Annotated in this window: 53 protein-coding genes (2 of these 53 cut by a window edge); 20 read left to right on the top strand and 33 right to left on the bottom strand. The window is 33.4% G+C overall.

The annotated features are described in order from the left end of the window. Positions 1–723 carry the 5' end (the start) of a T9SS type A sorting domain-containing protein gene (locus ACGK9U_RS10765; RefSeq protein ID WP_394466380.1) on the bottom strand. The gene continues 1,251 nt to the left of window position 1, outside the view, so only the first 723 of its 1,974 coding nucleotides appear in the window; it begins with the start codon at positions 721–723; its stop codon lies beyond the left edge, outside the window. Positions 724–966: 243 nt separating this feature from the next. Between ACGK9U_RS10765 and ACGK9U_RS10760 the strand changes: the two genes are divergently transcribed. Further along, positions 967–1,560 carry a hypothetical protein gene (locus ACGK9U_RS10760; protein ID WP_394466379.1) on the top strand — a complete coding sequence of 198 codons (594 nt, stop codon included), beginning with the start codon at positions 967–969 and terminating at the stop codon, positions 1,558–1,560. A gap of 30 nt (positions 1,561–1,590) precedes the next feature. Continuing rightward, positions 1,591–2,139, top strand: a complete 549-nt coding sequence (locus ACGK9U_RS10755) for a 2'-5' RNA ligase family protein (protein ID WP_394466378.1) — start codon at positions 1,591–1,593, stop codon at positions 2,137–2,139. A 52-nt stretch (positions 2,140–2,191) separates the two neighbouring features. Here the strand turns inward: ACGK9U_RS10755 and ACGK9U_RS10750 are convergent, their stop codons facing one another. After that, a complete protein-coding gene (locus tag ACGK9U_RS10750; RefSeq protein WP_394466377.1) occupies positions 2,192–4,564 on the bottom strand; it encodes a TonB-dependent receptor domain-containing protein in 2,373 nt (790 codons plus the stop codon). Between the two features lie 88 nt (positions 4,565–4,652). Here ACGK9U_RS10750 and ACGK9U_RS10745 point away from each other — a divergent pair, with 88 nt between their 5' ends. The 9 genes from ACGK9U_RS10745 to ACGK9U_RS10705 all read left to right on the top strand — a co-directional run bounded on the left by ACGK9U_RS10745 (position 4,653) and on the right by ACGK9U_RS10705 (position 17,217). Then, entirely contained in the window at positions 4,653–5,249 is a 597-nt protein-coding gene (locus ACGK9U_RS10745; protein ID WP_394466376.1) for a Crp/Fnr family transcriptional regulator, read from the top strand. Positions 5,250–5,329: 80 nt separating this feature from the next. Continuing rightward, positions 5,330–6,202: a pirin family protein gene (locus ACGK9U_RS10740; protein ID WP_394466375.1), complete on the top strand. Its 873-nt coding sequence runs from the start codon at positions 5,330–5,332 to the stop codon at positions 6,200–6,202. Between the two features lie 105 nt (positions 6,203–6,307). Beyond that, positions 6,308–7,366 (top strand): bestrophin family protein, encoded by a 1,059-nt coding sequence (locus tag ACGK9U_RS10735; RefSeq protein WP_394466374.1) that lies wholly within the window; start codon positions 6,308–6,310, stop codon positions 7,364–7,366. A gap of 236 nt (positions 7,367–7,602) precedes the next feature. Then, positions 7,603–10,503, top strand: coding sequence for a T9SS type B sorting domain-containing protein (locus ACGK9U_RS10730; RefSeq protein ID WP_394466373.1), 2,901 nt, complete (start codon positions 7,603–7,605; stop codon positions 10,501–10,503). A 555-nt stretch (positions 10,504–11,058) separates the two neighbouring features. Continuing rightward, on the top strand, positions 11,059–12,063 hold the full coding sequence (locus ACGK9U_RS10725; protein ID WP_394466372.1) for an LLM class flavin-dependent oxidoreductase: 1,005 nt from the start codon (positions 11,059–11,061) through the stop codon (positions 12,061–12,063). A 239-nt stretch (positions 12,064–12,302) separates the two neighbouring features. Then, positions 12,303–14,126, top strand: coding sequence for a hypothetical protein (locus tag ACGK9U_RS10720; protein WP_394466371.1), 1,824 nt, complete (start codon positions 12,303–12,305; stop codon positions 14,124–14,126). After that, positions 14,126–14,827, top strand: coding sequence for a hypothetical protein (locus ACGK9U_RS10715; protein ID WP_394466370.1), 702 nt, complete (start codon positions 14,126–14,128; stop codon positions 14,825–14,827). The genes ACGK9U_RS10720 and ACGK9U_RS10715 overlap by 1 nt, the downstream gene beginning before the upstream one ends. A gap of 475 nt (positions 14,828–15,302) precedes the next feature. Then, positions 15,303–16,589 (top strand): serine hydrolase domain-containing protein, encoded by a 1,287-nt coding sequence (locus ACGK9U_RS10710; RefSeq protein ID WP_394466369.1) that lies wholly within the window; start codon positions 15,303–15,305, stop codon positions 16,587–16,589. Positions 16,590–16,836: 247 nt separating this feature from the next. Beyond that, positions 16,837–17,217 carry a hypothetical protein gene (locus tag ACGK9U_RS10705; RefSeq protein ID WP_394466368.1) on the top strand — a complete coding sequence of 127 codons (381 nt, stop codon included), beginning with the start codon at positions 16,837–16,839 and terminating at the stop codon, positions 17,215–17,217. 159 nt (positions 17,218–17,376) lie between these two features. Here the strand turns inward: ACGK9U_RS10705 and ACGK9U_RS10700 are convergent, their stop codons facing one another. Continuing rightward, a complete protein-coding gene (locus ACGK9U_RS10700; protein ID WP_394466367.1) occupies positions 17,377–18,210 on the bottom strand; it encodes an alpha/beta fold hydrolase in 834 nt (277 codons plus the stop codon). Between the two features lie 394 nt (positions 18,211–18,604). Here ACGK9U_RS10700 and ACGK9U_RS10695 point away from each other — a divergent pair, with 394 nt between their 5' ends. After that, positions 18,605–19,549 (top strand): hypothetical protein, encoded by a 945-nt coding sequence (locus ACGK9U_RS10695; protein WP_394466366.1) that lies wholly within the window; start codon positions 18,605–18,607, stop codon positions 19,547–19,549. A gap of 308 nt (positions 19,550–19,857) precedes the next feature. On the opposite strand, the gene ACGK9U_RS10690 is transcribed toward ACGK9U_RS10695, so the two are convergent. Further along, on the bottom strand, positions 19,858–23,112 hold the full coding sequence (locus tag ACGK9U_RS10690) for a P-loop NTPase fold protein (RefSeq protein ID WP_394466365.1): 3,255 nt from the start codon (positions 23,110–23,112) through the stop codon (positions 19,858–19,860). Between the two features lie 239 nt (positions 23,113–23,351). Here ACGK9U_RS10690 and ACGK9U_RS10685 point away from each other — a divergent pair, with 239 nt between their 5' ends. The 5 genes from ACGK9U_RS10685 to ACGK9U_RS10665 all read left to right on the top strand — a co-directional run bounded on the left by ACGK9U_RS10685 (position 23,352) and on the right by ACGK9U_RS10665 (position 27,928). After that, positions 23,352–24,146 carry a hypothetical protein gene (locus ACGK9U_RS10685; RefSeq protein WP_394466364.1) on the top strand — a complete coding sequence of 265 codons (795 nt, stop codon included), beginning with the start codon at positions 23,352–23,354 and terminating at the stop codon, positions 24,144–24,146. A gap of 417 nt (positions 24,147–24,563) precedes the next feature. Beyond that, positions 24,564–25,397 (top strand): flagellar motor protein MotB, encoded by an 834-nt coding sequence (locus ACGK9U_RS10680; protein WP_394466363.1) that lies wholly within the window; start codon positions 24,564–24,566, stop codon positions 25,395–25,397. A gap of 310 nt (positions 25,398–25,707) precedes the next feature. Next, positions 25,708–26,325: a YqaA family protein gene (locus ACGK9U_RS10675; protein WP_394466362.1), complete on the top strand. Its 618-nt coding sequence runs from the start codon at positions 25,708–25,710 to the stop codon at positions 26,323–26,325. A 66-nt stretch (positions 26,326–26,391) separates the two neighbouring features. Next, positions 26,392–26,688: a DUF3817 domain-containing protein gene (locus ACGK9U_RS10670; RefSeq protein WP_394466361.1), complete on the top strand. Its 297-nt coding sequence runs from the start codon at positions 26,392–26,394 to the stop codon at positions 26,686–26,688. Continuing rightward, complete coding sequence (locus ACGK9U_RS10665) at positions 26,681–27,928, top strand: mechanosensitive ion channel family protein (RefSeq protein ID WP_394466360.1); 1,248 nt, start codon at positions 26,681–26,683, stop codon at positions 27,926–27,928. The genes ACGK9U_RS10670 and ACGK9U_RS10665 overlap by 8 nt, the downstream gene beginning before the upstream one ends. A gap of 244 nt (positions 27,929–28,172) precedes the next feature. Here ACGK9U_RS10665 and leuB read toward each other — a convergent pair whose 3' ends face one another. The 6 genes from leuB to ACGK9U_RS10635 form a co-directional block, all read right to left on the bottom strand. Beyond that, positions 28,173–29,231, bottom strand: a complete 1,059-nt coding sequence (leuB, locus tag ACGK9U_RS10660) for a 3-isopropylmalate dehydrogenase (RefSeq protein ID WP_394466359.1) — start codon at positions 29,229–29,231, stop codon at positions 28,173–28,175. 133 nt (positions 29,232–29,364) lie between these two features. Beyond that, positions 29,365–30,888: an alpha-isopropylmalate synthase regulatory domain-containing protein gene (locus tag ACGK9U_RS10655; RefSeq protein WP_394466358.1), complete on the bottom strand. Its 1,524-nt coding sequence runs from the start codon at positions 30,886–30,888 to the stop codon at positions 29,365–29,367. Continuing rightward, positions 30,889–31,485 (bottom strand): 3-isopropylmalate dehydratase small subunit, encoded by a 597-nt coding sequence (leuD, locus tag ACGK9U_RS10650; RefSeq protein WP_394466357.1) that lies wholly within the window; start codon positions 31,483–31,485, stop codon positions 30,889–30,891. It lies immediately after the preceding gene. Positions 31,486–31,588: 103 nt separating this feature from the next. Beyond that, positions 31,589–32,983 carry a 3-isopropylmalate dehydratase large subunit gene (leuC, locus tag ACGK9U_RS10645; protein ID WP_394466356.1) on the bottom strand — a complete coding sequence of 465 codons (1,395 nt, stop codon included), beginning with the start codon at positions 32,981–32,983 and terminating at the stop codon, positions 31,589–31,591. Between the two features lie 233 nt (positions 32,984–33,216). Then, the gene (locus ACGK9U_RS10640; protein ID WP_209651820.1) at positions 33,217–33,603 is read right to left on the bottom strand and encodes an acyl-CoA thioesterase; all 387 of its coding nucleotides are present in this window, start codon (positions 33,601–33,603) and stop codon (positions 33,217–33,219) included. Positions 33,604–33,609: 6 nt separating this feature from the next. Continuing rightward, entirely contained in the window at positions 33,610–34,503 is an 894-nt protein-coding gene (locus ACGK9U_RS10635) for a DUF72 domain-containing protein (protein ID WP_394466355.1), read from the bottom strand. Between the two features lie 120 nt (positions 34,504–34,623). Here ACGK9U_RS10635 and ACGK9U_RS10630 point away from each other — a divergent pair, with 120 nt between their 5' ends. Then, positions 34,624–35,040 (top strand): glyoxalase, encoded by a 417-nt coding sequence (locus ACGK9U_RS10630; protein ID WP_394466354.1) that lies wholly within the window; start codon positions 34,624–34,626, stop codon positions 35,038–35,040. Positions 35,041–35,048: 8 nt separating this feature from the next. After that, complete coding sequence (locus ACGK9U_RS10625) at positions 35,049–35,495, top strand: hypothetical protein (protein ID WP_394466353.1); 447 nt, start codon at positions 35,049–35,051, stop codon at positions 35,493–35,495. Here the strand turns inward: ACGK9U_RS10625 and ACGK9U_RS10620 are convergent. The 4 genes from ACGK9U_RS10620 to ACGK9U_RS10605 all read right to left on the bottom strand — a co-directional run bounded on the left by ACGK9U_RS10620 (position 35,488) and on the right by ACGK9U_RS10605 (position 37,925). After that, positions 35,488–36,165, bottom strand: a complete 678-nt coding sequence (locus ACGK9U_RS10620; RefSeq protein ID WP_394466352.1) for a DUF2461 domain-containing protein — start codon at positions 36,163–36,165, stop codon at positions 35,488–35,490. The genes ACGK9U_RS10625 and ACGK9U_RS10620 overlap by 8 nt on opposite strands. A gap of 81 nt (positions 36,166–36,246) precedes the next feature. Then, positions 36,247–36,759 (bottom strand): hypothetical protein, encoded by a 513-nt coding sequence (locus tag ACGK9U_RS10615; RefSeq protein WP_394466351.1) that lies wholly within the window; start codon positions 36,757–36,759, stop codon positions 36,247–36,249. A 44-nt stretch (positions 36,760–36,803) separates the two neighbouring features. Beyond that, positions 36,804–36,968, bottom strand: a complete 165-nt coding sequence (locus ACGK9U_RS10610; RefSeq protein WP_209651831.1) for a DUF1328 domain-containing protein — start codon at positions 36,966–36,968, stop codon at positions 36,804–36,806. Between the two features lie 180 nt (positions 36,969–37,148). Next, positions 37,149–37,925, bottom strand: coding sequence for a tRNA pseudouridine synthase A (locus ACGK9U_RS10605; protein ID WP_394466350.1), 777 nt, complete (start codon positions 37,923–37,925; stop codon positions 37,149–37,151). Between the two features lie 98 nt (positions 37,926–38,023). Between ACGK9U_RS10605 and ACGK9U_RS10600 the strand changes: the two genes are divergently transcribed. Beyond that, positions 38,024–38,440 carry a hypothetical protein gene (locus ACGK9U_RS10600; protein ID WP_394466349.1) on the top strand — a complete coding sequence of 139 codons (417 nt, stop codon included), beginning with the start codon at positions 38,024–38,026 and terminating at the stop codon, positions 38,438–38,440. Positions 38,441–38,492: 52 nt separating this feature from the next. On the opposite strand, the gene hisIE is transcribed toward ACGK9U_RS10600, so the two are convergent. The 19 genes from hisIE to ACGK9U_RS10505 all read right to left on the bottom strand — a co-directional run. Continuing rightward, complete coding sequence (gene hisIE / locus ACGK9U_RS10595; RefSeq protein WP_394466348.1) at positions 38,493–39,086, bottom strand: bifunctional phosphoribosyl-AMP cyclohydrolase/phosphoribosyl-ATP diphosphatase HisIE; 594 nt, start codon at positions 39,084–39,086, stop codon at positions 38,493–38,495. Positions 39,087–39,170: 84 nt separating this feature from the next. Next, the gene (gene hisF / locus ACGK9U_RS10590) at positions 39,171–39,926 is read right to left on the bottom strand and encodes an imidazole glycerol phosphate synthase subunit HisF (protein WP_394466347.1); all 756 of its coding nucleotides are present in this window, start codon (positions 39,924–39,926) and stop codon (positions 39,171–39,173) included. A 79-nt stretch (positions 39,927–40,005) separates the two neighbouring features. Further along, positions 40,006–40,740, bottom strand: a complete 735-nt coding sequence (gene hisA / locus ACGK9U_RS10585; protein ID WP_394466346.1) for a 1-(5-phosphoribosyl)-5-[(5-phosphoribosylamino)methylideneamino]imidazole-4-carboxamide isomerase — start codon at positions 40,738–40,740, stop codon at positions 40,006–40,008. 68 nt (positions 40,741–40,808) lie between these two features. After that, complete coding sequence (gene hisH / locus ACGK9U_RS10580) at positions 40,809–41,390, bottom strand: imidazole glycerol phosphate synthase subunit HisH (protein WP_394466345.1); 582 nt, start codon at positions 41,388–41,390, stop codon at positions 40,809–40,811. A 69-nt stretch (positions 41,391–41,459) separates the two neighbouring features. Next, the gene (gene hisB / locus ACGK9U_RS10575) at positions 41,460–42,596 is read right to left on the bottom strand and encodes a bifunctional histidinol-phosphatase/imidazoleglycerol-phosphate dehydratase HisB (protein WP_394466344.1); all 1,137 of its coding nucleotides are present in this window, start codon (positions 42,594–42,596) and stop codon (positions 41,460–41,462) included. A gap of 16 nt (positions 42,597–42,612) precedes the next feature. Continuing rightward, positions 42,613–43,656, bottom strand: a complete 1,044-nt coding sequence (gene hisC, locus ACGK9U_RS10570) for a histidinol-phosphate transaminase (protein WP_394466343.1) — start codon at positions 43,654–43,656, stop codon at positions 42,613–42,615. Continuing rightward, positions 43,656–44,939, bottom strand: a complete 1,284-nt coding sequence (gene hisD, locus ACGK9U_RS10565) for a histidinol dehydrogenase (protein WP_394466342.1) — start codon at positions 44,937–44,939, stop codon at positions 43,656–43,658. The genes hisC and hisD overlap by 1 nt, the downstream gene beginning before the upstream one ends. A gap of 84 nt (positions 44,940–45,023) precedes the next feature. Further along, positions 45,024–45,881 (bottom strand): ATP phosphoribosyltransferase, encoded by an 858-nt coding sequence (hisG, locus tag ACGK9U_RS10560; RefSeq protein ID WP_394466341.1) that lies wholly within the window; start codon positions 45,879–45,881, stop codon positions 45,024–45,026. Positions 45,882–46,209: 328 nt separating this feature from the next. Continuing rightward, the gene (locus tag ACGK9U_RS10555) at positions 46,210–47,025 is read right to left on the bottom strand and encodes a prohibitin family protein (protein ID WP_394466340.1); all 816 of its coding nucleotides are present in this window, start codon (positions 47,023–47,025) and stop codon (positions 46,210–46,212) included. A gap of 75 nt (positions 47,026–47,100) precedes the next feature. Beyond that, the gene (locus tag ACGK9U_RS10550; protein WP_394466339.1) at positions 47,101–47,874 is read right to left on the bottom strand and encodes an SDR family NAD(P)-dependent oxidoreductase; all 774 of its coding nucleotides are present in this window, start codon (positions 47,872–47,874) and stop codon (positions 47,101–47,103) included. Further along, a complete protein-coding gene (locus ACGK9U_RS10545) occupies positions 47,875–49,908 on the bottom strand; it encodes a VWA domain-containing protein (protein ID WP_394466338.1) in 2,034 nt (677 codons plus the stop codon). 70 nt (positions 49,909–49,978) lie between these two features. Further along, positions 49,979–50,725, bottom strand: coding sequence for a 3-oxoacyl-[acyl-carrier-protein] reductase (gene fabG, locus ACGK9U_RS10540; protein ID WP_394466337.1), 747 nt, complete (start codon positions 50,723–50,725; stop codon positions 49,979–49,981). Between the two features lie 154 nt (positions 50,726–50,879). Further along, positions 50,880–51,752, bottom strand: coding sequence for a succinate--CoA ligase subunit alpha (gene sucD / locus ACGK9U_RS10535; protein WP_379924258.1), 873 nt, complete (start codon positions 51,750–51,752; stop codon positions 50,880–50,882). A gap of 71 nt (positions 51,753–51,823) precedes the next feature. Beyond that, a complete protein-coding gene (locus ACGK9U_RS10530; protein ID WP_394466336.1) occupies positions 51,824–52,762 on the bottom strand; it encodes a UDP-3-O-(3-hydroxymyristoyl)glucosamine N-acyltransferase in 939 nt (312 codons plus the stop codon). 76 nt (positions 52,763–52,838) lie between these two features. Beyond that, complete coding sequence (gene efp / locus ACGK9U_RS10525; RefSeq protein ID WP_394466335.1) at positions 52,839–53,405, bottom strand: elongation factor P; 567 nt, start codon at positions 53,403–53,405, stop codon at positions 52,839–52,841. Positions 53,406–53,526: 121 nt separating this feature from the next. Beyond that, entirely contained in the window at positions 53,527–54,312 is a 786-nt protein-coding gene (lpxA, locus tag ACGK9U_RS10520) for an acyl-ACP--UDP-N-acetylglucosamine O-acyltransferase (protein WP_394466334.1), read from the bottom strand. A 136-nt stretch (positions 54,313–54,448) separates the two neighbouring features. Beyond that, on the bottom strand, positions 54,449–55,855 hold the full coding sequence (locus ACGK9U_RS10515) for a bifunctional UDP-3-O-[3-hydroxymyristoyl] N-acetylglucosamine deacetylase/3-hydroxyacyl-ACP dehydratase (RefSeq protein WP_394466333.1): 1,407 nt from the start codon (positions 55,853–55,855) through the stop codon (positions 54,449–54,451). Then, a complete protein-coding gene (gene lpxD / locus ACGK9U_RS10510; RefSeq protein ID WP_394466332.1) occupies positions 55,846–56,868 on the bottom strand; it encodes a UDP-3-O-(3-hydroxymyristoyl)glucosamine N-acyltransferase in 1,023 nt (340 codons plus the stop codon). Before lpxD ends, ACGK9U_RS10515 begins: the two co-directional genes overlap by 10 nt. Positions 56,869–57,004: 136 nt before the next feature. Further along, a protein-coding gene (locus tag ACGK9U_RS10505) for an HD domain-containing protein (RefSeq protein ID WP_394466331.1) crosses the window boundary here: on the bottom strand, positions 57,005–57,671 show its 3' portion. The gene runs 560 nt beyond the window's last position; only the last 667 of its 1,227 coding nucleotides appear in the window; the start codon falls outside the window, past its right edge; it ends in the stop codon at positions 57,005–57,007.

Genomic DNA, 57,671 nt, shown 5'->3' with positions numbered 1-57,671 from the left:
GCTTCTATTTCTACCATTTATTGCATCATTTTCATTAATGGTTTCGTCACCCATTCTAAATCGCATATACCTAATAATTACATTATTGGCATTTACAACCACCGTATAATTTTTTATGCAAATACCATCTCCAGGTGCTGTTTGTCCAGCAATGGTTATGTTATCATTATTTATGCTAAGGTTAGAATTTAGAGCAATAATACCGGATACTTTAAAAAGCACTATTCTTGGGCCACTAGCTGCTACTGCAGCTCTTAAGCTGCCTGCACCAGAGTCATTAAGATTGGTGACATAAATAACTTGCCCACCTCTACCACCTGTAACATGTTTTCCATAGCCATCTGCAGTAGGGAAGGCTAGAGATGGCGATGTAACAGGCACATCACTCACCGTTATGGTACCACTTTTACTGGCGTTTAAGTTTCCGCCTACTGTTGTTATAGTATATTGGAATACACCAAATTCTGTTGGAGTTCCGCTAAAAGAAACTTTACTTTGGCTGTTATCAATAACAACAGAAAGACCTGTGGGCATCCCTGTTACGTTCACAGTAGTGGCATTTTCCCAATTATAATAAAAATCAACAATAGGGTTCCCTAAATCAATGGTTTGCGACGAACTACCTGAACCATGTTTTATTAAAACAGCATCAACAACAATGGTTTCTCCTTTTACATGTAAACAAAAAAGAGAAATAAAAATAAGAGGTAAAAGTCTTTTCATTAGTATTAAGTTTAATAGTTTGTTATTTAGCTAGCTTAGTTGTGGTTTTAATTTATCAAAGATATTTCAAAAATTTTGCATTTCAATTTTTCATTCAAATTAAAAACTAATAATATGAAATGAATGTAATTCATCGATATTCAATCTTTTTAACGAAAATATTTAGAGTTCATAAGGTTTTTAACTCACTAACCATCTGATTTATTTAATTTTAAATTATTATTAATGATTAATATAAATCTCATGAAAAATATAATGCCCCTTATATATGCCGTTTGTTTTATAGGAGCTTTCAATATGCTTACTGCACAACAAGCAAACAAAAAGAGCCCTATTTATGATTATACAGAAGATCAGTTAAGTAATACTGGTACGGTTCCAGATTTCGATTCTAAACCCAATAAACTTAAAATAACGGGTACTATTTTTGAAGCCGATGGAAAAACTCCGGCTAAAGACGTGGTGCTTTTTATTTATCAACCAGACGAGGATGGTAATTATGAGGTAAAAAAAGACAGTAACAAAAAACGCTACATATACCACCGTGCTTGGGTAAAAACAGATTCATACGGACGCTACACCTTTTATACCTTTATGCCAGGTAAATATTTACGCAATAAAGAATTAAAACAAATACACCGTATTATTAAAGCTCCAGGACAACCTGAGTACGATATGGCATCATTCTTTTTTAACGATGATCCATTATTACCAGATTTAACCTTGGCTTGTCGTGCTAAAGCTGTACAAAGCATGTTGCGACTAGAAAAAGAAGGCGATATGTATGTGGCCACAAAGGATATCAAGCTTGCTAAAGAAACTCCTATATATCCGTAAGCTGTTACATATGTTTAAGAATAAATTAGAGTGTCCGAAATAAAAATATATAATCTTAGAATTATACCACCCAACCCTATTTATGATGAGGTGGTGAAGTTAAAAAATAAGTTTATTAATGCTTTTGGCAAGCAACCTCTTTCTACTTCTAAACCTCATATCACTTTGGTTGCTTTTGAAATGGATGTACAATACGAAGCCTATTTAATAAAGGCTTTATATCAGTTATCAATACTTAAAAAATTCAAGTTAGAGATTGAAGGGTTTGGTGTATTTCAAAACATTTCCAAAGCTTTAATAATTAAAGTTTCGAAAACAAAAGAATTAGAATTTTTATTAACACAAATAGAGATTATTTGGATAAGAGATCTTCATAGAAAACCAGCCACACTTACAACTTCTACTACACCACATATAACCATTTCCAAAACTACTGGTGATGAAATGTTGCAGGACAGTTATAATCTTTTTAAAAAGATTAAATTACCCTATAAGGAAATTGAAGTAAGTTACCTGACATTAGTGTCAAGACCTCTAAAAAGCACATGGGATTGGGAACATCAAATAACTCTATCTTAAGAATACTAAACCAGCGAACAACGAAAGTAAAAGTGTTTATTTTATTGAGTAATCACCTTTGTCCTGAAAACTCCATGGCTTCACCTTTTCCAAAGGCATAACTAACACCAAAAACAACAAACCTACCTCGTTGCGATCTGTTTGAGGTATAGTAGGTGGGTTGTGAAACAATGCGTTCATCTACACGGGTTGCAAACGCATCACGAACACTTAAATTGATAATAAACTTTCCTTTTAATATCTTTTTTCTTAAGCCCATATCGGCAAAAAAGTTTTCTGATATTTCACCTTGTACACTAGCAAATTTAGAGTTGTAATTTCCAGAAACTTCTAAATCAAATTCCTTAGGCAGCTTAAATTTTGAAGTAATACTTGTGGTCCATCTATTGCCCTTAAAATCAAAAATTTGTGATTCGTATTCGCCTTTTCTGTTAAAATAATTGATGTTAAAATCGCTGGTTAGTGTAAACCATTTATTCAAAGTGTATTTGCTATTAAACTCAAAACCAACGGTATTGCTGGTGCCAATGTTTTCGGGTTGCGAGGTACTAACGCTATTTTCAAAACTTATAATGTTTTCAATAACATCGGTGGTATATCTGTTGTAAAGACTAAAATTTAATGATACCTTTTCTAATTTATGAATACTTGTTAATTCATAAGAATCGGTGTATTCTGGTTGTAAATCGGGGTTTCCTCTAGAAATACTATAATTGTTTCTGATATTATTAAAAGGATTTAGCTGTCTTAATCCCGGTCTATTAATCCGCTTGGAATAACCCAACTGCAATGAGAGATTCTCATTTATGTTATAAGAAGTATGCACACTAGGGAAGAAGTTGGCATAAGATTTCTCATTAAGCTCATTGGTTGTTTTTAATTCTGTTGTTAAGTTGGTGTTTTCAAGGCGTAACCCCAGTTTTAAACCCCAAATATCATTTTCATAAGCCATCGTGCTATATAGGGCAAATACTTTTTGGTCGAAATTAAATACATTGGTCAAATCTGGGTTGCTTACCCATACATCATTAATAAAATCGCGCACTTCAAAATCATTGGACACGTTATTGATATCGTATTGCGAACCCGTTTCCAAGGTGTATTTTTCTAAAAACGGATGGGTATAATCCAATTTAAAGGTAAAGTCTTCCAACTTATAATCGGTTCTTGTTTCCTGTAATGAATTTGGCTCGTCTCCAAAAGAGGTGGTGTTGGTGTAGATTGATTTTTGGTCTTTAGCAAAACTATTTCCTAAGGCACTGAACAATAAATCCTGATCTTCATGACGCTTAAAATCCTTTTTATATTGCAATTCGTACCTTATTTTTGGGTTGGTAGCTTCGGTATTATCTTGTCGTAACCAGCTATCGGTTAAGGTGGTTTCATTATAAACCTTATCAAAATATGATTTGGCCAATTGATCCTCAATTTCAAAAGCATAGGTACCTGAAAGCGTCAACACATTTCGTTCGTTTATATGGAAATCGGTACCCAAAAGAAAACTCCCAAATTTTTCATTAAAGGTGTTTCGCTCGTTATTGGTTATGGTAGAATCGTTTACAAAATCTTTGTTTATGGCTTTGGTTTTGGTCTTGAAGGTTCTTTTTCCAAACCCTAATTGGGTAAATAAATTGAGCATTTCGGTGCGCTTGTTTAAACTTAAACCAAAACTATTGCTATTTGGCACACCGGCATTTAAGGATGCAGCCCCATTAAGCCCTCTTTTTTCCGAGCTTTTAATCACAATATTTATAATACCTGCCGTACCTGAAGCATTATATTTTGCCGATGGGTTTGTAATAACCTCAATTCGTTCAATCATATCAGCAGTAATGGTTCCAAGTGCATTCCCATCGGCAGCAGCTAAAACGGATGGTTTCCCATTAATTAATACTTGTACCCCTTGGCTACCACGCAAACTAATAACACCTTCAATAGAAACATTAACGGAAGGCACACTGTTTAGCACCTCTAAAGAACTTGCACCAGTGGAGCTGATATCAGAACCCACAATAAACACCCGCTTATCCAGTTTAAATTCCGTTTGCGATTTTTCGGCTCGTACCAAAACTTCCCCTAAATTATTCAGGTCTTCGGTTAATGTAATAACACCTAAATCAATCTTGTTCCTATCAATCTTAAAATCTTTGATTGTTTGGTTGGTATAGCCCATAAAGCTAACCTCAATATAAAAATCAGTAGCATGGGTTTCTACCGAAAAAAGCCCTTCGCTATTAGATATAGACCCCGTAATTGGCGTATCCGTAGCGTTTTGTAATACAGCAATAGTTGCATATTCTATGGGTTGATTACTAGTGCCTTCAATAACTTTCCCTGCGATTTTTATAGTAGTATTTTGAGCATAGCCATGAGTAAATAACAGACTTAATAAGAAAATAAATACATGGATAAAATAAAATTTCATAGATTTATTATGGCAATTAGTAGACTAATATACTATCAAAAAAAATAAAAATTTAAATTATAATGTGAATTAACATTTCAATAAACACATGGCATTTTACAATTTTAAAAAGCATCTTATAGAAAAAGGAGGATTGTCTGAAGAAGATGTCACTTTCATTATCCCTTACATAAAAACAAAAACGGTTTCTAAAAACGAATTTTTACTAAAACAAGGCGATGTGTGTTCCCATTACTTTTTTGTTGAACAAGGCTTGTTGCGTTTTTATAACTTAAATGAAGATGGCAAAGAGAATGTTTTACAGTTTGCTACCGAAAATTGGATAGTTAGCGATCGTGGAAGTCTTTATTTTCAAGAACCTTCAACCTATTATATTGATGCCTTTGAAGATTCTATTGTGATAATGATGGATGAAAATTTTGTAGATCAAGTATCTCAAACCAACCCCAATTATAGAAAGCATACCGAGCGTCTACTACAAAACCACATTCGCCATTTATACAAACGTATTAGCCTATTGTTGGGTGCCTCTGCAAAAACTCGCTATTTGGAGTTTGTAAAAATGTACCCCGATATTATGTTGCGTGTACCACAGTGGATGATTGCTTCCTACTTGGGTATCACTCCAGAAAGCTTAAGCCGTGTACGCAAAGCTTTGGCTGACGATAACTTCAGGCCTTATTAGTTTCAACTTCTTACCATAGGTCAATGCACACCTATGTTGGTTACTGTAATTTTACAGTATTAATATAAAAAGATATAACAATGAGCACAAGAAGCATAGAAAAAGTAACAAAACCAGGAACACCTCACTTTGTGGGTGATGGTTTTAGAGTACATAACTTTATTCCTGGAACTTCTACCATGAAACGTATGGATCCGTTTATCATGTTAGATTATAATTCAAAGTATAATTTTCCGCCTACCAATATACCCAAAGGTGTTGGTGTACATCCACACCGTGGTTTTGAAACAGTTACCATTGCCTACAAAGGGCGTGTGGAACATGGCGATAGTTCCGGTGGCGGTGGTATTATTGGTGAAGGTGATGTACAATGGATGACAGCCGCTTCTGGCATATTACACAAAGAATTTCATGAAACCGAATGGAGCAAAAAAGGAGGCGAATTTCAAATGGTACAACTGTGGGTAAATCTTCCGGCCAAGTATAAAATGAGTCCGCCAAAGTACCAAGCCATTTCTAATGCGCAAATGAATAAAGTCGCACTTCCCGATAATGCAGGAGAGGTAGAAATAATTGCAGGAAGCTATGATGATCATAAAGGGCCAGCTTCTACATTTTCGCCCATTCACATGTATAATGTCAGGTTGAAAAAAGGCGCAAAAACCCAAGTATCGTTTCCTAAAAACTATACAACGGCTTTGTTAATGGTGGAAGGCGATGCTAAAGTGAACGGCAATACTGAAGTACCACAAGACCACTTCGTTATGTTTAGTAACGATGGCGATAGTTTCACCATTGAAGCTTTAAACAACACCGTTATATTGGTGTTAAGTGGCGAACCCATTAACGAACCCATTGCAGCACACGGCCCTTTTGTAATGAATACACAAGAAGAGATAATGGAAGCGTTTCAAGATTTCAATACCGGTAAATTTGGGTATTTAGAAGATTAATAAGTAAACCTAAAAGCAGTTCATTTTTTTGAGCTGCTTTTTTTATATCTTTAAAACATGAGAGATGTATTTTAGGAAAAAAACACAAATTAAAACGAATACCATATGTATATAAAAAAGATTTTCGGCATCAAAGACATGGTACTTTGGACGCGCTATGAAACCATTATATTTATAATAATAGCAACTGTAGAAGTCGCTATTTTTGTTTGGAGCGACCATCTAATACAATTTCCTTTTACCCCTGTAGCGCTTATAGGTACTGCCGTAGCTTTTATTATTGGTTTTCAAAGCAACTCTGCGTATGGTAGAATTTGGGAAGCAAGACAAATATGGGGTTCCATTGTTAACTCTTCAAGAACCTTTGGAATGATGGTACAAGATTTTATTAATAACGACCATGCCAAACTACCTATTTCTGAACCCGATTTAAAACAGGAACGCACCATAGTTATCCATCGCCACATCGCTTGGTTAACAGCTTTAAGGTATGCCATGCGGCAACCCAGAACTTGGGAATATGTTATGAATGAGCAAACCAATAAAGAATGGGCAAATAAAATATATGTACCAGAGTTTAACTTGCCGTTTGATGAAGCTATTAAGCCTTATTTATCGGAAGCCGATTTAGCATATTTAGCCAACAAAGGCAATAAGCAAACTGCTATACTTTATTTACAATCTAATCATTTGAGACAGTTAAAGGAACGCGGACTCATTTGGGAATTTTCTTTTTTAGAACTAGAAAATGTATTGGAAGAATTATTCACGCACCAAGGCAAGTCTGAAAGAATAAAAAACTTTCCGTATCCACGGCAGTTTGCATCCTTAATGCATTATTTTACCTGGATATTTTTAAGCATATTGCCTTTGGCTATGGCATCACAATTTGGAGAGATGGCTGTTAAAATATCAGATAAATTGGGCACACCGCAAGATTGGATTGTTTGGGTTTCCATTCCGTTTTCAATCGTGGTTATGTGGGTATTCCATACCATGAACCGTATTGGTAGGGTTGGTGAAAACCCATTTGAAGGTTCTGCCAACGATGTACCAATTTCCACCATTGCCAGAGGTATAGAAATTGATTTACGTGAGAATTTAGGTGAAAACAAAGCAGATATTCCACAACCGTTCGAAGTTCGAAATTTTACGCAAATGTAGTGGTTCGTAAATTTTATACTTAAAAAATTTAAGTGCGCTATTATTGTCTTCAGCTATACTGTATACCATAAAAATTTGAAGTTGTTTAAATTAGGAGCGTAAGACCATTTTTTTTTGAGGACTTTATTAATTCATATAAAATAAGATGAACTACTTAAAAACAATAAATTTTTTAACTGGTTAATCAAAATATATACCAATTATTCTTACATTGGTTTCCAATTAAAAACCTTTTAATGAAGCACATTTTTGTTTATTTTATCTTTTTTTCAATTTTTATAAAAGGGGTAAATGCCCAAAATTTGGTTTTTGCAAAGAGCGCAGGGAGTAACACCCCAGACAGCTCTCTAGACCAAGGAAATGATATCATAACAGACAATTTAGGTAATATTTATGTTACGGGCACCATGTCTAGTTGGGGAGGCGGTTCTGTATTTGGCCAAGGAGAAATCAATCAAACTACTTTAAGTGTTAATGGCTCATTTATAGCTAAATATGCTCCTAATGGTTTATTGTTGTGGGCAAAACAAATAGACGCTAACAATAATATGGTAGTGAGCAATGCCATTACACTAGACGACCAAAATAATATTTACATTACAGGTTACTTTGGTGTTCAGGTAACGTTTGGTGCCGGCACCCTTACAGCTACAACCTTGTATTCAAATTCAAACTCAAGAGATGCATTTTTTGCTAAATATTCACAAGATGGTAATTTTATTTGGGCAAAATCTTTTGGTGGAATGAATGATGAAACAGGAGGTAGAGATATTAAACTGGACTCTAGTAATAACATTTATGTTTCAGGAGCAATCAGCGGATTGGTAGTATTTGGGGCTGGAGAACCAAACGAAACAACCCTGATAGCCAATTACGATATGTTTATATCAAAATACACTGAAAAAGGTGAGCTTATATGGGTCAGAAAAGCAGGTAGTAGCAGACATACATCTGCAAAAAATATGGATCTCGATGCTAACGGCAACATATATATCACTGGCAATTTTTTTTATGATATAACATTTGCAGAATCAGAGCCAAACGAAATAAAACTAAATAGGAATAACGAACAAGCCTATATTGCTAAATATGATTCTAATGGGCAATTTATTTGGGCAAAGAGTCCTTATTTTTATAGTGATGATGGTACAAACATAAGTGGTGATATTAAAGTAATAAATGATAATAGGATTGTTTATACAGGTGCTTATGGTTCATATCGCTATACGTATTTAACAAGTTGTGTAAAGCTCAGTGGGATAGGTTATTATGATACTATATTAATTCAATTTGATAGCAATGGGGATTATATTTGGAACGCTACTATTAATAGTACAGGTGACGATAGAGGGTTAGCTTTAGATGTTGACCAAAATGGAAATAGTTTTGTAGCAGGATATTTTTCCAACAATACTATAGTAAACGAAGGACTTTGTGAAAATACACAATTAAATAATAATGGTAAAGCAGATGTTTTTATTGGTGTTTATGATATTAATGGACAATTATTAAGCATCGAAACCGCAGGTGGTAATGAATGGGATCAGGCTTCAGCTATTGATGTTGATAATTCGGGAAATATACATATAACTGGTTATTATTCTGATACTCTTGTTTTTGGTGAGACCCAATTAAATGAAACGACTTTAGCAAAAAATGGTGTTCTTGAAATTTTTATTGCAAAATATTATTTAGACTTAAATACCATTTCAAGCAAACCTTATGCCGGTGAAAATAATTGTATTGAGATATGCTCAAATTCAAATCCAATAAATTTATTTGATAGTCTATTAAATAATCCAGATTCAGGAGGTATATGGAGTCCCGCCTTAGCAAGTGGTTCAGGTATATTTGATCCTTCAATAGATGCTGCTGGTGTTTATAGATATGCTGTTATGGAATCCAATTGTATCAGTGATTATGCAGAAATAACAGTTAGTTTTATCGAACAAGGACTTGCAGGAAATGATGCATCAATCAATGTATGCATCAACAATACGCCTATAAATTTATTTGAACAAATAGGAGGTACACCAGTTTCTGGTGGTACTTGGTTTCCAGTTTTATCTAGTGGCACAGGAGTTTTTAATCCAACTATAGATCAACCTGGTGTTTACACGTATACCGTTACTGATGAAATGGGCTGTAGTTCAGATACCTCAAAAGTTAGTGTTTCCATTGATGTTTTGCCATATGCAGGAGAAGATGGTAATTTAGAAATATGCATAAATAGCAGTTCTGTTGATTTGTTTGATAGTTTAACAGGCACCCCAAATTTAGGTGGTGTTTGGACACCAAGTTTAGTAAGTGGAACAGGGTTATTTAATCCGTTAATTGATGCAGCTGGAGTTTATACTTATAGTGTTACCAATGGAGAGTGTGGTTCAGATACCTCAAAAGTTAATGTTACCATTGATGAATTACCAAATGCAGGAGAAGATGGTAATTTAGAAATATGTATAAATAGCAGTTCTGTTGATTTGTTTGATAGTTTAAAAGGAACTCCAGATTTAGGTGGTGTTTGGACACCAAGTTTAGTAAGTGGAACAGGACTATTTAATCCGTCAATTGATGCAACTGGAGTTTATACATACACGATTACAAATGGTATTTGTGGTTCAGAAGCCGCAGAAGTTAATATTACAGTAACTAAGGTAACTCCAATTTCTGATTATAAAATCAATACAAAAGAGTTTAGTAATAATAATAATAATAATAATAGCATAGAGGTTATCATTAACTCCAGTTTACAATATGAATTTTCTTTAGATGGAATTAAATACCAAAGCAGTAATGTATTTGATAATCTGTCTGGTGGGGATTATACGGTATATGTCCAAGAAATTAACGGATGTGGCATTTTAGAAGAAACAGTATCTATTTTAGATTACCCAAAGTTTTTCACGCCTAACAATGATGGATTTAACGATTCTTGGAAGCTAAAAGGTAAAACAGACAAGAATTATTCCACTTATATTTATGACAGATATGGAAAACTTATAAAGTATCTAGCTTCACCCGAAAGCAGTTGGGATGGTTTTTTTAATGGAAATATACTTCCTGCAGATGATTATTGGTTTAAAGTTATTTTTACTGATGGAGTTATTAAGCGTGGGCATTTTACACTTAAAAGATAATTATAGTATCAATTTAGTTTTCTTAACTTTCTACTTAAAAAAATAGTTTTCAATAGGTATCGGTAAGTGTTAAAAGTAATCTTATTGTTTCTTAAAATTAAAACCAAATAGCCTTCTTCAACGGGTTAATGGCATTATTTTTTTTGGAAAGAGACCGTAAAATCTCTTTAAAATGCTTAAATTATATGAATTAAAAACCATTTATTAAAGCTATGAATACCTTACATTATTTATTAATTTTACAATTACCCATAGGCACCCCAAATCCAGACGATAACCAGCCTTTAAACTTTTCAGACCCCTTTGAGGTCATAGTATTTATTATTCTACCTATATTAATGATACTGTTATACATATATTGGAGACGGCAAAAAAATAAGGATAAACGTTAAGTTTCTGCATTTCCAACGTCATAACTAACACAGTGCAGTTATTTACATTATTTAATAGTCTATACCTAAAAATGCCTTTATTATACCACCACCTTCTTAAGATGGTGCAAATACCAACAGCCCAAAGGCTATCAATAATTTAAAATAGTATCTTAAAACACCCATGAAAACCCAACATACTGCTTATTCCATTTTAGACCTTGCTTTGGTATCCAAAAACCATACACTTAAACAAACCTTTAATAATGCCCTTAAATTAGCACAACACGCCGAAGGATTTGGTTATACACGCTATTGGTTGGCAGAGCACCACAATGCACAAACCATTGGTAGTAGTGCCACTTCGATATTAATTGGGTATGTAGCCCAAGGTACCAACACGCTTCGTATAGGTTCTGGTGGTATCATGCTGCCCAATCATTCGCCTTTGATTGTTGCCGAACAGTTTGGTACTTTAGGTTCTTTATACCCTAACCGTATAGATTTAGGCCTGGGTAGGGCACCTGGAACAGATAGGGAAACCGCCGAAGCCATACGCTCCGATTTTATGTATGCGGCACATAATTTTCCTGATGAACTTGAAAAACTAGAGACATACTTTTCTTTAGAAAATGTAACTTCTAAAGTACGTGCCACAGTTGCCGAAGGTGTAGATGTACCCATTTATATTTTAGGTTCTAGTACAGATAGCGCCCATTTGGCTGCAAAAAAAGGATTGCCTTATGCTTTTGCTAGCCATTTTGCAACAACCCATTTAATGGAAGCCTTAAATATTTACCGTAATGAATTTAAACCTTCCGAACATTTAAAAGCGCCCTATGTAATTGCAGGAATAAACACCATTATTGCAGATACCAATGAAGAAGCACAACAATTATCTACATCTTTATACCGTATGATTATTGGCATTTTTACAGGCAAACGAGATTATGTACAGCCACCAACAGCTATGACGGATGAACTTAAAGAACTTATAAAGCATCCACAAGTACAACAAATGCTAAAGTATGCGTTTGTGGGCAGTAAAGCCACCGTTAAAGCACAGGTAAAAGCATTTATAGAACAAACCCAAGCCAATGAGCTTATAGCGGTTACAAATATCTATGATATTGATAACAGGATACAATCGTATAAATTCTTTGCCGATATTATGAAGGAATTACAATAAAACAAAACCTCTATACCACAAAAACACTCAAATATTGGCTAGTAGCCTTCGTAATATAAGGCTTTTTACGAAGAATCCTCGAAGGAATATAGGAAGAGGTGGGGGGATGGAAAGTTTTATTTCCAAAATTTGATTGTATATCAATACTATTAGTAAAAAGGCATTATTACTTCGTAATCTAAATAATACTTTATATCAGATAATAATTATATTTGTATGATTTTTATTAAAAAAAAAGTATGAGAAGAATTATATTCTGTTTTTTATGTGTTACTGTTTTTCTTTTCAATGGTTGTGCCTATGAATTTTCAGAAGATTATTATAATGATATTAAGGTAACAGATCCAACAGCAACATTAGCATTAAACGATTTTAATAATAATATTACTTTAACTTCACCCGTAAATGTTGGTTATCAATACGACGGAGATAACAAACATAGATTATTTAATATAATTATCTACATAAATAATGTACAGATACACTCTGATTCTCAAGAGTCTGGAATGTTTTTTATTGATGTACATAATCTGAGTGAAGGTGCTCACCAACTTAAAGTTGAGTATTATTTTTCTTCAGGCACCGGTAGTTTGGCGGAAGCATACAATCAAGAAGGTTACGTTGCAACTCAAGATTATACGTTTCATGTTGATAAATCAATAGGAAATGCACCTAACCTAACTTCTGTAAAAATTATTGACGGTACATTATATGTTTATTGGGATGCCCTTACACATTCAAAATTTAAAGATGCTCATTTAATTATTAAAAATGAAAAAAATCAACATCTTAAGCAAATTCAATTATCTAAAGAACAATTGCTTTTAGGGGTTTATAATGATGATTTTAGTCTTAATAACTCACTACATTATTCTATAATGTTAACTAATGATTATACTTCAACTACCAGTAACGAAGTGTTTATAAACATACCTGAGTTAGTTTTTAGTATAGAAATTATAAACCAAAATCAACATGTCATGCGATGGGGAGAACATCCTTTATATGGTAATTTCGATTATTATAAATACAGTAATTATGGCTATAACAATGAAATATTGAGCTCGAGAGGTGGGGAATTGCTATTTAATACGGTGCCTGTTTTTGGTGAAAAAACATATCATTATTTATACTTATATAAAAATAATCAAAACACTGGTACAATAAATAAAATAATGGATTTTGGTAAGCCTTTTGATTTAAACCTTCCCGAAGAAATCGTGTTCAGTAAATTAGCAAACGCCTATTTTGCTGTTGAAAAAGTGGGTGCAAACTATTATGGTGCCATACAGCAAGTTTATTTGCACAAGTTAAATCCAAATGATTTAACAATTATGCAATCGGTTTTAATATCAGAAATAGTTGCTAATTCCTATTTAGATTTAACATTAGATCCTGTAAGCAACAACCTTATTATTGATTCAACAACAGCTAGCTACCTTATAAATAGTTCAAATTTATCTATCATAAATAGCTGGAAAATTTCAGATTTCGCACCGGTTACTGGAAACATTAGACTTCATTACAGAAACGGTTATATATTTATAGGGAGTACTATTTATAATGCAGAAACGAAGGCAATTATTTATTCTGCAACTGTAAATTATTATTTTAATGTTTCAGATGATGGGAAGTATTTTTATAATCAAGATGCCATTTATGAAATAAGCAATAATACTGTTAATTTTATCACTTCAACAGATACGGGTAACTTTATACATACCATAGAGTTTCTTCCAGATCAAAATAAATGTATATATAGTAAACAAACATCAAATCCCGTAATTTATGATTTTAGCACTAACACAAAAACAACTATAAACCAACTAAGTGGTGTAAATGAATTGCATTATGACCAAAGTTCAGGAAAAGTGCTTTTTAGTCAATTACATAATAATAGTTATGGAGGACATAAATCTATTGTAAATGTTTATGACATGAATACACAAAACTTTGAAAGATTACAGGTTTATGATAGTCATTATGGCCATTACTACCGGTTTTTAAATAATAAGCTTATTTTTTCTGGAGGCTTATATCTGGATACTTATTTTTCTAACTAATGATGAAACATTACAAACTATTAGCCTTAATTTTGCTTAGTGTAAGCAGTATGGGTTATGCTCAAAAAGGCAAATTATTCGGTGAGATTAATTATAACACATTTTCTCATAACGATTTAAAATCATTTCAAGAAGAGTTAATATCTGATTTTACTGAAATTCAATTAGTTAAAAATGATAATTTTCCTGGAAACATTGGCTTTACAGTTGGTTATACTATAAATGATATTAATACATCAATTTTTGCAAGCTACACATCAACAGGTGGTAAAGCATCATATTCAGACTATAGTGGTATTATAAGACTAACAGAAGCTATTTATGGAATTACATTAGGCGGTGAATATCTAATAAACTTAAACGGTAATAATAATACAAAAGGCGATTTTAATTTAGGTTTACGTGGCTTAGTTACTTTTTCTAATATGGAAATAGAAAGCTATGGAGACTTATCAGATCAAATTGAATCAGATTCAATTGAATTTTCCTCGGTAGATTTTGGTGGCGGTTTAAGGATTATTTATGAATATCCAATATCTTTTTTTAATTTAAGACTATCACTAGGTTTTGATGTTGTAATTGGCGGAAAATATAAATTTAAGGAGGATTCTGAATATCATTTAGAAGATAAAAATGGTGATGCTGTTAAAAATGGATGGACAGGTTTACGTTCTGGCATTGGAATTTCTATACCGCTTTAAAACATAGTTATTATAAGATTCATTCGGTTATAATAATATTACACATAGCTTATTTGTACTATAATGTTCTGTGTTGTGTAACTTGAGCTTTGCTCACCTCATTTTATTTGAGAAAGAGGTGTTCGCAAATCATCTTCGTCGATTTGATGCTAAGCAGCTTCTAAAAATTTATACCCAAAAGTTTCTTCTGCAATGTAAATGAAATTGAAGAATGAGATTAGGTACTAACCAAACTTATTCAAGATTCACGAACTCATATTTATCAAATAGGAGTGGAGTGAGTAAACACTTTTTATGCTATTAGCATGTACTGAGCGAAGTCGAAGTACGGGATGTTGAAATAAATCACCTGTTAAAAATGAAATGATTTTTAAAAATAATATGTATTTTGTCGATTATATAAGTATTTCGTCCTATATTTGTAGCAATGCATCCAAAGCTAAATGATAATTTACTTATGTTCAGATTCAAAATCTTGAAAAAACCAATACGCATCATTTTTACACTTTTTGTGATTACCTTAAGTGTTATTATACCTGTTTCAATTCCTGAAGAAGGTGTAATAATATCAAACGATAGTGTTGATAAACCTTTGGTCAATCAGAAAGAGGTGAAATTGTATAAAGTGCATCAGCAAAATTTGAAAGATGCCCTTAATACATATTTTAAAAAGGCTATAGCTTCAGGAGATATTGTAGGATCCGGAGTTAGCATTGTTAGAGGAGATTCTATCGTAATCTCTGATGGATTCGGCAAAAAGAATATTAGTTTTAATGATGGTGTCGATGAAGAAACAATATTCCGACTCGGATCGTTGTCCAAAGGGTTTACAGGTGTTTTGGCTGCCAATTTAAAGTATGAAGGCAAATTAGATTGGTCAGATAAGGTCAGTGACTATATTTCTGGATTTCAGTTGGGAGACAGCAATAATACCAATCACATAACACTGGCCAACATTTTATCGCATACTTCAGGGACACCTTACCATAGTTACACTAATCTTATTGAGGCAGGATTGCCATTAACGGAAATTGCCAGTCGCTTTAAAGCTGTAATACCAATTAGCAAACCAGGTTCGATGTATAGTTATCAGAATGCTATGTTTGCACTTTCTGGTGAAGTGATGCATCAAGAAACCGGACAAGATATTTCCACATTATTAAATACTAAATTTTTCAAGCCATTGCAAATGGATCATACCTCAATGGATTATGAAACTTTAGCACAAGCAGAAAATGTTGCCTTACCGCATTCAAAAAGGCGCCACGGCTGGAAAACCTTAAAACTTAACGATCATTATTACAATGCTGTGGCTGCAGGAGGCATCAATGCCAGTGCACTCGATATGGCCAAATGGATGCAGTTATTGTTGGGCTATCATCCGGAAATTATGGATAAGACTGCTTTACAGGAAGCGTTTAACCCATTTATAGAAATTAAGGGGCACAGCAAATATTACCAGCGTTGGCCAGGGCATGTAAGCTCTTACTATGGCTTTGGGTGGAGAATCCATAAATTTATGGATCAGGATGTGCAAAAAACCATCTTGCATCATGGAGGAAGTGTTAACAATTACCGAAATGAAATAGCAGTCTATCCTGAAGACGATTTAGGGATTTGCGTACTTTTGAACAGTAATTCCAAATTGGCAAAAACGGTAATTCCAGATTTGTACAAGATCGTGAAAGATGTGTTTAACGATACCAATTCAAAAATTACTTCTGATCACAATACAAAAGTTGCGTCAATTTTTAAACTTTAAAAACTGTTCTGGTATTTCAAGAATGTACTCGCCGCAACTCTGGTAGTAACTGGTTTTAAAAGCATTGGCAATGTCTCTAATAACTTCTCGCAGAAGCAAAGACTTTACTTCTATTTTAATCATCATTATTTGTTTGCAAAATTCCGTAAATATAATACCCAGTATGTGGTAGCAAAAAGTATGTTATACAAATCTTAAAGCGCTTGACAAGTGTGTTATTTTTTCATATATTAAGAAGAAAAACATCATGAAACACACACTTAACATTTTAATATTTTTATTCACCACCACAGTATTTGCGCAATATCCAGATACTTTATATGGTACAGCGGAAACCAGAAAAATGGCCCAGGAAATAACCAGTGCCTATGATGCGAAATTAGGTTTAACGGGAACACAATGGCCTATATTTGAGAATAAAATTAGAGATTATTTAGAGCTGTCCCAAAAAATTAAAAACACCAATGAAGGTGCAGCAGAACTGGATGCCCTAACAGAGTTGGCGGTAAAAGAATCACTAGACATGCAAGATATTTTAACTAGAATTCAATACAATCTTTATAAAAAAATACGCCAAGATATTCAGCCCTTAAAAGTGGTAAATCCAAATGAAGTTAGTAATAAATAGTTCATCTTTCTCAATGGTTTGAGTTATGCAGCCAGATTAAGCGAATAAGTACTAGGGAATAGCAATACAGTTTTTGGTTACATTTATAAAATGAAAAAGTACAGTTTTTTGTCAAGAGGGAAACTGTACTTTTTTGAATATATATAGAGTTGAATGATGCTAAGAATTTAAAAAATCGATTAAGAGTTTATTGAGTTTATGTTTGTGGGTGATGTTCAATCCATGCGGCCCGCCTTTAATGATATGATATTCACTATTTTCAATGCCTTTAGCAGCTTGGTCTCCCGCTGTTGCTATGGGGACAATTTGGTCCTCGTCGCCATGAACAATCAGGCAAGGCACAGTTACATGGGCTAGTTCAGGTCTAAAATCGGTTTCCGCCCAAGCTCTGGCTGCTTGTATGGTAGCTCGGGGAGAGGCATGGGCAGCGATGCTCCAATCGTAATCCAATTGGGCTTTGCTTACGATGTTTTCCAGTGGGCCATCCACAAAATTGTAAAATTTTTTATGGAAATCCTTTAAAAAGCCAACGCGGTCGGTCTCCAAAGCATGCAAAATAGTATCTAATTTACTTTGTGGAACGCCATCGGGGTTATCAACTTTTTGTGCCACTAACGGAATGATGGAACTTATTAAAGCGATTTTACTAATATTTTCGGTACCAAAATCGGTGCAATAGCGAACTACTTCGCCACCGCCCATAGAAAAACCGACCAGCACAACATCTTTAAGTTCCAATTGGGTAATGATTTCATGTAAATCGGCTGCCAAGGTTGAATAATCATAGCCGTCCCAAGGTTCGGAAGACGAACCAAAACCACGACGATCGTAAGCAATGCATCTGTAACCGGCTTGCACCACCGCCCAAATTTGTTGTTCCCACGATTTATGCGATAAGGGCCAACCGTGAATTAATATAACGGGCTGTCCTGTGCCATAATCCTTAAAATATAAATCGACTAATGCGTCTGTGCTATTATTTGTTATAAACATGATGTATGTCTTTTTAATTACAAGCATGTAAAATAGCACTTGCTATAAAAAAAAATGTGTTGTGTTGCATTAATTTTTAACTCAAAAGGGTAAGGGTTTAGCATAAGCGTAGTCAATAAAGGGTTGAGCCATTCACATACAGCAGGCGAACCGCTTTCTGGTAGTGCTGTATTACACTTAGTGCCACTTTGAGCTAAAAACCACGTACAAGAGGAGCGGGTGTCTATCAGTTTTCCAACACAGGGGGAAGCGAATCCGTACTAGGAAATTATAATGGTTATAATATCTTATTAGTCGAAACATCTAAATATGTTATACACGCCTGAGCCTTAAATTCATCAAAAAATCACGTATCTTTAAGATTCATTGTTAAAGCTAAAATTACAATCTATCTATGAAATATTTTATGTCCTGTCTGCTTGTTGTACTATTTTTTGGTTGCAACGAGGTAAACCCAAAAAGCGAAAAAGATGCAGGTGCATTTGTAAAACAATGGAACGCTGCCCATACACCCATAAAAGCAGCTTTTCTTGAGCCTTATTATTTGGATGTTGTTACCTATTACGACAAAGAGTTTACCAATGACCAAGTACAGCAAGACAAAAATTTACTGTTTCAACAATTTCCAGATTATACACAGCGTATTAATTACGACCAATTAAAAGTAACCAAAGTAGAAGGGAGGTTTTTGGTAACATTCAACAAACAAGTTACATACAATGGTATAGAGGCCAATTATCCCTCATATATGGAATTAACTATTAAAAATGGGAAGTTTAAAATACTTCGAGAAGGCCTGTCTAAAAGCGCCAAAAATCTGGACGCTCCCATTTTTCCGAGTGCGCGCTCAGGTAGTGTCGTGCTTTTAAAAAACAGGCAACTTTTTGGCGATTTTAATGGCGATGGGCTTTCAGACTATGCCACGGTACTGTCTCCCGAAATACAAACCCCTATCCCTACCAATGTCCAAAGCAACGATACCGTGGTATGCAAAGGTGGCTGCAACAGTGTTATTATATTTAGCAATAAAAACCTTAAACCCATTACCATAGAAGGGGCCTACCAGTCGCAACTGGAAAATCTTAAAGACCTAAATAGCGATGCTGCCGATGAGATAGGTTTTTGGGATATAAAACCCACCACCAAAAGCCTGTATGTTTTTGATGCCACCAATGGCAGGTTACTAACAGAGCCTATCGTTATCAATACCACCGTGCATAAAAACCTAAAACTTATTGATGTTTTTAAAAAATCAGGCGTTAATAAAATTACCGTGACTTCCAGTGAACAAGTAGAGGGGAAGTGGGTTTTGAAGAGTAGGGTGGTGGGGTTGAAGTAAATGTTATTATAATGTACCGCGTGAAGCCTGTCTCGAACTTATTGAGAGATAACTTGAGCTTTGCTCACCTCATTTTAATTTGATAAAGAGGTGTTCGCGAATCTCCTTTGTCGATTTGGTTATAAGCAGGACAGAACGATAATAAATAGTCCTGTGGACTATTTTAGTGAATAGGCCAGATGGCGCTTTGGCAGACTACAGTTTCTTTAAAAAAATTTATTCTAAAAGTTTCTTCTGTAATTTTAATGGAACACGCTTTTTACGAAGCGACGATAGGAGCGTAGTGAAATGTGTGTGGAATGGAGCATTTATTTAAATTTCATTATTAAAGCAGATACTTTTGATTTATGTCTTTTAGTTGGATTCTTTAAGTTTTCCGCAAGTTTAAGAATACTTTCAATAGTACTTTGGTATAGATCTTTTTTGTTTAGCTTTAAGAAGTTATTTAAGTAGTTTGTATTGATTGGACTGTGATTATAATGTTCTACATAGCTTTTAATTATATTATTAAAAGCTGATTTATGAATAAACTTTTTTGCAGAAAAAATCCAATCATAAGGCGGGTGTTTTTTAGAGCAGACTTCTAAAAGTAATTTTTCTTGAATTTTTGATTTATGTTGAACACCAATAAATCGAACAAATTTTTGAAATTTACTAAAATTACTTTGGGTATTCAGATAGTTTACAAAAGAATTACATATTAAATCATCATTCTTTAAAGTATGTATATCATATACATACTTTTCCAAGTTATCTGGACTTAAGTTGTCAAGAGTAGTTGAATATAATTCTTTTTCTTTTTTGTAAATATCACTTAACCAATTGCCTGAAATATTTGTTAATGTTGGATAACCTTTACTGTAAAAAAAGTATTGTAATACATTATCCATTAAAACACTTTTTTGTACTTCAGTAAGACCTTTCTTGTCTTTAGTTTTATTAAACATTAGCATAAGTGTCTTATAAAATGCTATTTCTTTATGAACTTTTAATTTGCCTATGATTATATCAAAAAAGTTCCAAGGAAATGGAGCAAAGTGATTTACAATATTTTGATAAATACCATTAATGCCTAAACTCAATTTTTTATAATCTGTCCTTATGAAATGGGAATTAAAATACTTTTCCATATTTGCTACTAAAGCAAAATCATTATTTAACTTCATATAATTAAAAAGAAGTCTGTAGAACTCAATATAGAAATCAATTTCATCATCATTTAATCCACTACGATATTCCACAATTAACTTGGTGTGGATAGTATCAAATAAAATTTCATCTACATCAAGTATTTCTAAATCAGTTTTTAATATTAATTTATTTAATCTATAAATAATGTCTTTAATTTCAAAAACACCTTTTGCGGTAGTACTTTTTAAATTATACTCAGTTTTAAGTTTTCCAAAAAAGTAGTTAGTGAATTCAGATAATATTAATTGGTCCTTTATGTATTTTTTTTCAATATACTCATCTGTAATATTAATAAGTACATCAATCACTTTTTTATCTTCTATTTTATTTTCATTTAATAATTCCAGCATTTTGTCTATAAATTCGGAATCAAGTAAGGATTGAGTAATTTCTAAATTATCTTTAAATACTTTATAATCTGTCAATAACGTATTATCTTCTAATATTTTGCTTTTTAAGTTAGAACTTAATCCTTTTATTAATCCAGGGTGCTTTTCAAATACATTTATAAAGATTTGAATTTTTCCATGTATACCTTTTATAGTAGTATCAGGATTAATTGACCTTTTAAGAAAATCAAATAATATATTATATAGTTTTTTATAATTAAGTTCAAAATAAAACCATTTAGCAGAATTACAAAATTCTTTAAAATCATTTAAATTAGGTATTATATCATTAAATTGATTGTTCGAAAAAATCCTATTTATAAAACTATAAGACTTTAAATTATCTTTAATTTCATTTTGAAACTTTTCATGAACTAAAACTTCAAATAGCATTTCTGAAACTGGTAAAGCAATTGATTTATAATCCTCAAATTTATTACTATTGTAGTCATAAACATTTTCAATTTGATTAAGTAATAACTCAACATTTTCTTTAGTTAAGTTATTTTCAACATCTATTGATAATAAGTCATAGATTTCATTTAATTCTCCATTTTCAATATATTCACGTAGTTCATCTGGAATATCTTTATCTCTGTCAATGTTTAAAATAAATGGTTCAACATTACTAAAATGAACGTCAATATTTCGTTTAAAAAATCTTTTTTGATTTCGAGTTAAACCAAAATCTTGATTATCAATTTTAATAATAAATTTATCTTCAGTTTGATTAATTTGATATTTTAATGCTGTATTAATTTTGTTTAAAAAATTAATATCATCTAAAACTCTTTTGTAGAGTGAATTCCATTCTTGTTTTATTATCAGGAGTTTGATTAAAAAATCATCTGCTTGAGTAGTATATTCTAATTTGACATAACCTTCCTTTATTTGTCTATCAATCAAATCCCTTTCTGTTTGTAGGTTATTTAAAAATTGAATTATTTTTCTTGGATTATTTGTGAATTCTTGACATATGAGCCTTGTTCCTATACTTGACAATTCAAGATTATAATTTTTATTTAGAGCTTTTGTAAAATCAACTAATTCTTTTGGAGTAAACTTTTTTAATCTAATTATTTGATGGAATATTTTTCTTAAATATTCATCAGCATCGTCTGAATCTCCATTTAAAAAAGAGGTTATACCATTTTCGTCAACTGGTAAAATAAAAATGATGTTATCATTCTCTAAAAAGTTTTTAATTGATGATAGCGTGACCATAAGGTTCTCTTTATCACATCTATCAAGATTATCAATAACAACGACCATTTTCTTAAATATCGTTTTGCTGACAATCTTATCTTTAATCTTTTCAACAATATTTTTTTTAGATATACCAAAAATATCATTAGTTATATCTCTAAAAGTATCTTCAAATTTTTCTGGTTCAATAATTTTTGATTGCCTAGTTATATGAGGAATTACTCGGAAAAAATTGCCTGATATTGTAAATATGAAACTTGAAAATATTGAAAAGACAAGTAAAAGAAATTTTTCATTTCCTGATAAACTTGAAAAAAAGAAACTATAAGCTAATATGATTACAATTAATCCTATTGCATAAGGTAATAATTTTTGATAACTAGGTTGAACTTTTGTCTTATTGCTATTTTCTTTTGTAATATCTTGATAAAGTATCTCTTCTAAATCAGTTTCAAGTATAGCAGAAAATTCTTCATTTAAACTTCTTATAAAACTTCTTCTAAAATCATCATTGGAATATTTCCAAGCATCATATTTGAAATAAGCAATTTTATCCTTTTTATCCTCTTTATTATTTTCTAGAATAAAGTTTTCTAACGTCTTAATTATTGTAGATTTCCCGCTTCCCCAACCTCCAAATAGTCCAATATTTTGTTTTCCTTTTGATTGTTTAATAACTTCAAATAATGTCTCCGCATAAGGTTTTGTACCTAGTAAATCTTGATTCTCTGAATTTGACAAATCAAATTCTTTATCTTCTATAAATTTTACACTCATGTTTTTAAATATCAAAACCTACAATTTAACTATAATTAGCCAATTTTTTGTGTGAAATAACTTAACTTTTCAACAGAGTTATAAACTTTAATCGACCTCATAAAATTTTGGCTAAAACAATAGGAGAAATGAGCGTTTATATTTTAGGGGTCTAGTGAATCCGTTTATTAAGAGTTTTAATTATACGAGGAGTTCAAATTTTTTAATACCTTAGTGTAGTAAAAACAATACATATCTAAATGCCTAAGCAAAAAGGGCTTATAAAAATAAAAGGTACTCTAAATGGGCTAAGCTTTTACCCCCTTAAGGGAGCATATATTTCCCGTCGGGCTGTCGGGCCTTCCAAAGAGCGCATCCAATCAGACCCCGCATTTGTAAATGTAAAGCATAACAACCAGGAGTTTGGTGGTGCATCCAGTCTCTCAAAAACCATCCGTCAAGGCTTGGGCAAAACAGCTAAAGAATTTAAAGACAGCCACATGGCAAGTCGGTTAACGGGTGTTTGCAGTAAAATAATCAAAAAGGGGAGTGGTACACATGGCCAAAGAGAAGCCCATATAAATAACAATCCAGATGCCCTAATAGGGTTTCAGTTAAACAAAAATCAAGCGTTTAATCAAATATATACAGCAAAACCTAGGGTAACAAGCCATAATAACCCTACTAATATTACCGTAACCATACCAAAAATTTCAGAAAAACACCTTATAAAAGTCCCTGAAAATACCACACATGTGCAGTTTACAGCAGCACTGTGCATGGTATCCAAGGCACAATGGCAATCACAGCTCCAAAGCTACCAACCAATACGGCCAGAATGCCATGGTATAGGCACAAGCCAACAAACCATACCATTATTATGTAAAATAGAACATACAAACATTCAAATACAGCTAGAAACACCGCTTACAAACCAGATTTCAACAAATATAGCCATAACAGTGTGGTTAGGCATCCAATTTCTAAGGTTGCAGGACACACAATTAAAACCCGTGCCATCTATCAAAGCCATGCAATGCATCGCAGTACTTTAAACCTTCTCTAATATAGGGTTCATCCGTAGTTATCCCATGGCTACGCCATAACAACCCTTGGGTAACTTCACGGAAACTATATGTGTCATTCTGAACTTATTTTTAGAATCTTATTTTGTTTAAAACCTACATCATATTTAAGACCCTGAAATAAATTCAGGGTGACAAATTTCTTTTATAATAATTGTTATCGATATAGATCTAAAGGCACAACATCTACAATGACGTATAAATAGGCTGAAAATTGGCTATATAGAAATGATAACACTTTGTACTATAATTAATATTATGTAAAATAGAATATTTACAAACACCTCTACTTCAATCAAATATAAAATAATTAAAACTTTTTTTAAAACCTTGTAATCTATATCTGTTTTTCAACCGTAACTATAATCAAACAATAAAAATTATATTATGAGAAAAATAGCGTTCGTATTACTTGGAACAGTTTTAATGACAGCCTGTGTATCTAAAAAGAAATATTTAGCATTGGAACATGAAAATGGCGAAGTTAAAAGTGCTCTTGCAAAAACACAATTTGAAAAAGAAGAATTAGAAAGTAAATTTGCTAAAATTGAAGCACGTGTTGAGGCTTACAATTCTAAAATAAATGCGTTAACCGAGGAAAACGACGTTAAAATGGAAGCTGTTGGTGATGTGGCCGTTATTTCTAATGAAACCAAAAAGCACATGCGCAATACCTTAACTAAGGTTGACCAAAATAAATTAAGACAAGCCACTACCCTTAAAGATTCTATGAATTTAGCGGTGTCTTATAACTTACAAAAATCGTTGGATAACAGTACTTTAAATGAAGATGAAGATATTGCTATTGATATTGATGAAACGGTGGTAATGATTTCTATTTCAGATAAAATGTTATTTGATACAGCTAGTTACCGTGTAAGCAGTAAAGCAAATAATATTTTACAAAAATTGGCAAACGTTATAAACTCTGAGCCTAGTATTGAAGTAATGGTTGAAGGCCATACCGATGCCCGCTCTATAAATACTGATAAAATTGCCGATAACTGGGATTTAAGTGTACTACGTGCTACATCGGTAGTTCGTGCGTTACAGAACAAATACAATGTAGCTCCTGAAAAACTAATTGCCTCTGGTAGAAGTAGCTACTTGCCTGTTGCTGGTAACGATACCAAAGAAGACAGAGCAAAAAACAGAAGAACCCGTATTGTAATATTGCCAAACATTAATAAATTCTTTGCGCTTATGGCGTCGAATGAGTAAAAATTTCAAGGCAAGCCTCGGGTATTATACCCTTTGGCGGTGCCAATAACAAAACCCTCTTAATTAATCCATTGAAAAAGGCTGCTTATAAATTATAAGCAGTCTTTTTTTTGTTCATGGCTATTAGCAGTAAAGTCAATTACTTCCAAAATGTGACAGTCTGAGCTTGTCGAAGACCCTGAACTTGTTTCAGGGTCTCATAAAACAGAATACAAAACAAGTGTTATAAAATTATTAAAATTGCCCATTTTACGGGATAAAACCTATTATTTGGAGTATATTTGTACTCTTAAAAAAAGTAGAGTTTTTTATGAAACCCAAGTCTAAATCAAAAACAGAAAAATCGCGTTGGCAACTGCTGCATCAGTATTACAGCTACACGGGTTTTTATAGTTTTGTTTGGCAAGCTGTAAAAAATGCATTGCCTTTTATTATACTTATTGTTGTTGCTATTTATGTTGTAAACCATTATTTTGACATTAATGCAGCCTTGGTTCATTTAACCGAAACACTTCCCGTTTATGGTGTTTTAGGCTTCTTTTTTTTATCTGAAACATTATTGGGTTTAGTCCCCCCCGAAATATTTATTGCCTGGTCCGGTAAAATGTATGCGCCCTGGTTGTTTTTGTCAGTTTTGGCCATTTTATCGTATTCTGGTGGTTTGCTGTCTTATTACATCGGTCAAATTATTACCAAAATACCCAAAGTACATACCTATTTAGAGGTTAAAATGGAAAAACAGCTAAAAAACTCCAGAAAATGGGGTGGGTTTTTAATAGTAGTTGGTGCCCTACTGCCACTACCCTTTTCAATTTCCTGTATGGCAGCTGGTATTATTGGATTTCCGTTTAGAAGCGTAATGGCTTACGGTTCGTTGCGTTTGCTTCGCTTTTTGATTTACGGACTGGTTATTTTCCACGTTTTTTAAAAAAAACTTAAAGGGGTTTACTTTTTAAGTATTGTACCATATTTTTGCACACAAATTATATATTCTATGTTTTCATTTCTTAATATTTTCAGAATTACGGCACTTTTAGAAGGTGTATCTTATATTTTATTACTGTTTATAGCAACTCCGATGAGACACCTATATGATCAGCCTCAATATGTAAAAATGTTAGGTTTGCCGCATGGTATCTTGTTTATGGGTTACGTAATTATGGCATTTATGCTTAAAAAAGATATGAACTGGAACACCAAACAGTTTGCTGAGGTTTTATTGGCATCCATCATTCCGTTTGGTACTTTTTATATAGATAAGAAGTATTTAAAGTCCCTAAAGAATGGATAGTTACAAACATTTTATATACGATTACCTTTTAACCCTTAGCACCAACGAAGTCGTAGCAAAATACCTGAATATGTTGGGATTGGCCATTGGGCTGTTCATCATTATTTTTCTCATCGATTTTATTATCAGAAAGGTATTGATTGGTGTTTTTTCCCAATTTGCTTCTAAATCTAAAACAAACTTTGACGATTTATTGGTAAAAAACAAAGTACCTAGAAACATAGCGCACATCATTCCTTTATTGATAGCCATTGAGTTAGTGCCTTTTGTTTTTTACGACTTCCCGAGCTTTGAAACCGTAATGGAACGTGGTTTAAAAGTGTACGCCATTGTACTAACATTATGGATTGTACGCAGCATTTTAAACACCTTTAAAGATTATTTTAAAACCTTACCTAATTTAAAGGACAAGCCTATAGACAGCTACATACAAGTATTCATGATTTTTGCATGGGTAGTTGGTCTGTTTTCAGCCATTGCGCTTATTACACGCACACCGTTTGTACATTTTATAACAGGTTTGGGTGCTGCTTCGGCCATAATCATCTTAATATTTAAAGACACTATTTTAGGGTTTGTAGCCAGTATACAAGTATCTATAAACGATATGGTGCGCATTGGCGATTGGATTACCTTTCAAAAATATGGTGCCGATGGTGATGTTATTGAAATAAACCTTGCCACGGTAAAAGTGCAGAATTTTGATAAAACCATTACCACCATACCCACTTATGCCCTTATTTCCGATTCGTTTCAGAACTGGCGTGGTATGACCAATTCGGAAGGCAGACGTATCAAACGTGCCTTGTATATAAAACAAAGTGGTGTTAAATATTTAACGGAACAGGATGTTGAAGACCTTAAAAACATTCAGTTAATAACGTCGTATTTAGATACCAGACAAGCCGATATCAATACTTACAACGAATCCAATCAAGTTAATAAAGAATTATTACTGAACGGAAGAAATTTAACCAATTTAGGGGTCTTTAGAAAATACATCGATGCGTATTTAAAACATCATTCGGCCATCAATAAGGATATGATGATTATGGCACGCCAATTGGCACCAACCACCCAAGGGATCCCTTTAGAAATTTATGCGTTTAGTTCTGATAAACGTTGGGAAAACTACGAGTACATCATGTCCGATATCTTCGATCATCTAATAGCAGCACTACCCTACTTTGATTTAGAGATTTTTGAGTTGCCTAGTGGTAGTAGTTTTCAAAACCTATAAATCTGAGTTCCATTTTTTAACACAATGATTTTAAATAAGCTGATATTGACCTGCGAGGTTTTAAAAACCTTGTAGGTCTTTCAAGTCGGCAAACCATACCTACAAGGTTAAAAAGAAACCTTGCAGGAAAGTCCTAATAGTTCGTGTCTCATAGGACTAATCGAAGGTAGGTCATAAAATAAAAAGACCTCACAGGTTTTTAAAACCTGTGAGGTCTGAATAATATTATATAGAATATTTCCTTCTAGATATTAGCTGCTAACCAATCCCCTACTTCTTTAGTACCATACGATTTTCCGCCATTGGCTAAATCTTCAGTTACAATACCTTCAGCTAATGCTTTGTTTACAGCATCTCTAATAGCTTTGCCTTCTTCAGGTAAGTTAAAAGCAATTTCAAACATCATAGCGGCAGATAAAACCATAGCCATTGGGTTTGCAATATTCAAACCAGTTGCTTGTGGATAAGACCCATGAATAGGTTCGAACAACGCAATATCAGATCCCATAGATGCCGATGGCATTAATCCCATAGATCCTGAAATAACCGATGCTTCATCCGTTAAGATATCACCAAATAAGTTTTCAGTAATTAAAACATCATAGCTATTTGGCCATTGTACCAAACGCATCGCTACGGCGTCCACCAACTCATAAGAAACAGTCACTTCTGGATAGTCTTTTTCCATAGCCTGAACGGTTTCTCTCCATAAACGTGACGTTTCCATAACGTTAGCTTTGTCAACACAACACAATCTTTTAGAGCGTGTCATTGCTAATTCAAATCCTTTTTTAGCTAAGCGTTGTACTTCAGCACGTGTGTAAACACAGTTATCAAAAGCGGTTTCACCACCATCTCTTCTACCTTTTTCCCCAAAATAAATACCTCCGGTTAACTCACGTAAAAATACTAAATCGGTTCCTTCAATACGTTCTTGTTTTAAAGGTGATTTATCCAATAAAGAAGGAAACGTAAAAGTTGGTCGTAAATTGGCAAATAAGCCAAGTTGTTTACGCATTTGAAGCAACCCATTTTCTGGACGTACTTTTGCAGATGGATCATTGTCAAAACGTGGCAGACCAATAGCACCAAATAAAACGGCATCAGAAGCTAAACAAACCTGATGTGTTGAATCTGGATAAGGCTCTCCAACAGCATCAATAGCTGCAGCACCAGTTAAAGCCGGTTTCCAAGTTATTTCATGTCCAAATTTTTTAGCAACCGCTTCACTAACTTTTTGTGCTTGCTCCATGACTTCAGGTCCAATACCGTCACCTGCTAAAACTGCTATATTAAATTTCATAGTAATTTGTTTCTATTATTTATTGTTATTCTTTATTAATTCTAAATTCGTAATTCAAAAACTTGCTTAAGTAAAAAAGGATGCCGCTACGATCACTAACAACCATTAATTCATCATTCTGAATTCGTAATTCTTAATTCGTAATTATATTCAACATTTTCTCCGTGGCTTTAATAGCAGAAACCGTTTGATCGGAATCCAAACCACGAGTTTTAAATTCTTTTTCTGGGCTTTTCCATGTAATTATGGTTTCACACAAGGCATCCGAATGGCTCCCAGGTGGTATTCTAACCGCATAATCTATTAAATCTGGCAATATCTTTTTCTTAGTAATGTAAATACTTCTAAGAGCATTCATAAAAGCATCAAATTGTCCATCACCTTGAGAAATCTCTTCATAAGTTTCACCGTTTATAGATATAGAAACCGTTGTTGAAGGTTTTAAGCCTTTCGCATGTGTTAATACATAAGAGTTCACTTTAACCTTTTCTTCATAGGAATAACTATCCAACACGTCGGAAATGATATATGGTAAATCCTCTTTGGTAACCACTTCTTTTTTATCTCCCAATTCAATAATACGTTGGGTGACTTTCTTTAAATCTTCATCGTTAAGCTGAAGCCCTAGTTCCTGTAAATTCTTTTGGATGTTAGCCTTCCCCGAAGCTTTTCCTAAAGCATACTTTCGGGTTCTACCAAAACGTTCCGGCATTAAATCGCTAAAATACAGGTTCTTTTTATTGTCTCCATCCGCATGAATGCCAGCAGTTTGTGTAAATACATTGGCACCAATGATAGGTTTATTTGCAGGAATCATGATTCCTGAAAAGTTTTCAACCAATTTACTTACGGTATATAACACCTTTTCGTTTACAGCTATTTTGATGTTCGGCATAAAATCATTTATAACCGCAATAGTACTTGCCATAGGTGCATTGCCTGCACGCTCGCCCATACCATTTATAGTTAAATGCAATCCATCAGCACCCGCATTTAGAGCAGCCATAACATTGGCAACACCTAAATCGTAATCGTTGTGTGCATGAAAATCAAAATGTAAATTAGGATAGGTGCTCTTAATTTCTTTTACAAACTCATAAGATTCATTAGGTGTAAGAACACCTAAAGTATCTGGAAGCATGATACGCTTCACTGGTTGTGTTTTTAAAAACGCTAAAAACTCAAAAACATAGTCTTTGGAATTGCGCATCCCATTACTCCAATCTTCTAAATAAATATTGGTTTCGATACCTTTTTCTTTTGCAAGAGAAATGGTTTCTGAAATTTCTGTAAAATGCTGACTAGGAGTCTTTTTTAACTGGTAAGTTAAATGATTTAATGAACCTTTGGTTAGCAGGTTTTGAACCTTGGCTCCTGCTTCAAGCATCCAATTGATGGATACGCCTTTATCAACAAAAGTCAGCACTTCAACCTTGTCTAAATAGTTGTTTTCCTTAGCCCAATTGGTAACGCTAAGGACTGCTTGAAATTCGCCTTCAGACACACGTGCAGAAGCAATTTCAATACGATCAACTTTTAATTCTTCCAGTAAAAGTTTCGCTATGGTTAGTTTTTCAGAAGCAGAAAACGACACGCCCGAGGTTTGTTCACCATCGCGGAGTGTCGTATCCATTATTTCAATTTTTTTTGGAGTCATTTACAGTAGTAAGCCGTTTGCAAATGTTTCTATCTCTCCTTTTATGTTCTGTAAGTAATCAATATCATCAAAACCATTCAGCATATTTTCTTTTTTGTAGCTATTGATTTCAAAAGATTCTTGAGCACCAGTAGAAAGAATGGTAATGGTTTGATTTGGAAGATTTACTTCAATTTCTGTATTCGGGTCGTCGTAAATAGCATTGAATATTTGTTCTGAAAATTCAGCTGAAACTTGAACAGGTAATACACCCACATTCAAACAGTTATTTCTGAAAATATCTGCAAAGAAACTAGATACTACACAACGGAAACCATAATCGTAAACCGCCCAAGCAGCATGCTCTCTTGAAGAACCTGAACCGAAGTTCTTTCCCCCTACCAAGATTTTTCCTGAATAGATAGGATTGTTCAACACGAAGCTTTCTTTAGGTGTGTTATCGTTATTGTATCTCCAATCACGGAATAAGTTATCGCCAAAACCTTCACGCTTCGTTGCTTTTAAGAAACGTGCTGGTATAATTTGATCGGTATCCACGTTTTCTAATGGTAATGGAACCGCTGTACTTGTTAATGTTGTGAATTTATCGTATGCCATTTTTTTTATTGCTTTAGGCTATAAGCTATAAGCTATAAGCCGATAATAATATATTGTTTTTACTTTTTTTATGCCTAAAGCCTACAGCTTAAAGCATAAAGTATTATAGTAAATCTCTAGGGTCAGTAACTACACCTGTTACAGCAGCTGCAGCAGCTACTAATGGGCTTGCTAATAAGGTTCTAGAACCTGGTCCTTGACGACCTTCAAAGTTTCTGTTTGAAGTACTTACTGCATATTTTCCAGCAGGCACTTTATCATCATTCATTGCTAAACATGCCGAACAACCTGGTTGTCTTAAAACAAAACCAGCTTCAGTAAGGATATCTAAAATACCTTCTTCTTTAATTTTATCTTCAACTTCATGTGATCCAGGAACTAACCAAGCCGTAACGTGGTCTGCTTTTTTCTTTCCTTTCACAATAGAAGCAAATGCTCTAAAATCTTCAATTCTACCATTTGTACAACTTCCTAAGAATACATAATCGATTTTTTTACCAATCATTGCATCATTTTCGTTGTAACCCATATATTCTAAAGACTTTTTGTAAGTAGCAACGCCACCTTCAACAGCTTCAGCATTTGGTATGTTTTTAGAAATACCCATACCCATACCCGGATTTGTTCCGTAGGTAATCATAGGTTCAATATCACTAGCAGAAAAAGTTAATTCTTTATCAAAACTAGCACCGGCATCGGTTTTCAACGTTTTCCAATGTGCAACAGCTTTATCCCAATCTGCTCCTTTTGGAGATAATGGTTTATCTTTTAAGTAAGCAAACGTAGTTTCATCTGGAGCAATCATACCACCACGTGCACCCATCTCAATAGATAAGTTACAAACGGTCATACGGCCTTCCATAGTCATGTTTTCAAAAACATCACCTGCATACTCTACAAAATAACCTGTAGCGCCTGAAGTTGACAACTGAGAAATAATATATAAAGCCACATCTTTGGGCGTCACACCTTTTCCTAATTGCCCATTTACATTGATGCGCATTTTTTTAGGTTTTGGCTGCATGATACATTGTGTAGACAATACCATTTCTACTTCCGAAGTACCGATACCAAAAGCAATAGCACCAAAAGCACCATGTGTAGATGTATGCGAATCGCCACAAACAATAGTTGCTCCTGGGAATGTAATGCCATTTTCAGGTCCTACTACGTGTACAATACCATTTTTTTGGTGACCAAGTCCCCAGTGGCTAATACCATATTCAGCTGAGTTATCTTCTAATGCTTTTAATTGGTTAGCAGATAACGGATCTTCAACAGGTAAATGTTGATTGATTGTTGGGGTATTGTGGTCTGCCGTTGCAAATGTACGTTCTGGATACAATACTTTTAAACCGCGGCTTTTTAACCCAAGAAATGCTACAGGACTTGTAACTTCGTGAATAAAATGACGGTCTATAAAGAATACATCCGGTCCTCCTTCAATTTTCCTAACAACATGTGAATCCCATACTTTGTCAAACAATGTTTTGCTCATATTCTATTTTCTTTAATTTAAATCTCTTTTGAATGCTTTTTGCCAATACAGAACGATTAGCCAAAAGGCTGACAAAGTTAGGAAAAACTCCCGTTTTTATTAAGTATATAACAAATTTTAAGACCCCGGTTTATTTATTTTTGTTGTTTTATTAATGGAATCTAAAAAAACCGACAATCTTTTAAAAGAATAGCAATATTGGTTGTAAATTTTAAAGTAAGTTTGATTAAAAACTACTTCAACCTATCTACTACATATTCTATTTGTGTTTTTCCGTGAGGTTTTGCTTTCCCATCAGGACCTACATTTACCATAACTATATTAGAAATCGTTATAATGGTTTCGTGTGTCATTTTATTTCGAACTTCGCAGCTTAGGGTTAACGATGCTTTACCAAATTTCACAACATCGATTCCAATTTCTATAATATCACCTTGTCTTGCAGAAGCCTTAAAATCTATTTCACTAATGTATTTGGTTACTACTTTAGGGTTTTCAAGTTGAATGATGGTATATAATGCCGCTTCCTCGTCTATCCATTCTAATAATTTGCCGCCAAACAGCGTGCCGTTGGCGTTTAAATCTTCGGGTTTTACCCATTTTCTAGTGTGAAATCTCATAATTATTTATAGTAATGTTTGTTGTCCATTTGTATTATCATTAGGGATAACCAAATTATATCCCAATTCCTTATTCAGTTTTCTAATAAAATAAGCTGAAAGCAATGGTGATTCTTTTTCAATGTTTTGATGAATGAAAAAATCTATTTCCTTAACGCCTTGTACTTTCCAATCTTTTAAGCGGTCAATCCAATCGTCTAAACGATTATAATCGCTTGCATGGTTTGCACCCACATATCGTACAAATGCTGTGGCGTTTGTTAAGCGCATGTGCATGATGTCGCGCCTTCCGGCAGAATCTACTATAATGTTTGAAATATTATTGGTTTCTAAAAGTTGATACAATTCATTTGCTACGGAAGCATCATTATACCAATTGGTATGTCTAAATTCCATAGCCAACGGTATTTCTTTAGGCCATTCTTTAACAAAATTTATAACGCGGTCAAAATCTTTTGGAGCGAAATTATCATTCATCTGTAAAAAGATAGTGCCTAATTTTTCTTTTAAGTTGGATACATTGTATAAGTAATGCTCTACAACTTCTTTGGTTTCCTGTAAACGTTTCCAATGGCTTATTTCTTGGTTCAGTTTCGGGAAAAACTTAAATTTTTCGGGTGTTTTATCGTACCATGAAGCAAATTGTTCCGCAGGAAAAATACGGTAAAACGTCGCATTCAATTCTATTGAGTTAAATTGACTGGAATAATATCCCAATTCATCTTTGGTGCCTCTTGGGTAAAATCCTTTTAAATCGGTTCTGTTCCATTTGGCGCAACCTACATAAACCTCGGGGATGTTATCGTCCTTAAATTTATTTAAAACACGCTTGGTTTCTGGATGATCTGGCGGCAAGGTGAAATCTATTTTTTGAGGATTATCTACTCTTCCAAACTTCATTTATTTTTTTGCCTTAAAGATAAAAAAATCTTTGTTGTTAATAACCCCGTTAACAACTATAAACGCTTCAAAACGTTTTGAGTTTTAATATTTGATATTTTTAATAAAAACTCTTCAACCATGAATACACGACAATATAACTTAAAAAGCATTCGCCCCGAAATTTTAAGCTCTACAATCAATGACAACATGAGTAATGACGAGCGTTTTCAAAATTTAGTACTTCGCCCCATAATAAAATTGCAAAATGATTTGTTTATTGAAGTTTTTAAAAACTATATTGCTAAGCATAAAATGGTGTTTTACGGCTACTCTTTAGAAAAGCGTTTACTGTATATTGAGAATGCTATAAATAAAGATATCAAATTCCGTAACTCACTAAAAGGCATGGTTATAGCTATGTTTACTGTGGAAGAATATTTAATTTATATTCAAAATTCTTCGGCCTTAAATAAGCGTATGATGCAAATTGTAAAAGAACGATTGATTAGTAATGTGCAACTTTTTGAACAACCAGAAGTGCTAAAAGCAGTGTAAAATTTTTAATGACAACAAAACAGAAACTATTGCAAATTTGTAATGAACGTGTAGACAAACGTATAAATGATTACAAGGAAGAAATTAATTTAATAAAGGAATCTATTGAAAGTACTGACAAAGGAAACTCGGAAGGTGATGACTCTGGTAGTGGCAAATTACTAAATGATTTAGAAAAAAACATGTCGTATTTAAACGACGCCAAAAAAACCAAAGAATATTTAAGTAACATAAAAACAAATATAGACAGTAAAGAAGCCATGTTGGGCAATATTGTAAAAACCAATGTGATGAATTTTTACATTGCTTCAAGCATAGGCAAAATAGAACTGGACAATAATGTTTTTTACGCCATTTCGGTAAACTCTCCCATTGGTCAATTATTAATAAATAAACCTGTAAATACCAGTTTTGAGTTTAACCAAAACAAATACGTTATTACAGAAATTATATAAGAGACACACCATTTAAATCGGTAGTAAGCACTTCGCTCATATAGTTAAAATATGGGCGAACGGCTTTAAACGATTTATTCACATCATCAATAAAACCATCGCTCAACACTTCCGAATCGGTGTATTTTTTAATAAAAATGTATTGTTTCTTTTTTATTAAATCGATGGCTTTGTGGTCTTTACTAAAGCCTTTTGGGGCTGTTTTCACTTCATCGCCCACAAAATTGCCCCAAATACTGTTGAAAGTTTTGTCTTTTAAAATAGCACGTATTTCAGTATCATCCATTTCAAACTCTTTTCGAATACGCAGTAAATCGGCTGGTGCTGGTTCCCAAAAACCTGTGGCAATAAAGCTTTCGTTATTGGGTTGTATATGAAGGTAATAGCCACCTCTTAATTTAGGTTTTGTTCTATGGAATGAACCTCCAAAATGTGTTTTATAAGGTAATTTGTTTTTTGAAAAACGTACATCTCTATAAATACGGAACATTTTAAGTTTATCAACTTCATCATGCTCGTTCAAGCTTTTCAACACAGCATTATAAACAGCCTTTACGTTTTTCTCTATTTTTTTAAACTCGTTTTTATGTTCATTAAACCAATCTCTATCATTGTTTTTTTCTAATTTTTTAAAAAACTCTAGGGCTTCTTTTGGTACTTGTACACTCATAATTGGTTTAAATTTTAATGATTCTGTAAAATACAAAAAGTCCTAAAATAAATTAGGACTTTTCCGTTTCAAATATTGAATTTATTTAACCAATTTAAATTCTTGGGTTCTTACCTCTCCGTTCATTTTATCGCTGTATTCAACAATAAAATTTCCATCGGCATCAAAATATCCTATACCCACATAATTTTTATTTTGAAATAAATAATGGTTTTCTTTTTTAAAGCTTGTAATTTCAGCATTAGCTTTAAAAAAATCGTTTCCTCCTTTATTTGAGTAATACCTATTACCATTAAATTCAAAATAGCCCAATTCTGTTTTAGAATTTTTGTTATTGTTAGCTACTTCAACAATTTTAGTTACTTTAACAGGAGTAGGAACAATGTCTTTATCACGTTTGTTTTTATCTTTTTCATCAAACTCAATGGCCTGCTCTTCTCTTGTTGTTACTTTAACTTTGTTTTCAAAAACTTTGTCACCGTTATTTATTTTGGTTGTTTTAACGGTAGTTTCTTCTGAAACATTTTTTGGTTCTACTTGCGAATACGTATAGCCAAAGGCTAAAAACGCTATCATACATGCTATTTTTTTCATAATTTATATTTTTTTAAGGATTAATAATTTATAAGATAAAGGTTCTAGCTTCTTTTAAATCCGCCTCTTATTAGTGATAATAAAACGAGTACGATGAATATGAAGAATAATATTTTTGCTATTCCAGCTGATGCACCTGCAATACCAGAGAAACCTAATACTCCGGCAATTAATGCTATGATAATGAATGTGATTGTCCAACGTAACATAATTTTAAATTTAAAAGATTTATATTAACTTTTTGAAGAACTAACTTCTTGTTGATACAAAGATGCTACTAATTAGCATGTTACGCGTTACATGTTTTTTTGTAAAATTTGTATAATTCACATCAAGTAATACTTATCTTATTGAAAATAAGCAATATAAAAACTAAGGAGTAAAGAACATTAAGAAAACTCGATACTGTTCAAAATTAAACCAGATGCTGGTGCTATATATTCAAACTTAATAAAACAATCGGGTTCTAAACTTTGTTTTATAATTTCTAATGTTAGTTTACCCTTGCCTAAATCTATAAGTGTGCCCATCATCAGCCTTATTTGGTTGCGCATAAAACCCTTTCCGCGAACGCGAAGTATGTATGATTTTTTCGGAAAGTAATTGGCGGTGTAAATGGTATTTTCTACAAGTTCACAGGTTATAATTTCCCGAGTGTACTGACCATGATCGGTTGGTTTAAAACAAAAAGATTTAAAATAATGTTCGCCTTCAAACAGTTTAGCACCTTCCTTCATTAAATCAATATCCAAATCATCTAAAATGGTGGTCATGATTGGTGCACAAAACGGATGGCATTTTTCACCAAAAGTAAATAAATATAGGTATTCTTTAATTTTTGAATGGTTGATGATGTTGAACTTCCCATCAACTTCTCGAATAGTTAAGGCACGAATATCTTGTGGTAAATTATAATTAAAAAGTTCTAAAAAAGCATTTTGATCTACCAGAGGTTCTTCTAAAAACAATTCAAATGCAGCACATTCAGCAGATACCATAGCATCGGTTCTGCCTGAACTCAAGCTTTTGAAATATTTACCTTCAAGTATAAAATTCAAGGTTCTATCTACCATTAAATGCAAAGTTTTTACATCGGGTTGCTTTTGCCAACCATGAAAACGGTAGCCTAAATATTGAATAGTAACAACGTAAAAATATTTCTTCATCTTATTTTCTAATGCGTGGGGAAAGTAAGTTTTTTTATTAATTATGACAAAAAATTAATAACTTGTATTATTCTTTTACTAACTAAAAAACAATAAACATGACAAACTTTAAAGAAAAACCACCTGTTTGGTTTTGGATGGTGAGTGCTATTGCGCTTTTATGGAACGCTATGGGCGTAAATCATTATTTAGGACAAGCCTACCAAACTGAAAGTTGGCGTGCCGCCTTAACAGACGAACAATTTGAGATAATTTCTAATTTCCCATCTTGGGTAACGGCTGCTTTTGCAATAGCAGTTTTTACTGGTGCTTTAGGCTCTCTAGGTCTTTTATTAAGAAAAAAATGGGCGTATTCACTTTTACTGGTATCGTTAATAGCAGTGATTGTACAAATGGGTTATATTTTAAGCCAAGGTCATGCGGATAATATAGGAATGACTATTAGCATTATTGTGTTTTCAGTCTTTTTGGTTTGGTTTTCAAAAAAATCAATTGCAAAAGGTTGGATTTCTTGAATTGGATTATAATAATTAAAAAAGGCTTTAGAATTTCTAAAGCCTTTTTTAATTATTTATGCCTACTTTTTAATTCAGCTTCGATATCTTTTAACGTAAATCCTTTTGCCTGTAAAAGCATGAGGTAATGAAACAGTAAATCTGCTGATTCGTAAAGAAATAACTCATCGTTGCTATCCAAAGCTTCGATAACCGTTTCAACGGCTTCCTCTCCTACTTTTTGAGCAATTTTATTGATGCCTTTTGAAAATAAACTTGCCACATACGATTTGCTGGTGTCTTTATTGGCAACACGTTCTGCAATAACATTTTCTAAGGTTGATAAAAAGCTATAATTAGGTGTATTATCTTCACCCCAACAGTTACCTGTTCCTTTATGGCAGGTTGGCCCCACAGGATTTACTTGTATTAAGAGCGTATCATTATCGCAATCATTTTTAAGCTCAACTAGATTTAAAAAATTTCCACTTTCCTCGCCTTTTGTCCATAAACGTTGTTTGCTTCGGCTAAAAAAAGTAACCTGTTTGGTTTCCAAAGTTTTTTTATAAGCTTCTTCATTCATATACCCCAACATCAACACTTTTTTTGTTGTGGCGTCTTGAATAATTGCTGGAACGAGTCCGTTAGTATCGTATTTAATATCCATAATTTTTGTAATTCCTGCAAAGGCAGGAATATCTATTTATTAATAACTTTTATAGTGGATTCCTACCTTCGCAGGATTGACAAACTACAATCGTACTTCTATATGCTGTTTTTTTAATTCTTTTTTTAAGTCAGGAATAGGAATTTCACCAAAATGAAATACGCTTGCCGCTAAGGCTGCATCAGCTTTTCCTTCTTTAAACGTATCCACAAAATGCTGTACATTTCCTGCGCCTCCAGATGCTATTATTGGAATATTTAATAATTCCGATAATTTCGCTAATGCTTCATTGGCAAATCCGTTTTTAGTACCGTCATGATCCATAGATGTAAATAGAATTTCACCTGCACCACGTTGTTCTACTTCTTTAGCCCATTCGAATAAATCGATTTCAGTTGGAATGCTTCCTCCTGCTAAATGCACTTTCCAATGGCCATCTATTTGCTTTGCATCGATAGCAACTACAACGCATTGGCTTCCAAATTTGTTGGCGAGTTCGTTCACTAAATCAGGTCTTTTAACTGCCGATGAGTTAATAGAAACTTTATCCGCTCCACATTTCAAAAGCGCATCTACATGTTCAACAGACGAAATACCACCGCCAACAGTAAACGGGATATTCACTTGTTCTGCAACATGCATTACCATATCTAATGTGGTTGCACGAGCTTCTAAAGTAGCCGAAATATCTAAAAACACCAATTCATCTGCTCCTACGTTAGCGTATTGTTTAGCTAATTCAACAGGGTCGCCAGCATCTCGTAAATCTACGAAATTAACACCTTTTACGGTACGTCCGTTTTTAATATCTAAACAAGGTATAATTCTCTTAGTTAACATTTTTCAAAGTTAAAAGTTAAAAGTTAAAAGTTAAAAGTTAAAAAGTATGACAAACCTTCCAACCCATCTTTCAACTTTATTATACAAATTTTTCTAGTTGCTTTAGTGTTATTCTATTTTCATAAATAGCCTTTCCTATAATAACACCTTCACAACCAATTTCTTTTAAAACAGGTAATTCTTCAATGGCTGAAATACCTCCAGAAGCAATAAGTTTTATCGATTGACCGTTACTACTATTGGTACATTCTGAAATGATTTGTTTATACAATTCTACTGAAGGACCTTCAAGCATACCATCTTTAGAAATATCGGTACAAATAACATACTGAATACTTTTCTTTTGATAGCCTTTTATAAACGGAATGACGTCTTCTTTACTTTGTTCCATCCAACCGCTAATAGACACTTTTCCAGCATCACTATCGGCGCCCAAAATAATTTTAGCGGCTCCGTATTTAGATATCCAACCTTCAAAAGTTTGAGGATCTTTAACCGCAATACTTCCTCCAGTGATTTGTTTTGCTCCAGAATTGAACGCGATATGCAAATCTTCATTGGTTTTTAAGCCTCCTCCAAAATCAATTTTAAGATTGGTTTTAGATGAAATTTGCTCCAACACTTTGTAATTTACGATATGCTGTGCTTTGGCACCATCTAAATCTACTAAATGTAAATACTCAATCCCCGAACCTTCAAAAGCTTTTGCTATTTCAAGCGGACTCTCGCTATATATTTTTTTAGTTCCGTAATCGCCCTTGGTTAAACGAACACATTTCCCTTCTATAATATCTATGGCTGGTATTATTCTCATTTTGTTTTGTTCTATTTAGACCTGTTAGGTTTTAAAAACCTGACAGGTCTTTATTATGGTAAGAGCTCCTAAAGCTCTAAAAAGTTCTTCAAAATTTTCTCTCCTGCTAAACTACTCTTTTCTGGGTGAAATTGTACACCGTAAAAGTTATTATGTTGTAATGCCGAAGCGTAATTTATGCCATAATCGGTAGTAGCGATGGTTTCATTGCAATGCTCGGCATAATAACTGTGTACCAAATACATATACTCGTTTTCTTTGATACCCTTAAATAATTCCGATTTCAGGTTTTTGATAACATTCCAACCCATTTGTGGCACTTTTACATGATTATCAAAACGTTTTACTTTGGTTTTAAAAACACCCAATCCGGTGGTATTGCCTTCTTCGGTGAATTCGCAAAGTAATTGCATGCCCAAACAAATGCCTAAAACAGGTTGTTTTAATTGTGGAATCAACACATCTAACCCCGTTTCTTTAAGCATCCTCATTGCAGAACTTGCTTCACCTACACCTGGGAAAATGATTTTATCGGCAGCTAAAATTTCCTCTGGATTATCAGATAAAACAGCATCAATTCCCAATCGTTTGAATGCGAATTGTATGCTTTTTATGTTTCCTGCGCCGTAATTTATTATAACTAACTTCAATTAATTTTTGATTTACGATTTTAGAATTACGATTTCTACTCATAATTCTAAAATCTAGATTCTTAATTATTATAGCATTCCTTTGGTACTTGGTAAAAACATTTTGTTTGAATCTCGTTTTACCGCCATTTTCATAGCTTTTGCGAAGGCTTTAAATATTCCTTCTATTTTGTGATGCTCATTAGTGCCTTCTGCTTTGATGTTTAAATTGCATTTAGCACCATCGGTAAACGATTTAAACAAATGATAAAACATTTCAGAAGGCATATCCCCTATTTTTTCGCGTTTGAATTCGGCATCCCATTCCAACCAATTCCTACCTCCAAAATCGACAGCTACTTGTGCTAAACAATCGTCCATTGGTAAGCAGAAACCGTAGCGTTCAATACCCAATTTGTTGCCTAATGCTTTATTGAATAGTTCACCAAAAGCAATCATAGTGTCTTCAATAGTGTGGTGTTCATCAACTTCTAAATCACCGTCCACTTTTATAGTTAAATCCATCGCACCGTGACGACCTATTTGATCTAACATATGATCGAAAAACGATAAGCCAGTACTAATGTCATTCTTCCCAGAACCATCCAGATTCAACTTTATATAAATTTTTGTTTCGTTGGTATTGCGTGTAATTTCCGCTACGCGATCTTTCAACTTCAAAAATTCATATATTTCTTTCCAATCGGTAGTTGTTAATGCAATAACATTTAAAATTTCTTGTTTAGAAGTTTCTATTTCATCAGCACCTAATTCTGGATTTTCAGATAAATAAATACCTTTCGCCCCTAAATTTTTAGCCAACTCCATATCGGTAATTCTATCACCTATCACAAAGGAGTTTGCTAAATCATAATCTTCAGAAAAATATTTAGTCAACAAACCTGTGCGTGGTTTTCGTGTAAGTGCATTTTCATGCGGAAATGTTTTATCTATGTGAATATCAGCAAACACGACTCCTTCTTTTTCAAAGGCATTGATGATTTTGTTCTGCGCTGGCCAAAAAGTATCTTCAGGAAATAAATCGGTTCCTAAACCATCTTGATTGGTAACCATGACCAATTCGTAATCTAATTCAGCAGCTATTTTGGCCATATATTGGAACACTTTGGGGTAGAATTCCAGTTTTTCCAAACTATCCAATTGGTAATCTACAGGTGGTTCTAAAACCAAGGTGCCGTCGCGGTCTATAAATAATACTTTTTTCATAACAATACAATAACACCTACAAGGTTTCTAAACCTTGCAGGACATTAATTAAAATTTTATTTTCTTCAGAAGTTCCAACCGTCAAACGCAATGTGTTTTCACACCCCGGTTGTGTGGTACGATTTCTAATAACAATGCCTTTTTCTATAAGTTGATTATAGCGCTTGTTAGCATCATCCACTTTTACCAACACAAAATTAGCATCGGTTGGATATATTTTTGAAATATAACTGATAGATTTCAACTCTGAAATTAAAGCACTACGTTCCTTTAAAATATCTGCGATCTGATTGCTCGCCAAATCTTTGATATTCAATAACTCAATAGCTTTTTTTTGCGTAAGCTCGTTGATGTTGTAAGGCGGTTTAATGGTGTTTAAAACTGTTATAATCTCTGTAGATGCATAACAAATCCCCAATCGAATTCCTGCCATAGCATAGGCTTTTGATAAGGTTTGCGATACAATTAAATTGGGGTATTGGTCTAATTTTGAAATCCAACTTTCCGCGTTTGAAAAATCGATATATGCTTCATCAATAACTACAATGCCTTTAAAACTACTAACCAATGTTTCAATAGCTTCTGTTGTAAAACTATTTCCTGAAGGGTTATTTGGCGAACAAATAAAAAGCACTTTACTATTAGCGTCTGCAGTATTTAAAATTTCTTCAACTTTAGGTTGAAAATCTGCATCTAAATTTACTTTTTTGATGCCGATAGCGTTTAAATTTGCCAATACTTCATACATACCATAGGTTGGAGGCAATATGACAATGTTATCTTGGTTCGGTTCACAAAAGGCTCTGAAAATAAGATCCAGCACTTCATCGCTCCCATTTCCTAAAAGGATGTTTTTTGCCGAAATGCCTTTGATTTCCGAAAGTATGGCTTTTAATTTTCCTTGTTGCGGATCGGGATACCGGTTTACGCCATTTTCAAACGGATTTTCGTTGGCATCTAAAAACACCATGTTATCGGTCACCCCTTGAAATTCATCACGAGCAGATGAATAAGGTTTTAAGGCCTTTATGGTTGGACGTATTAAATTTTGTATGTTCATTATTTTAAATCCTTTAATCGAATTGAAACCGCATTTTTATGAGCTTGTAATCCTTCGGCTTCTGCCATCAACTCAATAGTTTCGCCAATATTCAAAATACCTTCTTTTGATATTTTTTGAAACGTCATACTTTTTGAAAAACTATCTAAATTCACACCAGAATAGGCTTTGCTAAATCCATTTGTTGGCAAGGTATGATTGGTACCAGAAGCATAATCGCCTGCACTTTCTGGCGTATAGTCGCCAATAAAAACAGAGCCAGCATTTGCTATATTATCAATATAAAAATCTTCGTTTTTAGAACAAATAATAAAATGTTCTGGACCATATTCATTTATCAATTCTAAAGCTAATGCATCGTTTTCAACGTAGATAAGTTTAGAATTTGCTATAGCTTTTTCCGCAATTGCTTTACGCGGAAGTACGCTTAGTTGACTTTCTACTTCCTTTGAAACGTCATCAATCAAATCTTTTGATGTGGATACCAAAATAACCTGACTATCTGTACCGTGTTCTGCTTGACTTAACAAATCGGATGCAATGTATGAAGCATTCGCGGTTTCATCAGCAACTACCAATAACTCACTAGGGCCCGCAGGCATATCGATAGCTACGCCGAATTTGGTAGCTAATTGTTTTGCAACGGTTACATATTGGTTTCCAGGACCGAAAATTTTATAAACTTGCGGTATGGTTTCTGTTCCAAAGGTTAATGCAGCAATCGCTTGAATGCCACCCACTTTTATAATTTTTGTTACCCCGCATAACTGTGCAGCAAAAAGAATTTCAGGGGCTAATTTGCCCTGTTTGTTTGGTGGCGAACATAATACAATTTCCTTACAACCTGCTATTTGTGCAGGAACTGCCAACATTAAAACGGTTGAAAATAAAGGAGCTGTGCCTCCAGGAATGTACAAGCCTACTTTTTGTATCGGGCGTTTTTCTTGCCAACATTGTACCCCCGTTGCGGTTTCAACTTCTATTCTATTTGTTTTTTGTGCCTTGTGAAATACTTCTATATTTTGTTTTGCCTGTTTTATGGCATTTTGAAGTTTTTCAGGTACGTTTTTAATAGCCTTTTGAATTTCTTCAGAAGTAACAAGATTCGATTCTAAATCGATACCATCAAACTGTAAGGTGTACTTTTTGATGGCTTTATCACCATTCTGACGAATATCATCAAAAATTTGAATAACCGTCGCTTCAATATCACCAACCGTTTGAGTCGGTCTTTTTAAAACCTGGCTCCAATCGCTTTTATTTGGATTATTAATTATTTGCATCTTCTTTATTGTTGAACCGTTGAATCGTTTCATTGATTTAATCTTTAATAAATAAACACATCAACGATTAAATAATTAAACTTTTTAAAGCACCATTTTTTCTATCGGACAAACCAAAATACCTTGGGCACCTTTCGCTTTTAAGTCGTCTATAACATCCCAAAACTGATTTTTACTAATTACCGAGTGGATAGAACTCCATCCCTCTTCTGCTAATGGTAAAACAGTTGGACTCTTCATTCCAGGTAAAACACTTATAATGTCTTTTACTTTATCGTTTGGTGCATTAAGCAATACATATTTAGAATTTCTTCCTTTTAAAACCGATTTAATTCTAAATTGAATTTTATCTAAAATAGCTTGTTTTTCAGCATCTAAAATAGGAGACACCGCCAAAACTGCTTCCGATTTTAAAATCATTTCAACCTCTTTTAAATTGTTTTTAAATAAGGTACTTCCGCTTGAAACAATATCTACTATAGCATCTGCCAAACCAATATTTGGCGCAATTTCAACAGAGCCATTAATAATATGAAGGTTTGCTTTTATGCCTTTTTCATCCAAATAATTTTGAACGGTGTTTGGGTACGATGTAGCAATGCGTTTGCCATCTAAATCTTTAATGCTTTTATATTCCATCGTTTTAGGTACGGCTATGCAGACACGGCATGAAGAAAATCCTAATTTTTCAGCAATGTTAATTCCACTACCCTTTTCAATCAATACGTTTTCGCCAATAATGGCAGCATCAACAACACCATCTTTTAAATATTGGGGAATATCGCCGTTTCTTAAATAGAAAACTTCAACAGGGAAATTCCGTGCCGAGGCTTTTAATTGATCGATGCCATTATCGATAGAAATCCCAATATCTTTTAGTAATTCCATGGATTCGTCGTGTAAACGACCTGATTTTTGTACTGCAATTCTTAATACACTCATTGTCTTGTTTTTATGAGTTTGAAACAATCTAGTTGGACTTAAAAATTAAAAACCCGCTTGATTGTCTCAAACGGGTTTATAAAAATATGTTGATTTTATTCAATACATCTTCACTTCGCTTGAGAGCAAATTTGAAAATGATGATGATGAGATTGAATAAAGTTCATTTTTTTTGTTTTTACTTTCGCAAATATCTTAAATTATAGTGGATTATTCCAAATAAAAACAACAAATCTTATAAGTATTAGATATTATATATTTTTAAGTAAAAATAATTAACTAAAATTCAAAATATTTTTAAAATTTCTGAATTATTTAGTCCGCTTTCTTATTGGTTTCCTAAAATTATAGGTAAACCACTATCACCAGAACCGATAACAATTACTTTGCTATTTGGAGATTCTGCTAATTTCATAGTAGCATCAATACCTTTATCTTGTAAAATTTTATCAGTTAGTGAAGCACTTAATATTCTGTTTGATTCCGCTTTACCTTCAGCTTCAATAATTACTTTTTCAGCTTCTTTAGATGCCGTAACCAATCTGAATTCATATTCTAATGATTCTTGTTCTTGTTTCAATTTACGTTCAATAGCGTCTTTGATGGTTGATGGCAATGTTACATCGCGCACCAAAACTTCGTTCAATTGAATATACTGAGCACCAACTATTTTCTTCGTTTCTTCAAAAATTTCTTGCTGAATGGCATCTCTTTTACTAGAATACAATTGTTCTGGCGTATAACGCCCTACAACACTACGTGCAGCCGAACGTATGGCAGGTAACAACACGCGTTCTTTGTACATTTCACTTTTTTCTTGGTGTAACTTTCCTAAATTTTGAAAGTCCGGTTGGAACCACACGGATGCTTCTAATTTGATATCTAATCCATTTGAAGATAAAACATTCATTTTTTCCAATATTTCCTGTTGTCTTACTTCATAAACAAACACCTTGTTCCATGGTGCTACAATGTGAAAACCTTCTCCCAACGCAGGTTCGTCAATAACAACCCCCTCTCCAAAGGTTTTAAATAATACTCCTGCTTGACCGGAACCTATGGTTACTGCCGATTTAGTAAGTAAAACAATTAGTATGATTGCTCCAATTATTATTGGGAACGCCACTTTTGGTAATTTTTCCATTTCTTTCTTTTTTTAAATTAATCCGTTATATTTTCTTAAAAACCATTCTAACAAAGAATTAAATTTGTTGAATGATTACATTTTTCCTTGATTTACTAATTGCCCACCATCTATGGTTAATAACTGACCAGAAGTTGTTACAGCATCTATTGCTAAATAAATAATACCTTTTGCTATATCTTCTGGCAATGATGTTTTATTAATAAGTGAAGCCTTTTCAATATTTTCTTTTACAGAATCGTATCTATCACCTAAAAAACTTTTTGTCCATCTAGTCTGAATAAAGCCAGGACAAATGCCATTCACTCTAATCTCTGGTGCGAGAGCATGAGCAAGTGAAAGTGTCATTGTAGATAAAGCCCCTTTAGACGCCGCATAAGCAATGGAGCTTCCTACACCAGATATAGCGCTAATGGAAGATATATTAACAATGGCACCATTATTAACCTTTTTTAAATATGGAACCGCAAATTTAACCATTTGGTAGGCTCCAATAACATTGACTTCATAAATATCTTGGAAATCTTTTTTATTAAGCCCTTCTAGATTATTATAATTACAATATTTAGTGGTTCCAGCATTGTTGACTAATACATCAATCCTACCTAAAGTTTTTATTGTCTCATTTACTATTTTTTTACAATCTTCTTCATTAGCAACATTTGCTTGACATACCAAAGCTTCAACACCAAATTTTTTACATTTTTCTGCCAATTCATAAGCATCGCTTTTATTTTTAGAATAATTGATTACAACATTCCATCCTCTTTTGGCAAACTCAACACAAGAAGCAGCGCCTACACCCGATGATGAACCTGTTACAATAGCTGTTTTATTTTCTTTATTCATTTAAATTAGTCCGTTATATTTTCTTAAAAACCACTCTAAAGACAAACTTAAAGCAATGATGATGAGTAGATATCTCCAATCTATCAAAGGTAAGCTATTTTTATGGCTTTTTTGTATGGTTGCATACCTACTATCGTTTAAAAGACTTTCTACTAAATTGTCAGTATTATTAATAAAAAAACTTTTGCCTTGGCTATTGTTAGCTAATTGCTCCAATTTTGTAACATCGGCATTTAAAAATTGCTGTTCTACGTTATATTCTAAAATTTTAAAACTGCCTGATTTTGATATATTTTCTTTAGAAGTACTAACTGTAAATTCATAATCGGAAGCTGGCAAACTGCTCAAATCTACCTGATAGTTGGTGTTATTTAAAATTAAAGGAAACTTTTTGGTTTCGTTTGAAGCCGTGTTTTTTACTGTGATATTAAGGGTTTCACGAGTATCGAACACATAGTTTTTATCGAAAAACTCAGCCTTAATGATAACATTGGTATTACCATTATAAAATGATTCGTATTCTAAATTCAACCTGCTTTTTTGTTTGTTTGAAGCTGTGTATTGAATTAGCTTTCCTATAAAATCATCAAAGGCATGAAACGATTTATTGTTTAAATAACTTTGTGCGCGCCATTGCCAAATGTTTTCACCAAATAAAACCGCTTCTCTTCTACTACCTGTTTCATAAGTTGCCAATAAGGGTTCTTTTATTGAAATGCCATTAATCGTTTTATGCAAAATAGTTTCAAAAGGAACGGAAAATGATGTGGTGCCGTAATGTGAATTTAAAGGTGGAAACGATTCAAAATCTATATCCTCAACAATAAACGGTGCATAGTTTTTGTTTAATACTGTTTGATAATTTTCTGTTTGACCTGTTATTTCATGGGTAAATGTTTTGTTGATATTATTTAGAAAATTCAAATCGGTTTTTGTTCCAATAATGGTAAATCTATTTTTGTTTTCTGAATTTAAAACTTCATATAACTTATTAAACCTATTGTTTGGTTGGTATAAAATAACTAATTGAAAATCATTTATTTGGCTTAAAATTTCATTTGAATTTAAAAAGAAAACCGAGCGTTGTTCGTTACTTTTAATACTCTTTTTTATAGCACCTAAATCTGGGTGAATAACATTGCTTACCAATGCTATTTTGGTTTTTTGGTCAATAACCTCAATGGCGAAATTTTTAAAATTATTGATGGTGTTCTTTTCGTTATCTAAGGGTTCCAACAACGCTTTATACGCATGTACACCAACCGTATTTGCGGGTAAATTAAAGTTTAAAACTTTGGAATTATTCTGCTTTGTAAAGTTTATAGTTTCAGAATACACAACCGTATTACCACTTGTAACAACAAACCTTGAGTTTACACTTGTATTGCCATTATAAACCAATATAGTTTCAACCGGAAACTGGTTTTTTAAATAGGCATACTTGTTTACGTTTAGCTGCTGAATTTTTAAATCGATGTGTTTTATGGTATCTCCTAAAATTACAGGATATATTGGTTGCTTGTAGCTCGTATAAGCAAACTCATAATTATTACCGTAAGTTTGATTGCCATCGGAAATCAAAATAGTTGGTGAAATAGATTGCTTATAAATTTGACTTAACTGACTGAAAGCATCTTCTATATTGGTTTGGTTTTCGGTGAATGTTGTACTATCAGAAGCTTTTAACCTATCGCCAAAAGTATAAGTTTCAATATTGAATTTCGTATTTAAGTCTTTATTGTTTTTTAATATTTCAACTAAAGATTTAGCGTTGGCATCTTGATTTAGGTATTTTATAGAACTAGAATTATCAACCGTAAGTACCAAATTAGGCTTTATGGAGGAAAGCGAGATTTGTTCCAACTTAGGATTGATGAGCAATAATAAAACAGAAAAAACAGTTAAAAACCTTAAAAACAAAAAAAGCATGTTCAGTTTAGACATGCTTTTTTTGTTGAATTTATACTGAAATCCTGCTATGAATAAAGCTGTGATTCCTGCTAAAATTATATATACTAAAGTTTCTGTTTGCATTTACGATTGACGATTTTTTTTTTTGATTAACGATTTTATAAATTCTAAAATCGTAATTCGTAAATCTTAACTAGGTTAACATTCCTCCATCAACATTTAGCGTTTGTCCTGTAACATAGGCACTCATATCGCTTGCTAAAAACACGCATACATTCGCTACATCTTCTGGAGTGCCGCCGCGTTTTAACGGGATACCTGCTCGCCATCCTTTTACAACTTCTTCGTCTAATTTAGCGGTCATTTCGGTTTCAATAAAACCTGGAGCAACTACGTTGCTACGGATATTTCTAGAACCTAATTCTAAAGCCACCGATTTTGAAAAACCTATAATTCCAGCTTTAGAAGCTGCGTAATTGGTTTGTCCTGCATTTCCTTTTACACCTACTACCGAACTCATATTGATAATAGAGCCTTTGCGTTGTTTTAGCATGGTTTTTTGAACTGCCTTCGTCATATTGAAAACCGATTTTAAGTTTACTTCTATAACAGTATCAAAATCTTCTTCAGTAATACGCATTAATAAATTATCTTTAGTAATACCAGCATTGTTTACCAATACATCGATACTGCCAAATTCTGCAACCACATCATCTGCTAATTTTTGGGCTTCATCAAAGCTAGCCGCGTTACTTTTATATCCTTTGGCTTTTACGCCTTGAGCAATTAATTCTTTTTCAAGTTCGTTAGCAGCCTCAACAGAACTACTATATGTAAACGCAATATTAGCGCCTTGTTCAGCAAAAATTTGTGCGATACCTCTACCTATACCTCTACTGGCACCTGTAATTATGGCTGTTTTTCCTTCTAATAATTTCATCTGATTATTTTCTTTTAATTTCTATGTAGGCACTAAAACGATTGTGCGATACCTTAGTTGGTTATTTCCTAAATTCAAATATAACAAATACAAGTTGCAACAAATAAAAAACCTCACAAATAATTGCGAGGTCTTTCAAATATTTTAAAAGATATTATGCTAATACTTCAGCTACTTTTTTACCTATTTCAGCAGGAGAATCCACAACGTGAATACCACATGCTCTCATAATTTTCTTTTTTGCTTGTGCTGTGTCGTCACTTCCGCCAACAATAGCACCGGCATGACCCATAGTACGACCTGCAGGAGCTGTTTCACCAGCAATAAATCCTACGATTGGTTTTTTACTACCGCTAGCTTTGTACCAGTTTGCAGCATCAGCTTCTAATTGACCTCCAATTTCACCAATCATTACAACTGCTTCGGTTTCTGGATCGTTAATCAATAATTCAACAGCTTCTCTGGTCGTAGTTCCAATAATTGGATCACCACCAATACCAATAGCTGTAGTAATGCCTAAACCTTGTTTTACAACTTGGTCTGCCGCTTCATAAGTTAAAGTTCCTGATTTAGAAACGATACCTACTTTTCCTTTTTTGAAAACGAAACCTGGCATGATACCAACTTTAGCTTCACCTGGTGTGATAACACCCGGACAGTTAGGACCAATTAAGCGGCAATCTTTATTTTTTATATAATTTGAAGCCGTAATCATATCGGCAACAGGAATGCCTTCAGTGATAGTGATAATCACCTTAATACCAGCATCAGCAGCTTCCATAATAGCATCGGCAGCAAATGCAGGTGGTACAAATATAATGGTTGTATCTGCTCCAACTTGTTCTACGGCATCCTTTACTGTATCGAATACAGGTTTATCTAAATGTGTTTGACCACCTTTTCCTGGGGTAACACCACCTACAACGTTCGTTCCGTATTCAATCATTTGGCTTGCATGGAACGTTCCCTCGCTACCTGTAAAACCTTGAACTATTATTTTTGAATCTTTGTTTACTAAAACACTCATTTTATATTATTTTTTAAATAAAGCTGCACAAAAATACTTTTTTTGCTCATACTTTTAGCAGCATTTAAGATTTATTTTTTAGATTTTATAAACTGTAATATTTCGGGTATTTGCTTGATATTTGCCATTTCTTTCATTTCAGCTCTGGCTTCTTGCGCCGGTGTTCCCCAATAGGTTTTTCTGCCCTCTAAAGATTTACTAATACCGGACTGCGCATGTAACACCGCTTTTGCTCCAATAGTTACACCGCTTGTGCAACCTACCTGTCCCCAAAAAGTGACTTCATCTTCAACCACAACACAACCCGCAATACCAACTTGCGATGCTATTAAGCATTTTCTACCAATAACGGTATCATGCCCAATTTGAATTTGATTGTCTAATTTAGATCCTTCTTTTATGGTTGTGTCTCCTGTAACACCTCTGTCAATGGTACAGTTTGCGCCTATATCTACGTTGTCTTCAATAACTACGCGACCACAAGATTTTAACCTATCAAAACCTTCGGGTCTTTTTTTATAGTAAAATGCATTAGCACCTAAAACAGTTCCTGAATGAATGGTCACGTTATTACCGATAACGGCATCATCATAAATACTAACATTTGCATGAATGATGCAATTTTCTCCAATTACCACATTATGTCCTATAAAACAATTGGGTTGTATTACTGAATTGGCTCCAATTACAGCAGAATCGGAAATACTGCTAGTAGCAACATTAAAAGGTTTGAAGTAGTCGGTTAGCTTATTGAAATCCCTAAAAGGATCATCACTAATCAATAACGCTTTTCCTTCAGGGCAATCAACTTCCTTATTAATTAAAATAATGGTAGCTGCTGAATTTAATGCCTTGTCATAATACTTGGGGTGGTCTACAAAGACAATATCCCCGGGTTCTACAACATGAATCTCGTTCATTCCTAGCACAGGAAAATCGGTGTTACCAACAAATTCACAATCAATTAATGCTGCAATTTGTTTTAAAGTATGTGGGTTTGGAAACTTCATTTTTACGTTTAGTTGTTTACTCGTTAAGCTGTTAAGTTGTTTTAAAAACAAATAAACATATCAACAAATAAATGTTTTACTCCTTTACGCGTTCTTTGTAAGTTCCTTTTTCGGTTTCTACCTTAATTTTATCACCTTCGTTTATAAACAATGGCACGTTTACTATAGCTCCTGTTTCAACCGTTGCTGGTTTTGTAGCATTTGTTGCTGTATTACCCTTAACTCCTGGCTCTGTAGCTGTAACTTCTAAAATAACACTTGCAGGCATCTCAACAGAAAGCGGCATGTTATCTTCCGTATTAATAATTACTGTAACTACCTCACCTTCTTTCATTAAACCTGGGTTATCTAAAGCAGATTCCCTAAGTTGAATTTGGGTGTAATCTTCAGTGTTCATAAAGTGATAATACTCACCATCGTTGTATAAAAATTGAAATTTATGGGTTTCAACACGTACATCTTCCAATTTATGTCCTGCAGAAAAGGTGTTATCCAACACTTTTCCGTTGGTTACACTTTTCATTTTCGTTCTAACAAACGCAGGTCCTTTACCTGGTTTTACGTGTAAAAATTCTATGATTTTATAGATGTCGTTATTATATCTAATACATAATCCGTTTCTAATATCACTTGTAGTAGCCATTTATTGTTTGTTGTTTATTTTTACTTTGTTAAGTCGTTTGTTGATTGTGCATATATTATAAAGCTGTTTGCTGCTGAGTTGAAAACGACTAAACAACTCTACGACAAACGACTTGATTTTTTTAATTTGACTTAAAATACCCTTTCATGATACCACGTTGTGAATCTTTTATAAACTGAAGAATTTCATCACGCTCAGGAGTCGCTTCCATTTCAGCTTCAATAATTTCTGCTGCTTGGGTATTATTGTAGTTTTTTTGATAAAGAATTCTGTATATGTTTTGAATTTCTCTGATTTTCTCTGTTGTATAACCGCGTCTTCTTAATCCTACTGAATTAATTCCAACATAGGATAAAGGTTCTCTTGCTGCTTTTACAAAAGGTGGTACATCTTTACGAACTAAAGACCCTCCGGTAACAAAAGCATGACTCCCAACGGAAACAAATTGATGAACCGCTGTCATACCTGCCAACACAACATAATCACCTATGGTAATATGTCCTGCAAGGGTACTGTTATTTGAAAAAATACAGTTGTTACCCACTATACAATCGTGAGCAACATGGCAGTAAGCCATAATCAAGCAGTTATTTCCAATTACGGTTTTCATTCTATCTGCAGTGCCTCGGTTGATAGTAACGCATTCTCTAATGGTTACGTTATCACCTATCTCTACAGTAGTTTCTTCGTCGTTATATTTTAAATCCTGAGGAACAGCTGAAATAACAGAACCTGGAAAAATATTACAGTTCTTACCAATACGAGCGCCCTCCATAATGGTAACATTACTTCCAATCCAAGTACCCTCACCTATTGTTACATTGTTATATATAGTTGTGAACGGCTCTATTACAACATTTTTTGCAATTTTAGCACCTGGATGCACGTAAGCTAATGGTTGATTCATTTTTATAATTTTAATTTTGATAAAGTGGTAAAAATGTGTTCACAATACGATGTATTCGTTTCATAGAAAATTTTAGTTATTGCTCGGTTCATTTAGTAGTTGTTATTTTGTTTTTGATAAATCGGATAGATTTATATTATTTAACTTTTGATATTTGTGCCATAAGTTCTGCTTCTGCACAAAGTTTTCCATTGGCATACGCGTAACCTTGCATATGGCAGATACCACGACGAATAGGAGTTATTAACGAACATTTAAAAATTAAAGTATCTCCGGGAACTACCTTTTGCTTAAACTTAACATTGTCCATTTTCATAAAAAATGTTAGATAATTCTCTGGATCTGGAACGGTATTCAAAACTAAAATACCGCCTGTTTGAGCCATTGCTTCCACAATTAAAACCCCTGGCATTACAGGAGCGCCAGGAAAGTGGCCCGCAAAGAACGACTCGTTCATGGTTACGTTTTTCATGGCGGTAACATGGTCGTCTGAAAGTTCAAAAACCTTATCTATTAATAAGAAAGGTTGACGGTGTGGTAACATGGCCATAATTTGATTCACATCCATTAAAGGCGTTTGATTCAAATCGATATTTGGTACGTTGTTACGACGGTCGTTTTTTATAAGTTTTGAAAGTTTTTTAGCAAACTGTGTATTTACAAAATGCCCTGGTTTGTTGGCTATTACTTTTCCACGAATCCTTGTACCTATAAGTGCTAAATCACCTAAAACATCTAACAATTTATGTCTAGCAGCTTCGTTTGGATGATGTAATGTAAGGTTATCTAAAATACCATTTGGTTTAACGGCAATAGAATCTTTTTTAAATGCTACTTTAAGTTTTTCCATGGTTTCGGCTGATAATGGTTTATCAACATAAACAATAGCGTTATTTAAATCACCTCCTTTTATTAAGCCACTTTGAAGCAGCATTTCAATTTCGTGTAAAAAACTGAATGTACGTGCGTTTGAAATATCATCCTTAAAGTCTGAAATTTGATTTAGCGTGGCATTTTGAGTACCTAAAACCTTCGTTCCAAAATCTACCATAGTTGTAATTTGGTATTCTTTTGAAGGCATTACTAAAATCTCGCTACCAGATTCTTCATCTATATAAGAAACAATATCTGTTATTACATATTCTTCTCTAAAAGAATCAAGCTCTACTACTTCGGCTTTTTCAATGGCTTCAACAAAAAACTTAGACGACCCATCCATAATTGGAGGTTCAGAAGCATTTAGTTCAATAATGGCGTTATCAACATCTAATCCTACCAAAGCGGCCAAAACGTGCTCAGAAGTTTGTATGATCACCCCATTTTTTTCTAGACATGTGCCACGTTGTGTATTTGTTACATAATTAGCATCTGCTTCTATAACGGGCATCCCTTCTAAATCAACACGTTTAAAAGCTAATCCTGTGTTGGCTTCGGCTGGCTTAAAAGTTAATGTTACATTTTTTCCTGTATGTAAACCAACCCCTGTTAAAGAAACTTCTTTCTTTATGGTTTTTTGTTTTATTTCAGTAGTTACTATTCCCATTTATTTTTTTCTAAATCATTAATATTTCTAACAATCTTAGGTAAGTTCTTGAAGTGAACGTACGATTTATTATAGTCGGTTAAACTAAGTGCTGGCGAACCTTGCAGTACTTCATTATCTTTTACATTTCTTGCAATGCCCGATTGCGCTTGAATTTTTACATTATTTCCAATAACAATATGCCCCGCAATACCTACTTGTCCACCAATTTGACAGTTACTTCCTATTTTAGTAGAGCCTGCAACTCCAGATTGTGCTGCAATAACGGTATGTTTTCCAATTTCTACACCATGAGCAATTTGAATGTGGTTATCTAATTTCACACCTTCACGAATAATTGTTGATCCCATGGTAGCCCTATCTATGGTGGTAGCTGCACCAATATCTACGTAATCTTCAATAATAACATTTCCAGTTTGAGGAATTTTATTGTAGCCTCCTTTTTCATTTGGGGCAAAACCGAAACCATCTGCACCTATTATAACACCTGAGTTTATGACACAGTAATCTCCTATAATAGTATCTGAATAAATTTTTGCTCCAGAAAAAATAATAGTATTATCACCAATAACTACATTTTCCCCAATATATGTGTTTGGAAAAATTTTAACGTTATACCCTATTTTAGCATGATCGCTTATATATGAAAACGCCCCAATGTATACATTATCACCATAACTGGCAGATTCTGAAATAAAAGAAGGTTGCTCAACGCCAACCTTATTTAGTTTTATAGAATTGTAATATTCAAGTATTTTAGAGAATGCTAAGTAAGCATCATCAACTTTAATTAGAGTTGTTTTTAAAGAATTTTCTGGTACAAAGGTTTTATTCACAATGGTAATAGAAGCCTTTGTGCTATATATATGCGGTGTATATTTCGGATTTGCTAAAAACGTTAAAGAGCCCTCAAAACCTTCTTCAATTTTAGAAAGTTTTGATACTTCAGCATCTGGATTTCCAACCACGTCACCTTCTAAAATCCCTGCTATTTGTTGTGCTGTAAATTTCACACTCTAAAATTTATTGTTTTTACGTTAGGTTTGGCAAAAATAGGAAAAATGTCCTAAAGTTTTTCAATTGAAGTTCCTTATTGTTATATAATGATTAACAGCAATTTAAACTTCCAATTAAATAATTGTTAATAAATTAATTAGAAATGGACTCTTTTGGGTAACATATATAATATTTGGTAACTGGTTTTGATAATGCTTTTAAGTTAAGCTGATCGGAAGCTTTAACAATATCATCAACTTTGCCCGATTTGTGTAATATATTTATGCCTTTATGATTGTTTTGATAAGCCTGATTTGAAATACTACCAATAAACACAAAGTATTTTGCTTCGGCTTCAGTAATATGGTATTCTAAAATTAGCTTGTCTATATGCTTTTGTAAATCTTTTTCTTTTATAGGTTTGTTCTTTAATTTGATAGTTAATAGGTTTCTATTAATTATCATTTCACATAAATTACTCAACACAAAATCATCGTCATATTGCCAGTGTTTCATTGCTGAAACAATATCAAAATCATCTAATTGCGAAAAAATATCGAGGGTTTCTTTGTTGAAATCGTCTATTGATATTTTATGTTCTAAAAAATACAACAAGGGTTTACTTGCTTGTAATTTACGATGATTATTGTGCAATTCTTTAGCACGTTGCAAAACTCTAATTAGTAATTGTTCAGCAGCCAACCCTGTTTTGTGCAAGTAAACTTGCCAATACATAAAACGTCTGGCTATTAAAAACTTTTCTACACTGTAAATACCTTTTTCCTCTACAACCAATTCATCATTTACCACATGTAGCATG

This window comes from Mariniflexile sp. HNIBRBA6329 (assembly GCF_043558645.1).
Classification (GTDB): Bacteria; Bacteroidota; Bacteroidia; order Flavobacteriales; family Flavobacteriaceae; genus Mariniflexile.
The sequence above is the reverse complement of the archived record's forward strand: the minus strand, read 5'-3'. Positions and strand labels throughout refer to the sequence as shown.

Bases quoted from the DNA above. Each gene is read 5' to 3' on its own strand.
- ACGK9U_RS10730 (WP_394466373.1), top strand. From the start codon at position 7,603: ATGAAGCACATTTTTGTTTATTTTATCTTTTTTTCAATTTTTATAAAA.
- ACGK9U_RS10685 (WP_394466364.1), top strand. From the start codon at position 23,352: ATGCCTAAGCAAAAAGGGCTTATAAAAATAAAAGGTACTCTAAATGGG.
- ACGK9U_RS10705 (WP_394466368.1), top strand. From the start codon at position 16,837: ATGAAACACACACTTAACATTTTAATATTTTTATTCACCACCACAGTA.
- ACGK9U_RS10725 (WP_394466372.1), top strand. From the start codon at position 11,059: ATGAAAACCCAACATACTGCTTATTCCATTTTAGACCTTGCTTTGGTA.
- leuD (WP_394466357.1), bottom strand. From the start codon at position 31,485: ATGGCATACGATAAATTCACAACATTAACAAGTACAGCGGTTCCATTA.
- sucD (WP_379924258.1), bottom strand. From the start codon at position 51,752: ATGAGTGTTTTAGTAAACAAAGATTCAAAAATAATAGTTCAAGGTTTT.
- fabG (WP_394466337.1), bottom strand. From the start codon at position 50,725: ATGAAATTATTAGAAGGAAAAACAGCCATAATTACAGGTGCCAGTAGA.
- ACGK9U_RS10735 (WP_394466374.1), top strand. From the start codon at position 6,308: ATGTATATAAAAAAGATTTTCGGCATCAAAGACATGGTACTTTGGACG.
- ACGK9U_RS10550 (WP_394466339.1), bottom strand. From the start codon at position 47,874: ATGAATAAAGAAAATAAAACAGCTATTGTAACAGGTTCATCATCGGGT.
- lpxA (WP_394466334.1), bottom strand. From the start codon at position 54,312: ATGAATCAACCATTAGCTTACGTGCATCCAGGTGCTAAAATTGCAAAA.
- ACGK9U_RS10715 (WP_394466370.1), top strand. From the start codon at position 14,126: ATGATGAAACATTACAAACTATTAGCCTTAATTTTGCTTAGTGTAAGC.
- ACGK9U_RS10545 (WP_394466338.1), bottom strand. From the start codon at position 49,908: ATGCAAACAGAAACTTTAGTATATATAATTTTAGCAGGAATCACAGCT.
- ACGK9U_RS10670 (WP_394466361.1), top strand. From the start codon at position 26,392: ATGTTTTCATTTCTTAATATTTTCAGAATTACGGCACTTTTAGAAGGT.
- ACGK9U_RS10675 (WP_394466362.1), top strand. From the start codon at position 25,708: ATGAAACCCAAGTCTAAATCAAAAACAGAAAAATCGCGTTGGCAACTG.
- hisC (WP_394466343.1), bottom strand. From the start codon at position 43,656: ATGAACATACAAAATTTAATACGTCCAACCATAAAGGCCTTAAAACCT.
- ACGK9U_RS10615 (WP_394466351.1), bottom strand. From the start codon at position 36,759: ATGAAAAAAATAGCATGTATGATAGCGTTTTTAGCCTTTGGCTATACG.
- ACGK9U_RS10760 (WP_394466379.1), top strand. From the start codon at position 967: ATGAAAAATATAATGCCCCTTATATATGCCGTTTGTTTTATAGGAGCT.
- leuB (WP_394466359.1), bottom strand. From the start codon at position 29,231: ATGAAATTTAATATAGCAGTTTTAGCAGGTGACGGTATTGGACCTGAA.
- hisD (WP_394466342.1), bottom strand. From the start codon at position 44,939: ATGCAAATAATTAATAATCCAAATAAAAGCGATTGGAGCCAGGTTTTA.
- ACGK9U_RS10700 (WP_394466367.1), bottom strand. From the start codon at position 18,210: ATGTTTATAACAAATAATAGCACAGACGCATTAGTCGATTTATATTTT.
- ACGK9U_RS10745 (WP_394466376.1), top strand. From the start codon at position 4,653: ATGGCATTTTACAATTTTAAAAAGCATCTTATAGAAAAAGGAGGATTG.
- ACGK9U_RS10555 (WP_394466340.1), bottom strand. From the start codon at position 47,025: ATGGAAAAATTACCAAAAGTGGCGTTCCCAATAATAATTGGAGCAATC.
- ACGK9U_RS10635 (WP_394466355.1), bottom strand. From the start codon at position 34,503: ATGAAGTTTGGAAGAGTAGATAATCCTCAAAAAATAGATTTCACCTTG.
- ACGK9U_RS10740 (WP_394466375.1), top strand. From the start codon at position 5,330: ATGAGCACAAGAAGCATAGAAAAAGTAACAAAACCAGGAACACCTCAC.
- ACGK9U_RS10750 (WP_394466377.1), bottom strand. From the start codon at position 4,564: ATGAAATTTTATTTTATCCATGTATTTATTTTCTTATTAAGTCTGTTA.
- hisG (WP_394466341.1), bottom strand. From the start codon at position 45,881: ATGAGTGTATTAAGAATTGCAGTACAAAAATCAGGTCGTTTACACGAC.
- hisF (WP_394466347.1), bottom strand. From the start codon at position 39,926: ATGTTAACTAAGAGAATTATACCTTGTTTAGATATTAAAAACGGACGT.
- ACGK9U_RS10610 (WP_209651831.1), bottom strand. From the start codon at position 36,968: ATGTTACGTTGGACAATCACATTCATTATCATAGCATTAATTGCCGGA.
- ACGK9U_RS10655 (WP_394466358.1), bottom strand. From the start codon at position 30,888: ATGACTCCAAAAAAAATTGAAATAATGGATACGACACTCCGCGATGGT.
- leuC (WP_394466356.1), bottom strand. From the start codon at position 32,983: ATGAGCAAAACATTGTTTGACAAAGTATGGGATTCACATGTTGTTAGG.
- efp (WP_394466335.1), bottom strand. From the start codon at position 53,405: ATGGCTACTACAAGTGATATTAGAAACGGATTATGTATTAGATATAAT.
- ACGK9U_RS10600 (WP_394466349.1), top strand. From the start codon at position 38,024: ATGACAAACTTTAAAGAAAAACCACCTGTTTGGTTTTGGATGGTGAGT.
- ACGK9U_RS10665 (WP_394466360.1), top strand. From the start codon at position 26,681: ATGGATAGTTACAAACATTTTATATACGATTACCTTTTAACCCTTAGC.
- ACGK9U_RS10620 (WP_394466352.1), bottom strand. From the start codon at position 36,165: ATGAGTGTACAAGTACCAAAAGAAGCCCTAGAGTTTTTTAAAAAATTA.
- ACGK9U_RS10720 (WP_394466371.1), top strand. From the start codon at position 12,303: ATGAGAAGAATTATATTCTGTTTTTTATGTGTTACTGTTTTTCTTTTC.
- hisA (WP_394466346.1), bottom strand. From the start codon at position 40,740: ATGAGAATAATACCAGCCATAGATATTATAGAAGGGAAATGTGTTCGT.
- hisB (WP_394466344.1), bottom strand. From the start codon at position 42,596: ATGAAAAAAGTATTATTTATAGACCGCGACGGCACCTTGGTTTTAGAA.
- ACGK9U_RS10695 (WP_394466366.1), top strand. From the start codon at position 18,605: ATGAAATATTTTATGTCCTGTCTGCTTGTTGTACTATTTTTTGGTTGC.
- ACGK9U_RS10530 (WP_394466336.1), bottom strand. From the start codon at position 52,762: ATGAAGTTTCCAAACCCACATACTTTAAAACAAATTGCAGCATTAATT.
- ACGK9U_RS10640 (WP_209651820.1), bottom strand. From the start codon at position 33,603: ATGAGATTTCACACTAGAAAATGGGTAAAACCCGAAGATTTAAACGCC.
- ACGK9U_RS10680 (WP_394466363.1), top strand. From the start codon at position 24,564: ATGAGAAAAATAGCGTTCGTATTACTTGGAACAGTTTTAATGACAGCC.
- ACGK9U_RS10515 (WP_394466333.1), bottom strand. From the start codon at position 55,855: ATGGGAATAGTAACTACTGAAATAAAACAAAAAACCATAAAGAAAGAA.
- ACGK9U_RS10625 (WP_394466353.1), top strand. From the start codon at position 35,049: ATGACAACAAAACAGAAACTATTGCAAATTTGTAATGAACGTGTAGAC.
- ACGK9U_RS10605 (WP_394466350.1), bottom strand. From the start codon at position 37,925: ATGAAGAAATATTTTTACGTTGTTACTATTCAATATTTAGGCTACCGT.
- hisIE (WP_394466348.1), bottom strand. From the start codon at position 39,086: ATGGATATTAAATACGATACTAACGGACTCGTTCCAGCAATTATTCAA.
- ACGK9U_RS10630 (WP_394466354.1), top strand. From the start codon at position 34,624: ATGAATACACGACAATATAACTTAAAAAGCATTCGCCCCGAAATTTTA.
- ACGK9U_RS10690 (WP_394466365.1), bottom strand. From the start codon at position 23,112: ATGAGTGTAAAATTTATAGAAGATAAAGAATTTGATTTGTCAAATTCA.